The 57,671-nt window shown below is 73.0% G+C and carries 45 protein-coding genes, 1 tRNA gene and 1 pseudogene (2 of these 47 only partly in view); 21 read left to right on the forward strand and 26 right to left on the reverse strand.

The genetic code is table 11. From position 1 onward, the window contains the following. The 3 genes from AMK11_RS17865 to AMK11_RS17875 all read left to right on the forward strand — a co-directional run. A protein-coding gene (locus AMK11_RS17865; RefSeq protein WP_073728276.1) for an ATP-binding cassette domain-containing protein crosses the window boundary here: on the forward strand, window positions 1–739 show its 3' portion. 221 nt of this gene lie to the left of the window's left edge; 739 of the gene's 960 nt are visible here — the last part of the coding sequence; its start codon lies beyond the left edge, outside the window; the stop codon is at window positions 737–739. 1 nt (window position 740) lies between these two features. Further along, window positions 741–1,643 carry a sugar phosphate isomerase/epimerase family protein gene (locus AMK11_RS17870; RefSeq protein ID WP_073728278.1) on the forward strand — a complete coding sequence of 301 codons (903 nt, stop codon included), beginning with the start codon at window positions 741–743 and terminating at the stop codon, window positions 1,641–1,643. Between the two features lie 116 nt (window positions 1,644–1,759). Then, the gene (locus tag AMK11_RS17875) at window positions 1,760–2,173 is read left to right on the forward strand and encodes a VOC family protein (RefSeq protein WP_073728280.1); all 414 of its coding nucleotides are present in this window, start codon (window positions 1,760–1,762) and stop codon (window positions 2,171–2,173) included. A gap of 30 nt (window positions 2,174–2,203) precedes the next feature. On the opposite strand, the gene AMK11_RS17880 is transcribed toward AMK11_RS17875, so the two are convergent. Genes AMK11_RS17880 through AMK11_RS17890 form a run of 3 tightly spaced genes read right to left on the reverse strand, consistent with a single transcriptional unit; the run spans window position 2,204 to window position 5,204 of the window. After that, window positions 2,204–3,208 (reverse strand): Gfo/Idh/MocA family protein, encoded by a 1,005-nt coding sequence (locus tag AMK11_RS17880; protein WP_073728282.1) that lies wholly within the window; start codon window positions 3,206–3,208, stop codon window positions 2,204–2,206. Window positions 3,209–3,258: 50 nt separating this feature from the next. Then, window positions 3,259–4,035, reverse strand: a complete 777-nt coding sequence (locus AMK11_RS17885) for an SDR family oxidoreductase (protein ID WP_073728284.1) — start codon at window positions 4,033–4,035, stop codon at window positions 3,259–3,261. Beyond that, window positions 4,032–5,204, reverse strand: a complete 1,173-nt coding sequence (locus tag AMK11_RS17890) for a phytanoyl-CoA dioxygenase family protein (RefSeq protein ID WP_073728286.1) — start codon at window positions 5,202–5,204, stop codon at window positions 4,032–4,034. Before AMK11_RS17890 ends, AMK11_RS17885 begins: the two co-directional genes overlap by 4 nt. Window positions 5,205–5,333: 129 nt before the next feature. On the opposite strand from AMK11_RS17890, the gene AMK11_RS17895 reads away from it, so the two are divergent. Then, window positions 5,334–6,368: a LacI family DNA-binding transcriptional regulator gene (locus AMK11_RS17895; RefSeq protein ID WP_073728288.1), complete on the forward strand. Its 1,035-nt coding sequence runs from the start codon at window positions 5,334–5,336 to the stop codon at window positions 6,366–6,368. 63 nt (window positions 6,369–6,431) lie between these two features. Beyond that, the gene (locus AMK11_RS17900; RefSeq protein WP_198941394.1) at window positions 6,432–7,073 is read left to right on the forward strand and encodes a TMEM175 family protein; all 642 of its coding nucleotides are present in this window, start codon (window positions 6,432–6,434) and stop codon (window positions 7,071–7,073) included. Here the strand turns inward: AMK11_RS17900 and AMK11_RS17905 are convergent. Both AMK11_RS17905 and AMK11_RS17910 read right to left on the reverse strand, forming a co-directional pair. Further along, complete coding sequence (locus tag AMK11_RS17905) at window positions 7,051–8,214, reverse strand: Gfo/Idh/MocA family protein (protein ID WP_073728290.1); 1,164 nt, start codon at window positions 8,212–8,214, stop codon at window positions 7,051–7,053. The two genes, AMK11_RS17900 and AMK11_RS17905, sit on opposite strands and share 23 nt — an antisense overlap. A gap of 104 nt (window positions 8,215–8,318) precedes the next feature. Beyond that, window positions 8,319–8,666, reverse strand: a complete 348-nt coding sequence (locus AMK11_RS17910) for a cupin domain-containing protein (protein ID WP_073728292.1) — start codon at window positions 8,664–8,666, stop codon at window positions 8,319–8,321. A gap of 148 nt (window positions 8,667–8,814) precedes the next feature. Here AMK11_RS17910 and AMK11_RS17915 point away from each other — a divergent pair. The 3 genes and pseudogenes from AMK11_RS17915 to AMK11_RS17925 form a co-directional block, all read left to right on the forward strand. Continuing rightward, window positions 8,815–9,125 (forward strand): annotated as a pseudogene (locus tag AMK11_RS17915) (GNAT family N-acetyltransferase); the annotation flags it as partial. Window positions 9,126–9,228: 103 nt separating this feature from the next. Next, window positions 9,229–9,302, forward strand: a tRNA-Pro gene (locus tag AMK11_RS17920). 193 nt (window positions 9,303–9,495) lie between these two features. Then, the gene (locus AMK11_RS17925) at window positions 9,496–10,284 is read left to right on the forward strand and encodes an FHA domain-containing protein (RefSeq protein ID WP_073728296.1); all 789 of its coding nucleotides are present in this window, start codon (window positions 9,496–9,498) and stop codon (window positions 10,282–10,284) included. Window positions 10,285–10,332: 48 nt separating this feature from the next. Here the strand turns inward: AMK11_RS17925 and AMK11_RS17930 are convergent, their stop codons facing one another. After that, entirely contained in the window at window positions 10,333–12,291 is a 1,959-nt protein-coding gene (locus AMK11_RS17930; RefSeq protein WP_073728298.1) for a serine/threonine-protein kinase, read from the reverse strand. A gap of 224 nt (window positions 12,292–12,515) precedes the next feature. Here AMK11_RS17930 and AMK11_RS17935 point away from each other — a divergent pair, with 224 nt between their 5' ends. The 6 genes from AMK11_RS17935 to AMK11_RS17960 all read left to right on the forward strand — a co-directional run bounded on the left by AMK11_RS17935 (window position 12,516) and on the right by AMK11_RS17960 (window position 19,943). Next, a complete protein-coding gene (locus AMK11_RS17935) occupies window positions 12,516–13,298 on the forward strand; it encodes a polysaccharide lyase family 7 protein (RefSeq protein WP_073728300.1) in 783 nt (260 codons plus the stop codon). A 72-nt stretch (window positions 13,299–13,370) separates the two neighbouring features. Next, the gene (locus AMK11_RS17940) at window positions 13,371–14,453 is read left to right on the forward strand and encodes a serine/threonine-protein kinase (protein WP_079187517.1); all 1,083 of its coding nucleotides are present in this window, start codon (window positions 13,371–13,373) and stop codon (window positions 14,451–14,453) included. Window positions 14,454–14,521: 68 nt separating this feature from the next. Then, window positions 14,522–15,778, forward strand: a complete 1,257-nt coding sequence (locus AMK11_RS17945) for a hypothetical protein (RefSeq protein WP_073728302.1) — start codon at window positions 14,522–14,524, stop codon at window positions 15,776–15,778. A 26-nt stretch (window positions 15,779–15,804) separates the two neighbouring features. Further along, a complete protein-coding gene (locus tag AMK11_RS17950; RefSeq protein WP_073728304.1) occupies window positions 15,805–16,317 on the forward strand; it encodes a hypothetical protein in 513 nt (170 codons plus the stop codon). A 21-nt stretch (window positions 16,318–16,338) separates the two neighbouring features. Further along, complete coding sequence (locus AMK11_RS17955; RefSeq protein ID WP_073728306.1) at window positions 16,339–18,840, forward strand: Hsp70 family protein; 2,502 nt, start codon at window positions 16,339–16,341, stop codon at window positions 18,838–18,840. Window positions 18,841–18,863: 23 nt separating this feature from the next. Further along, window positions 18,864–19,943: a tetratricopeptide repeat protein gene (locus AMK11_RS17960; RefSeq protein WP_241847014.1), complete on the forward strand. Its 1,080-nt coding sequence runs from the start codon at window positions 18,864–18,866 to the stop codon at window positions 19,941–19,943. Window positions 19,944–20,176: 233 nt separating this feature from the next. On the opposite strand, the gene absR1 is transcribed toward AMK11_RS17960, so the two are convergent. Further along, a complete protein-coding gene (absR1, locus tag AMK11_RS17965; protein ID WP_073728308.1) occupies window positions 20,177–21,256 on the reverse strand; it encodes a beta-glucuronidase AbsR1 in 1,080 nt (359 codons plus the stop codon). 117 nt (window positions 21,257–21,373) lie between these two features. On the opposite strand from absR1, the gene AMK11_RS17970 reads away from it, so the two are divergent. Continuing rightward, window positions 21,374–23,167: a LuxR family transcriptional regulator AbsR2 gene (locus tag AMK11_RS17970; RefSeq protein WP_241847015.1), complete on the forward strand. Its 1,794-nt coding sequence runs from the start codon at window positions 21,374–21,376 to the stop codon at window positions 23,165–23,167. A gap of 252 nt (window positions 23,168–23,419) precedes the next feature. Here AMK11_RS17970 and AMK11_RS17975 read toward each other — a convergent pair whose 3' ends face one another. After that, a complete protein-coding gene (locus AMK11_RS17975; protein ID WP_079187518.1) occupies window positions 23,420–26,089 on the reverse strand; it encodes a CHAT domain-containing protein in 2,670 nt (889 codons plus the stop codon). A 139-nt stretch (window positions 26,090–26,228) separates the two neighbouring features. Between AMK11_RS17975 and AMK11_RS17980 the strand changes: the two genes are divergently transcribed. Genes AMK11_RS17980 through AMK11_RS17990 form a run of 3 tightly spaced genes read left to right on the forward strand, consistent with a single transcriptional unit; the run spans window position 26,229 to window position 28,779 of the window. Further along, window positions 26,229–27,662, forward strand: coding sequence for a S8/S53 family peptidase (locus AMK11_RS17980; RefSeq protein WP_073728314.1), 1,434 nt, complete (start codon window positions 26,229–26,231; stop codon window positions 27,660–27,662). An 8-nt stretch (window positions 27,663–27,670) separates the two neighbouring features. Then, window positions 27,671–28,312: an RNA polymerase sigma factor gene (locus AMK11_RS17985; RefSeq protein WP_198941395.1), complete on the forward strand. Its 642-nt coding sequence runs from the start codon at window positions 27,671–27,673 to the stop codon at window positions 28,310–28,312. Beyond that, the gene (locus tag AMK11_RS17990; protein WP_073728318.1) at window positions 28,309–28,779 is read left to right on the forward strand and encodes a hypothetical protein; all 471 of its coding nucleotides are present in this window, start codon (window positions 28,309–28,311) and stop codon (window positions 28,777–28,779) included. Before AMK11_RS17985 ends, AMK11_RS17990 begins: the two co-directional genes overlap by 4 nt. Window positions 28,780–28,790: 11 nt before the next feature. Here the strand turns inward: AMK11_RS17990 and AMK11_RS17995 are convergent, their stop codons facing one another. The 5 genes from AMK11_RS17995 to AMK11_RS18015 all read right to left on the reverse strand — a co-directional run bounded on the left by AMK11_RS17995 (window position 28,791) and on the right by AMK11_RS18015 (window position 35,482). Further along, a complete protein-coding gene (locus AMK11_RS17995; RefSeq protein ID WP_073728320.1) occupies window positions 28,791–30,017 on the reverse strand; it encodes a cytochrome P450 in 1,227 nt (408 codons plus the stop codon). A gap of 82 nt (window positions 30,018–30,099) precedes the next feature. Further along, window positions 30,100–30,897 (reverse strand): N-formylglutamate amidohydrolase, encoded by a 798-nt coding sequence (locus AMK11_RS18000; protein WP_073728322.1) that lies wholly within the window; start codon window positions 30,895–30,897, stop codon window positions 30,100–30,102. A gap of 102 nt (window positions 30,898–30,999) precedes the next feature. Next, window positions 31,000–33,219: an NADP-dependent isocitrate dehydrogenase gene (locus AMK11_RS18005; protein ID WP_073728324.1), complete on the reverse strand. Its 2,220-nt coding sequence runs from the start codon at window positions 33,217–33,219 to the stop codon at window positions 31,000–31,002. 141 nt (window positions 33,220–33,360) lie between these two features. Then, window positions 33,361–34,422, reverse strand: a complete 1,062-nt coding sequence (locus AMK11_RS18010; RefSeq protein ID WP_079187552.1) for a mechanosensitive ion channel family protein — start codon at window positions 34,420–34,422, stop codon at window positions 33,361–33,363. Between the two features lie 160 nt (window positions 34,423–34,582). After that, a complete protein-coding gene (locus tag AMK11_RS18015) occupies window positions 34,583–35,482 on the reverse strand; it encodes a lysylphosphatidylglycerol synthase domain-containing protein (protein ID WP_073729022.1) in 900 nt (299 codons plus the stop codon). A 231-nt stretch (window positions 35,483–35,713) separates the two neighbouring features. Between AMK11_RS18015 and AMK11_RS18020 the strand changes: the two genes are divergently transcribed. Then, window positions 35,714–37,588 (forward strand): ABC transporter ATP-binding protein, encoded by a 1,875-nt coding sequence (locus tag AMK11_RS18020; RefSeq protein ID WP_079187553.1) that lies wholly within the window; start codon window positions 35,714–35,716, stop codon window positions 37,586–37,588. An 11-nt stretch (window positions 37,589–37,599) separates the two neighbouring features. Here the strand turns inward: AMK11_RS18020 and AMK11_RS18025 are convergent, their stop codons facing one another. From AMK11_RS18025 to dgoD, 13 genes are all read right to left on the reverse strand, one after another. After that, the gene (locus AMK11_RS18025; RefSeq protein ID WP_073728330.1) at window positions 37,600–39,387 is read right to left on the reverse strand and encodes an ATP-binding SpoIIE family protein phosphatase; all 1,788 of its coding nucleotides are present in this window, start codon (window positions 39,385–39,387) and stop codon (window positions 37,600–37,602) included. 88 nt (window positions 39,388–39,475) lie between these two features. Then, window positions 39,476–41,080, reverse strand: coding sequence for a glycoside hydrolase family 13 protein (locus AMK11_RS18030; protein ID WP_073728332.1), 1,605 nt, complete (start codon window positions 41,078–41,080; stop codon window positions 39,476–39,478). Between the two features lie 117 nt (window positions 41,081–41,197). Further along, a complete protein-coding gene (locus AMK11_RS18035; RefSeq protein WP_073728334.1) occupies window positions 41,198–42,073 on the reverse strand; it encodes a carbohydrate ABC transporter permease in 876 nt (291 codons plus the stop codon). 17 nt (window positions 42,074–42,090) lie between these two features. Then, on the reverse strand, window positions 42,091–43,050 hold the full coding sequence (locus AMK11_RS18040; protein WP_073728336.1) for a carbohydrate ABC transporter permease: 960 nt from the start codon (window positions 43,048–43,050) through the stop codon (window positions 42,091–42,093). Window positions 43,051–43,117: 67 nt separating this feature from the next. Next, window positions 43,118–44,533 (reverse strand): ABC transporter substrate-binding protein, encoded by a 1,416-nt coding sequence (locus tag AMK11_RS18045; RefSeq protein ID WP_073728338.1) that lies wholly within the window; start codon window positions 44,531–44,533, stop codon window positions 43,118–43,120. A 162-nt stretch (window positions 44,534–44,695) separates the two neighbouring features. After that, on the reverse strand, window positions 44,696–45,697 hold the full coding sequence (locus AMK11_RS18050) for a LacI family DNA-binding transcriptional regulator (protein WP_073728340.1): 1,002 nt from the start codon (window positions 45,695–45,697) through the stop codon (window positions 44,696–44,698). A gap of 74 nt (window positions 45,698–45,771) precedes the next feature. Beyond that, the gene (locus AMK11_RS18055; RefSeq protein WP_073728342.1) at window positions 45,772–50,061 is read right to left on the reverse strand and encodes a discoidin domain-containing protein; all 4,290 of its coding nucleotides are present in this window, start codon (window positions 50,059–50,061) and stop codon (window positions 45,772–45,774) included. A gap of 241 nt (window positions 50,062–50,302) precedes the next feature. Then, window positions 50,303–51,313: a LacI family DNA-binding transcriptional regulator gene (locus AMK11_RS18060; RefSeq protein WP_073728344.1), complete on the reverse strand. Its 1,011-nt coding sequence runs from the start codon at window positions 51,311–51,313 to the stop codon at window positions 50,303–50,305. A gap of 95 nt (window positions 51,314–51,408) precedes the next feature. Beyond that, entirely contained in the window at window positions 51,409–52,395 is a 987-nt protein-coding gene (locus AMK11_RS18065; RefSeq protein ID WP_383584633.1) for an endonuclease/exonuclease/phosphatase family protein, read from the reverse strand. Window positions 52,396–52,484: 89 nt separating this feature from the next. Then, window positions 52,485–53,207, reverse strand: coding sequence for a FadR/GntR family transcriptional regulator (locus tag AMK11_RS18070; protein WP_073728346.1), 723 nt, complete (start codon window positions 53,205–53,207; stop codon window positions 52,485–52,487). A gap of 72 nt (window positions 53,208–53,279) precedes the next feature. Beyond that, a complete protein-coding gene (locus AMK11_RS18075; protein WP_073728348.1) occupies window positions 53,280–54,233 on the reverse strand; it encodes a sugar kinase in 954 nt (317 codons plus the stop codon). Then, the gene (locus AMK11_RS18080) at window positions 54,230–54,871 is read right to left on the reverse strand and encodes a bifunctional 4-hydroxy-2-oxoglutarate aldolase/2-dehydro-3-deoxy-phosphogluconate aldolase (RefSeq protein ID WP_073728350.1); all 642 of its coding nucleotides are present in this window, start codon (window positions 54,869–54,871) and stop codon (window positions 54,230–54,232) included. The genes AMK11_RS18075 and AMK11_RS18080 overlap by 4 nt, the downstream gene beginning before the upstream one ends. Window positions 54,872–54,942: 71 nt before the next feature. Further along, a complete protein-coding gene (dgoD, locus tag AMK11_RS18085; RefSeq protein ID WP_073728352.1) occupies window positions 54,943–56,088 on the reverse strand; it encodes a galactonate dehydratase in 1,146 nt (381 codons plus the stop codon). A gap of 176 nt (window positions 56,089–56,264) precedes the next feature. Between dgoD and AMK11_RS18090 the strand changes: the two genes are divergently transcribed. Then, window positions 56,265–57,431: an NAD(P)/FAD-dependent oxidoreductase gene (locus tag AMK11_RS18090; RefSeq protein WP_073728354.1), complete on the forward strand. Its 1,167-nt coding sequence runs from the start codon at window positions 56,265–56,267 to the stop codon at window positions 57,429–57,431. Continuing rightward, on the forward strand, window positions 57,428–57,671 hold the 5' portion of the coding sequence (locus tag AMK11_RS18095; RefSeq protein WP_073728356.1) for a (2Fe-2S)-binding protein. 17 nt of this gene lie beyond the right edge of the window; the window shows 244 of its 261 coding nt (coding positions 1–244); its start codon is at window positions 57,428–57,430; its stop codon lies beyond the right edge, outside the window. Before AMK11_RS18090 ends, AMK11_RS18095 begins: the two co-directional genes overlap by 4 nt.

A 57,671-nucleotide genomic window follows, 5' to 3' on the forward strand; every position in this document is an offset into this window, starting at 1 on the left:
GCACCAGCACACCGAGGGCGAGTTCCTCGTCGACGGCGAACCGGTGCGCTTCAGCACACCGCGCGACGCCCTCGCCCGGGGCATCGCCACCGTCTACCAGGACCTCGCGACCATCCCGCTGATGCCGGTGTGGCGGAACTTCTTCCTCGGCTCCGAGATGACCAAGGGCCCCTGGCCCGTCCGCCGTCTCGACATCGCCCGCATGAAGCGGACCGCCGACGAGGAACTGCGCAACATGGGCATCGTCCTGGACGACCTGGAACAGCCCATCGGCACCCTCTCCGGCGGCCAGCGCCAGTGCGTGGCCATCGCCCGCGCCGTCTACTTCGGCGCCCGCGTCCTCATCCTCGACGAGCCCACCGCCGCCCTCGGCGTCAAGCAGTCCGGCGTCGTCCTCAAGTACATCGCCGCCGCCCGTGAACGCGGACTCGGCGTCATCTTCATCACCCACAACCCCCACCACGCCTACCTGGTCGGCGACCACTTCAGCGTGCTGCGCCTGGGCACCCTCGAACTGAGCGCCGCCCGCGCCGACATCACCCTCGAGGAACTCACCAACCACATGGCGGGCGGCGCCGAACTGGCCGCCCTCAAGCACGAACTGGCCCAGGCCGGCGGCGTGGACGTGGCGGCGCTCCCCGAGGAGCCGGAGGCCCCCGCGGCCGGCGACCCGGCCCCGGCCGGTGACCCCACCGCGTCCGAGACCACCGTGCCCGACACCGCCGAAGGGAAGGCCTGACATGCCCACCGCCCTGGACCGCATCCGCGTCGGCTCGGCCCCCGACTCCTGGGGCGTCTGGTTCCCCGACGACCCGCGGCAGGTCCCCTGGGAACGCTTCCTGGACGAGGTCACCGACGCCGGCTACGAGTGGATCGAGCTCGGCCCGTACGGCTACCTCCCCACCGACCCCGCCCGCCTCACCGACGAGGTGACCCGGCGCGGCCTCAAGGTCTCCGCCGGCACCATCTTCTGCGGCCTGCACCGCGGCCCCTCCGAATGGGACGGCACCTGGGAACAGGTCAGCCGCGTCGCCGCCCTCACGCAGGCCATGGACGCGAAGCACCTCGTCGTCATCCCGTCCTTCTGGCGCGACGACAAGACCGCCGAGATCCTGGAGCCGCCGGAGCTGACCGGCGAGCAGTGGTCCCACCTGACCAAGGGCATGGAGCGCCTCGGCCACGAGGTGAGGGAGCGCTACGGCCTGGACATCGTCGTCCACCCGCACGCCGACACCCACATCGACACCGAGGAGCACGTGGAGCGCTTCCTCGACGCCACCGACTCCGACCTGGTGAGCCTCTGCCTGGACACCGGCCACTACGCCTACTGCGGCGGCGACAGCGTCAAGCTGATCGAGACCTACGGCGAGCGCATCGGCTACCTCCACCTCAAGCAGGTCGACCCGGAGATCCTCGCCGACGTGCGCGCGAACGGCGTCCCCTTCGGGCCGGCCGTGCAGCGCGGGGTGATGTGCGAGCCGCCCGCCGGAGTGCCCGAGCTGGAACCCGTGCTCACCGCGGCCCAGGGACTCGGCGTCGACCTGTTCGCCATCGTCGAACAGGACATGTACCCGTGCGAGCCGGACAAACCCCTGCCCATCGCGGTCCGCACCCGGAAGTTCCTGCGCTCCTGCGGCGCCTGACCCCGGTCGCGCCGGCGGGACACGGGTCCCGCCGGCGCGCCGCTCGGCGGGCCGTTGTCAGTGGCGCGCGCTAGCGTGCGGAGCACTGACCCTTCGTCCCGTTCCGGGAGGCAGTCATGACCTCGCGTCTCAATCCGTACCTGAGCTTCGACGGCGACGCCCGACAGGCGATGGAGTTCTACGAGCAGGTGTTCGGCGGCACCCTGTCGCTGAACACCTTCGGCGAGTCCGGCATGCCCGACAGCGCCTACACCGACAAGATCATGCACGCCATGCTGGAGACCCCGGGCGGCTTCACCCTGATGGCCTCGGACACCCCGCCCGGCATGGACTACACGCCGGGCACCAACTTCTCGGTGAGCCTCAGCGGCGACGACGAGGCCGAGCTGCGCGGCTACTGGGACAAGCTGTCCGCCGGCGGCTCCGTCGCCGTGCCGCTGGAGAAGCAGATGTGGGGGGACGTCTTCGGCATGTGCACGGACCGGTTCGGCGTCCCCTGGATGGTGAACATCAGCGAGCCGGCGGGCTGACCGCACCCCGCCGGCCCGTCCTGACCGGCCTCAGCCCCGCCTGACCTCCGCCACCGTCACGGGGCGGTGCTCCCGCAGCGACAGGGTGCACGCCTCGGCGATCCAGCCCGCCTCCAGCGCGTCCTCGATCGTGCAGGGGGAGGGGCGGACGCCCGCGACGACCTCGGTGAACGCGGTCAGCTCGGCGCGGTAGGCGGCGGCGAAGCGGTCCATGAAGAAGTCGTGCGGCACACCGGCCGGGAAGGCCGTGCCGGGCTCGACCGAGCGCAGCGGCAGCTTGTCCTCCAGGCCGACGGCGATGGAGTCGGCGAAGCCGTGGATCTCCATGCGGACGTCGTAACCGCGCGCGTTGTGACGGCTGTTGGAGACCACGGCGATCGTGCCGTCGTCCAGCGTGAGGACCGCACCGGTGGTGTCCGCGTCGCCCGCCTCCCGGATGAAGTCGGCACCCCGGTTGCCGCCGACGGCGTACACCTCGCTCACCTCGCGGCCCGTCACCCAGCGGATGACGTCGAAGTCGTGCACCGCGCAGTCGCGGAAGATGCCGCCGGAGGCGGCGATGTACGCGGCCGGCGGCGGCGCCGGGTCCAGCGTGGTCGACCGCACAGTGTGCAGCTTGCCCAGCTCACCCGCCCGCACGGCCGCCCGCGCCGCGACGAAGGCGGCGTCGAAGCGGCGGTTGTAGCCGATCTGCACCGGCACGTCACGGCCCGCGACCGCCTTGAGCACCTCGACGCCCTCCGTCATGGTGCGGGCGACGGGCTTCTCGCAGAAGACGGGCACGCCGGCCTCGACGGCGGCCAGGATCAGGTCCGGATGGGCGTCGGTCGCCGCCGCGACCACCACACCGTCCACCCCGGCGGCCAGCACCGCCTCGGGGGAGTCCGCGATCTCGGCACCGAACCGCTCGGCGGCCGCCTTCGCGGCGTCCGCGAACGGGTCGGCGACGACGAGCGAGTCGACGGCGTCCAGGGAGGAGAGGGTCTCGGCGTGGAAGGCGCCGATGCGGCCGAGGCCGAGGATTGCGATGCGCATGCTTCTCGTTGCTCCTTGTGCGTGATTGCCGTGCCGGGCACGCGTACTACTCAGTCCAGTCCGCCCAGGACGTTCTGGTCCCAGTCGATCACCGAGCCCGTGACCACGCCGGACCGGTCCGACAGCAGCAGGACCACGAAGTCGGCAATCTCGTCCGGCTGCCCGAGCCTGCCCATCGGCAACCGCGCGGCGGCCCGCTCGCGCCAGTCGTCCCCGGCGCCGTGGAAGGCCCGCTGGGTGGCGTCCTCGCCCGCGGTGGCCGTCCAGCCGATGTTCAGGCCGTTGATCCGCACCCGGTCGAAGCGGTGCGCGTGCGCGGCATTCCGGGTGAGACCCATCAGACCGGCCTTCGCGGCGACGTACGGCGCCAGGAAGGGCTGCCCGCCGTGCGCCGACGACGTGATGATGTTGACGACGGTGCCGGGCGCGCCCCGGCCCACCATGTCCGCGACGGCCGCCTGCATCGCGAAGAACGGCGCCCTGAGGTTGACCGCGATGTGCTGGTCGAACAGCTCGGGCGTGGTGTCCAGCAGCGTCCCCCGGGACGTCAGCCCCGCCGAGTTGACCAGGCAGTCGACCCGGCCGTACGCCTCCACCACCCGGCCCACGGAGGCCTTGGCCTGCCCGGCGTCCGACAGGTCGGCCCGTACGAACACCGCCTCGCCGCCCGCCGCCGTCAGCTCGGCCACCAGGGCCTCGCCGGGCTCCGGGCGCCGCCCCGTGACGGCCACGACCGCCCCTTCCTGGACGGCGGCCCGCGCGACCGCGGCACCGAGGCCCTGGCTGCCGCCGTTGACCAGCACGACCTTCCCGTCGAGGAGGCTCACCGCGTCCCCCGGCTCTCCCGGCGTGCGGCACCGGCCCGCAGCTCGGCACGGAGCACGTCCGGTGCCCACTCCTCACGCAACGCCCGCCGTACGACGTCGGCCTGGGAGGGCGGGGCAAGGCCGTCGACCGGCGGGTCGCTGTCCAGGTCGGTGGGGAACGGGTAGCCCTCGGCGCTCGCGGCGACCACGTTCGCCAGCCACCGCTCGCCCGCGCCCTCGGCCTTGCGCTTCAGCAGCACCGGGAAGACGGCGTTCGCGACGGCCTCCCGGTCGACGGTCTCCATCGCGCGGCCGAACGCGGAGGAGACCTGCAGCAGGTTGGCCATGCGGCGGATGCCGGACGAGCGGTTGGTGCCCGCCGCGTGGAACAGGGCCGGGTTGAAGAAGACCGCGTCGCCCTTGGCGAGGGGCAGTTGCACGTGGTGCGCCTCGAAGTAGGCCCGGAAGCCGGGGAGCCGCCAGGCCAGATAGCCCGGTTCGTACTTCTGGGAGTGCGGCAGGTACATCGTCGGCCCCGACTCCACGGGCATGTCGCGGTGGGCGACCGCGCCCTGGAGCGTCAGCACGGGGGAGAGGCGGTGCACGTGCGCAGGGTAGGCCGCCGCGGCCTCGGCCGACAGGAAGCCGAGGTGGTAGTCGCGGTGCGCCGACTGGGCGGCGCCGCCCGGATTGACCACGTTGATCTGCGAGGTGACCTGGTAGCCGGGACCGAGCCAGGCCCGGGACACCAGGGCCAGGGCGTCGTTGGCGTAGTAGTCGGCGAAGGCCTCGGGGTCGTGCAGGGCTGCCTTCTCCAGCGCGTTCCACACCCGGTCGTTGGCTCCCGGCGCGGCGAAGTGGTCGCCGACGGTGGCGCCCGAGGCGCGCTGCCCGTCGATCAGCGCGTCGAACACGGCGGTGGCCCGGTCGACGACCGCGGGGTCCGGGAAGGCGCCCTCGAGGACGACGATGCCGGGACCGTCGGCGAGGGCGTGGACCAGTTCGGCCGCCGTGTCCGGGTCGTCGCGCAGGCCGCCGGCGTCGTACACGGGGACGTTCCGCTCCACGGCGGCGGCCCGCGGGTACGCGGCCGGGTCGGTCGGCTGCTCGACGAGCGCGCGGAAGGCGCCGAGGTCGCAGTCGCGTTCGGACAGATGGGAGCGGGGTGCGGGGACGGGCGCTGCGGACATCGTCGTCCTTTCGCTGACAGGGGCGACGCGGTGCTGTCATTCTTGTCCTGACAAACGCGTCGAACAACCAGCGGGCGGCCATCAAAAACCCCTCAGAGCACGCCGCGGGACGAAGCCGAGGAGCCGGTCATGGGACACCCCTTCCCGATCCGGGAGATAGCCCGGCAGGCGGGCCTGAGCGAGGCCACCGTCGACCGGGTGCTCAACGGGCGCGGCGGCGTGCGTGAGAGCACCGCGTACGAGGTGCGCCGGGCCATCGCCGACCTGGACCGCCAGCGCACCCAGGTCCGGCTGGTCGGCCGCACGTTCATGTGCGACATCGTGATGCAGGCCCCGGAGCGTTTCTCCACCGCCGTGCGGGCCGCACTGGAGGCCGAACTGCCCGCCCTGCACCCGGCGGTGGTGCGCTGCCGCTTCCACTTCCGCGAGACGGACCCGGCCGGGGAGCTGACCGCCACCCTGGACCGGATCGCCCGGCGCGGCTCCCAGGGGGTGATCCTCAAGGCCCCGGACGTCCCCGAGGTGAACGCCGCCGTGAGCCGGCTGACCGCCGCGGGCATCCCCGTCGTCACCCTGGCGACGGACCTGCCCGCCGGCCCCCGGGTGGCCTACGTCGGCATCGACGACCGGGCGGCCGGCGCGACCGCCGCCTACCTCATGGGCCAGTGGCTCGGCGACCGCCCCGGCAACGTCCTCACCAGCCTCAGCAGCGGCTTCTTCCGCAACGAGGAGGAGCGGGAGATGGGCTTCCGGGGCGTGATGCGGGCCCGCCACCCCGGGCGGGCCCTCGTCGAGATCGCCGAAGGGCAGGGCCTGGACGCCACCCAGTACGACCTGGTGCGGGCCGCGCTGGAACGCGACCCGGAGATCCGGGCGGTCTACTCGATCGGCGGCGGCAACATCGCCACCGTGCGCGCCTTCGAGGACCTCGGCCGCACCTGCGACGTGTTCGTCGCCCACGACCTCGACCAGGACAACACCCGTCTGCTGCGCGAGCGACGCCTGTCCGTCGTCCTCCACCACGACCTGCGCCAGGACCTGCGCGAGGCATGCCGCCACGTGATGCGGGCCCACGGCGCCCTGCCGCCCGCCGGCCCGGCGCGGCCGTCGGCGATCCAGGTCGTCACCCCGCACAACATGCCGCCCGACACCGCGACCGTGTGACGCGCGCCGCCGCACCGGGCGTGTGACGCGGCCGTCCGAGCCGCCGCTCGTACCGTCGGTCGCATGTGGAAATCGACTCCGGCCGGGGGTCCCGAGCGGGTGGTGGCGCTCGCCGACGGCGTCTTCGCGATCGCCATCACCCTGCTCGTCCTCGACTTCTCCGTGCCCCGCGACCTGGACTCCGAGGCCTACCACGCCGCACTGCGCGACCTCGCCCCCAACCTGGGCGCGTACGTGCTCAGTCTGCTGGTGCTCGGACTCTTCTGGCGCGACCACCGCCGGATCTTCGGCTTCGTCGAGCGGGTCGACGGCCAGGTGATCACCCTGTCCCTGCTCGGTCTGGGCGTCGCGGCACTCGTCCCCTTCCCCACCAAGCTCCTCTCCGAGTACGGGGACGAGCCGGTCTCCGTCGCCGTCTACGCGGCGGCGATCGCCGCCCTGGGCGCCTCCCACCTCGCCCTGCTCGCCGTGCTCGCCACCCGGCCCTGGCTGCGCGGCGACGCGGCCCCCGAGGAGGGGTTCCGGCTCTTCGGCCTGGACATCGCGGCGACGACGGTGGTCTTCGCGCTGAGCATTCCGCTCGCCCTGGCGGTCGGTCCCGCGGCCATGTGGAGCTGGCTCGTGCTGGTCCCGGTCCAGGGCCTGCTGGGCCGGTGGGCGATGCGGGCCCGCCGCGACGCCCTCACCCGGGAAGCTCGGGACTGACCCAGGTACCGCGCTCCGCCGACCGGGCCATCGCGTCCAGTACGGCCGCGCTGTGCACCGCGTCCGGCAGGGTGGCCCCGTACGGGGTGGCCTCCGCGATCGAGCGCAGGAAACGGTGGGCCTCCACCACCTTGAGGTCGTCGTAGCCCATGGCGTTCGCGGCCCCCGGCTGGAAGGCCGCGAACTCGCCGTGCGCCGGGCCGACGTGGACCGTGCTGACCGGCTGGTCCTGGTACTCCGTGCCGCGGCTGACGCCCAGCTCGTTCATCCGGCGGAAGTCCCAGAACACCGCGCCCGTGGTGCCGTGCACCTCGAACCCGTAGTTGTTCTGCTCGCCGACCGAGACCCGGCAGGCCTCCAGCACGCCGCGGGCGCCGGAGGCGAAGCGCAGCAGGCAGCTGACGTAGTCCTCGTTCTCGACCGGCCCCGACTCGCCTCCCGTGGCCCGCGCGTGACCGGCGGTGGCCGCGGTCGGACGGGCCCGCTCGGGCAGGAAGACGGCCGTGTCGGCGGTCAGCGACGCGATGTCGCCGAGCAGGAACCGGGCCAGGTCCGCGCCGTGCGAGGCCAGGTCGCCGAGCACTCCGCTGCCGCCGCGCTCGCGCTCGTAACGCCACGTCAGCGCCCCCTCGGGATGGGCGGCGTAGTCGCTGAAGAGCCGGATGCGGACATGGGTGACGGTGCCGATCTCCCCGGCGGCGATCAGGTCGCGGGCGGCCTCCACGGCGGGCGCGTTGCGGTAGTTGAAGCCGACCGCGCCCTGCACACCCGCCTTGGCGACCGCGTCGGCGACGGCCCGTGCGTCGTCGAGGGACAGGCCGACCGGCTTCTCGATCCAGATGTGCTTGCCCGCCTCGGCCATCGCGACGGCGATCTCCCGGTGCAGGAAGTTCGGCGCGGTGATGCTGACCGCGTGGACCCGCGGGTCCACGGCCACCTCGCGCCAGTCGCGGGCCGTCGAGGCGAAGCCGAACTGCGCGGCGGCCTCCTCGGCCCGTCCCGGCACCTCCTCGGCGACCGTCACCAGCTCGGGACGGAGGGCGAGCCGCGGATAGTGGTGGCGCACCCGCGCGTACGCCTGGGTGTGCACCCGGCCCATCCAGCCGAAACCGACGACGGCGACACCGAGTGCGTCCACCATGAGAGCCCCTCTTCGGACCGGTCCCTGCGCTGTCCCGCCCACCCTGTGCGGAGCGTCGGCATCATGTCAACCTTTTGACAGGACAAAGCCCGGCGAGTGCCCTGCTAGCCCAGGTTGATCGCGTACGCCTTGCGCAGCGTCTCGTGCACCGTCCACGTCGTGCGGTCACCCTCGCGCAGCACCACCAGGTCGCCCGGTCCCACCGTCAGTGCCGGGCCGCCCGCCACCTCGATGGTGGCCGAGCCGCTGAGCACCACGAACATCTCGTCCGCCTCGGTGTCGGTGACGACGCCCGGGGTGATCTGCCAGACCCCGCGCACCTGGCGGCCGTCCGCCGACTCCCAGACCACCTTGCCGGTCACTTCGGGGGTGCCGGAGACGATCTGCTCGGGGGAGAGGGGCTCGGGTTCGAGCTCGGTGCCGGGGACGTGGACGACGAAGCTGTTGGTCATGCGGTGACGCTAGCCGGGGCCGACGGGGCCGCGGGGGCGACAGTGTGTGGCGTATCCGGTGAGGCGTACGGACACATCGTCGGGCCCGCCGGCGCGCACCGGCGGCCTCGGGGTACCGGGCAGGTGCCCGGCCGCTACTGTGGCGATCATGGTTCAGTGGGGGCTCCGGCCGGCGTCGGCGTCGGACGTGGAAGCCGTCGCCGAGTTGCGGGCCGTGGTACTGCGGCCGGCCCGGGACGCCCGGTGGCTGGAGCACTTCTACCTGGCCCCGAGCCTCCAGGGCGCCGGGATCGGCTCGGCCGTACTGCGCGGGCTGCTGGCCGGGTGCGACCGCGGCGGTGACCTCGTCCGGCTCAACGTGCTGCGGGACAGCGCGGCCCGGAGGCTGTACGAGCGGCACGGGTTCACGTCGAGAGGGAGGACTCGGTGGACGTCTACATGGTGCGCGAGCCGGCCGTACCCGGACCGGCTCACGCGTCACCGCCCCCGGCGTGCGAGCCCCCCGGTCCCCCGGATGAGGTAGGCTTGACCAGCGCGATCACACCGAAACGTGGACGCGCGACGGGACGTGGCGCAGCTTGGTAGCGCACTTGACTGGGGGTCAAGGGGTCGCAGGTTCAAATCCTGTCGTCCCGACGTGAAGCAACAGGCCAGAGGCCGTACCGGGACATTCCGGTACGGCCTCTCGGTCGTGCGCCGACGCCGCTGAACGCCACGTCCTCCACCTGGGGCGGGAGGGGTCCCGTGGCGGGCGCGGACACTGGTCGGTACGCCGGACGCCCGCCGAGCGGCTGCCGTACGCCGAGCTCACGAACCGAGGAGACCAGCGATGCCTCTCTCCACCAGCCTCGCTCGTGGTGTGGCGCCCACCACGCCCGGAACGCTGCACGCCCGTACGGTCGCCGGCGAGCTCAGCGCGCCGCCCCGGCAGGGGCTGACCGTCCGCTTCGGGCGGGGCGAGAAGCCGGACGTGGACCTCGGGGTCGGGGTGGACGACCTGCGGGTGAGCCGGCGGCACGGCGAGCTGACCTACCGCCGAGGACAGTGGTGGCTGCGCAACACCGGGCAGCAGCTCGTCCGGCTGCCGCGCGGCCGGATGATGCACCTCACCACCGAGCCGCTCCCGCTCGCGCCCGGGTACACCCCGCTGTTCGTCAAGGGCTCGGGCTACCGCGAGCACCTGGTCGAGCTGTACGTGGCGGGCCACGACGACCAGGGGCCGGTGTCCCGGCGGCGCGCCGACACCGTACGGCCGGAGACATGGTCGCTGGACGACGACGAGCGGCTGCTGCTGGTGGTGCTCGGCCAGCGGTACCTGCTGTACGAGGAGGACCCGCGTCCCCTGTCGTACCGTCAGGCCGCCGAGCGGCTGGCCTACCTGCGTCCGGACGCCAGGTGGAACGAGCGCCGGATCGAGTTCCGCGTCGAGGCCGTGCGCCGCCGGCTGCACGGCACCGGGTTCAAGTACCCGCTGCTGCACGACAAGTCCGGCGGCCGTCCGGCCGACAACAGTCTGCTGCACAACCTGATCAGGGGACTCGCGGAGTCGACGACCCTCGTGCCGCCGGACCTGGAGCTGATGGAGGACGACGAGTCCTGGCCGGATCCGGCGCTCTGAGGAGGCGCGGCGTCCACCGGCCCGTCGGGCTGTGCGGCGCACGCCGGGTCAGCGCGCGCGGAGTTCGGCGGCGGCCGAGGACGCGAGGCCCGTGGCCGTCGTGCAGAGCCGGTCCGCGGGCCGCTGCCCGCCGACGTCCAGGCGCACCATCTCGACGGCGGTCTCGGCGCCCTGGCCGCTGTACCTGCGGTACTCGACGAAGACCGCGCAGGTGTCGCCCTCGGCGTCCGGTTCGACGATCGTGCGGTAGCCGCTCAGCTCGGTGGCGGTGGCGTCGCCCTGCGCGGACTTGGGCTGGTCGCGGAAGAAGCTCACCTCCACGTCCAGGTCGTCGACGTCGCTCGCCCACTCGCAGCTCCAGTTCGCGACCCCGACCTCCGGCACGTCGGCCCGCAGGCCGGGAACGGCGGACAGCGCCCGGGCGTCCAGGAGTCCGCAGGCGTCCTTCCACGCCAGCGACGTGGGCGGGTAGGCCGGGGAGCGCCGGGGGACCGGGCCCCGGTTCAGCACCTCGGCGGCGCTCGTGGCGGCCTTGTCGGCGACCGTGCACAGGGTCGCCCTGCCGCCGACCACGGAGCCCTTGCCCATGTTGACGCGGATGCCGACCAGGGTGCCGTCCGCGCCGCCCCCGGAGGTCAGCAGCAGCTCGCACTCGCCGCTCTTCGCCTCCTCCTCGCGGATGCCCACCCTCCCGACGGTGCGGGAGGGTTCCGAGCCCTCCGGCGGCGCCCCCTGGAGGAGACTGACCGACACGTCGATCCGGGTCCGGTCGTCGATGCCGACGAGCACGTCGCAGCGGTCGAAGTTCCCGTAGTCCACGTCCACGTGGACGTCCCCGTCGCCGAACCCGTCGAGGGCGGTGGGGTCGGCCAGCGCGCACACGTCGGCCGTGTGCGGATCGCCGATCAGGGCCCGGCGTTCACCGTCCGAGGCGCGCGTCTGCGTCCCGCTCCGCCCGGGGCCCGGGGCGGCCGTTCCGCCGTCGCCGTCGCCGTGGCCGGGGAGGACGACGACGAGCCCCAAGGCCAGTACGGCGGTGATGCCGACGGCCGCCGCGACCAGTGGCCGGCGCAGGCGCCGGCCACTGGTGACGGTGTCGGCGCCGTCCCGGGGCGTCTTCGGACCGGCCCCGGCGATCTCCTCCAGCAGCCGTCCGGCCTCGGCGGCGTCGGGGCGTTGCCGGGGATCGCGGCGCAGCATGGCGGTGAGCACGGGATACAGCGGACCCACGGCGGCGTCCACCTCGACGACGCCCTGCTCGGCCTTCCAGTACCGCAGCCGCTCGGCCTCCTCGCCGTCGTCCCCCGTCCCGGCGGAGCCGGCTTCCTCCAGGGGCGTGCCGCCGCGTGGCGGCGCACCGGTGACCAGGGCGTGCAGGGTGGCGGCGAGGCAGAACACGTCCGAAGCGGGCCGGGGCACGTTGCCCCGGGCCAGTTCGGGGGCGGCGTAGTCGGGGGTGAAGCTGAAGGGGCCGTTGACGGTGATGGTCTCCGTGCCGCCGACCCGGTAGGCGGCCCCGAAGTCCAGTAACTTCGCCCCGCCGTGCCGGGTGAGGCCGATGTTGGCCGGCTTGACGTCGCAGTGCACGATGCCCGATGCGTGCAGGGCGGCCAGGGCGTCGGCGAGCTGGGCCCCGATGCGCGCCGCCCGTTGCGGAGAGACCGTCGGCCGCCGGTCCAGGCCGCCGCCCGTCACGTGCTCCATGACGAACCAGTACGTCCGCCCGCCCCCCTCGGCACCGCTCCCTTCCCCTTCCCCGCCTCGCGGCTCGGTCACGACGTCGAACAGCGTCACCACATGGGGATGGCCCCGGAACTTGGCCATGGCACGCGGTTCACCCAGCAGCCGCCGTACCGCGGTGTCGCTCTCGCCGTCCGCCCGTTCCGGTTTGAGCGCGACGTCCTGGCCCACCACCGTGTCGTGGGCCAGCCACACATCGCCGCCCCGTCCCGCGCCGATGACCTCCTTGAGGACGTAACGGTCGGCGAACCGGTCCCCGGAACGCACGGATCTTCCCCCTCGGTCGACTCCGGAACCCCACACGGCCGCTGCCGCGCGTACGGAACGAACCTACTGCGTGGAGCGGACCGTTCGCACCGTCTGCCCAGAGCCTCCATCAGTCGCACGCATGCCCGTACGGGACGTGGTCGCGGGCGCCGGGACCGGTCCCGGACGCTTCGCCTACGGTACGCGTCGCACCGACCGCCCACCCCCGACAGGAGCGCCCCTCCATGGCTCGTACCCCGACCCTCGTGCTGGCCGGCATCACGGCGGCCGTCTCGGCCACCACGCTCGCACCGTCCGCCCACGCGGGCACCCCGGCCCCGCACGACCGGCCCGCCGCCCGGTGCGCGCACCCCGCCGACGTCCTCGACCTGACGAACTGGAAGCTGACCCTGCCCACCGGTGACGACGAGGACCCCACCGAGATAACCCAGCCCGAGCTGGCCGCCTTCTCCGCCGCCCCCTGGTTCCGGGCCGAGGCCGGCTGCGACGCGGTGAGGTTCCGGGCCGCCGTCGACGGGGTCACCACGGGAGGTTCCGCCTACCCGCGCGCCGAGCTGCGGGAGATGACCGAGGGCGGGGAGGACGAGGCCGCCTGGTCCACCACCGACGGCACCCACACCCTCGTGGTCAGGGAGGCGTTCACGGCCCTGCCCGAGGAACGGCCCTACGTGGTCGGCGCGCAGGTCCACGGCGGCGACGATGACGTCACCGTCTTCCGCCTCGAGGGCAGCCGCCTCTACGTCACCGACGGCGACGACCGCCACCACCACCTGGTGACCGACGACTACGAGCTGGGCACCGAGTTCGAGGCCGGGTTCGTCGCGAAGGACGGGGAGATCGACGCCTACTACAACGGCCGCTTCGAGACCACGGTCGCCCACGACGGCGACACCAACTACTTCAAGGCGGGCGCCTACACGCAGGCCAACTGCGACAACTCCGAGCCGTGCGCCGCACGCAACCACGGCGAGGTGCGCATCTCCCACCTCCGGGTCACCCACTCCTGACCGGCGTCCGGGAGGGGTCCCGGAAGGGGCGTGTCACGGTGGCCGTGCACGGAGGCACAGAAGGGGGAGCCGATGACGGGGGACACGACGGGCGCGGAGGGAACCCTGCTCACCCGTGGGCAGCGGATCAACTCCGCGCTCGTCGTGGATCGCCGGCTGGGCGAGGGCGCCTTCGCCGAGGTGTACCGGGTGCGGCACCACATCCTCGGCTGGCAGGCGCTCAAGCTGTTCAAGCACGTGGCCTCGCTGGAGGCCACCTCCAGGCTGTTCGACGAGGCACGCATCCTCTCCACCCTGGGCCACCCCAACATCATCCGGGTGTTCGACGCGGGCACCGTGCAGACCTCCGAGGGCGTGCGCGGCTACATCACCATGGAGTACGTCGCGGGCGGCAGCCTGGAACGGCTGGTCGCCTCCCACTCCGGCGCGGTACCGGTGGGTGAGGCGTCGGCCGTGCTGCGCCAGGCCGCGGACGGGCTCGCCGTCGCCCACGAGCGACCGCACCCGATCGTGCACCGCGACCTGTCCCTGGCCAACGTGCTGATCACCTACGACGAGTCCGGGCTCCGGGTGAAGGTCAGCGACTTCGGACTGGCCAAGGAGACCGACCCGGGCACCATGGCGGCCAGCGCCCAGGGGACGGTCGCCTACATGCCGCCGGAGGTGCTGCGCCGGGGCACCGGGTACTCCTGCGCCGGCGACGTGTGGGCGCTCGGCACCATCGCGTACTTCCTGCTCACCGCCCAGTTCCCGTACGACGGCGGGGACCCGGTGCAGTCCTTCTCCCTGGACCGGTTCAACCGCCCGCTGCCGCCGCCGAGCGCCTACAACGACGAGGTGGCACCCGAACTGGACCGGCTGGTCACGGACATGCTGCGGACGGACCCGGCCGACCGGCCCGCCACCGCCCGCGAGGTCGCCGAACGGGCCGTGGCCCTGCGGTCCTCGCCGGGCCCGCAGCCGTCCCGGGACGCACCGGCGGAGGTGGAGCGGGCCGCCGAGGAGCAGGTCCGGGCCGCCGTCGAGCTCTCCCGGACGCCGGGCCGGCTGGCCGAGGCCGCGAACCAGCTGGAAGAGGCCGTCAGCCGCCACCCCCGGCTCAGGGAACGGCACGTGGCACGGCTGATGACGTGGCGGCGAGGGGTGGTCATGTGAACGGCCCGGCGCACGAGGAACGGACGTATCTGCAGGGGCCGTACCGGCAGCGGACGTATGGAGAGCGGATGGACGACACGACTGCGGGCGGCCGGACGGACCAGCCGTCCGGCGTCCGGAGCGGCACCGGGCAACTGTCCCGCTTCACGGACCTGGCCGGCGTGCGGCTCTACCACGACAACGCCTTCGCCGTCACAGGGCTCGCGGTGACCGCGCGGGGCCGTGCCGTACGGCAGCACAGGCAGCGGCTGGAGGCCCGGCTCGCGGTGCGGGACCACCTCCCCCCGGACCCGGACTCGCCGCTGGCGGGGTGGCGCCGCAGGGAGGAGGTGCGGGCCGCGTTCGAGGAGTTCCAGGACCCGCGGCGGCGGCTGGTCGACGAACTTCTGTGGCGGTGGGGCGAGCCGGGTCACGGATGCGGCTGTCCGGCGTCCGTGCACGAGGAGCACGACGACGCGGTGCGCCTGCACGCCATGGTGCTGGAGGCGGAGGCCGGCCGGGTCACCACCGCCCCGGACGCGCGGGACACCCTGTGGCGGGGCGCGGCCGCCGGCTGGGGACCTCTGCTGGAACGCCCCGAGCTCCGGCGGCACCTCGCCCACCGGATCGGTGAACTGGACGATCCCCGGCTGGGCGGGCTCCGCGCGGACGACTTCCTCACCGAGCTTCCCCGCCTCCTGGTCTCCCCGTTCCGGGACCTCGCCGCCGACCCGGACTTCCGGCCACGGCTCGCCCGCGTCTGCGCGAGCTGGGCACAGTACGCGGCCTTCGCGGACCTCTTCGCCGGGCTGTTCGAGGAGACGGTGGAGGAGACCGTCCAGGAGATCACCGACGGTCTGCGGACCGCGAACGCGAAGAAGGAGGCCGGGCTGTTCGGCGACGCCGAACGGGTCCTGCGGCGGGAGGTGCTCCCGGCGTTCGACCGGATCGGTGAACTCCGGGCGTTCGTCTCGGACTGGCGGTACGAGGACGTCTCGAACGTCGTCGCCGTGGGCGTGGGCAACCTGGCCGTGGCGATGCTGGGCCACCACCAGTACACGCCGCCGACCCCCAAGCAGAAGGAGACGGTGGTCGACCTCGCGGAGAAGGCCTACGAGATCGCCCCGGAAGCCCATGTGCAGGCGTTCAAGGAGAACTGGGACGTCATCTACGAGTGGTCCACCGGCTACGGGCTCCCCGCACCGGCCAGGCCCTTCCCCTGGAAGAAGGCCGGCATCGGCGTCGGCGTCGTGGCGTGCTTGGTGTCCGTCGCGGGCTACTTCTTCGGTCCCGCCGTGGCGATCGGCCTGCTGGTCGCCCTCCTGTACATGGCGACCGCGGGGTGAACACCGCGGCACGGAAGGAGACAGAGATGAACCCCGACGTCCGCCGCCGGGTGCGCGAGGCGCGCGCGACCCTCCGCCAGCTCCGGCATCCACCCGAGTACCGCGTCCCCCGCCCGCTCCTGACGCCCGCGCAGGCCGACTGGGCCGCGACCGTGCTCGCCGAGGCGGAGGCCGCCGAGGCCCTGGCGAAACGGCCCGGCGCCGGAACCGACGCGCTGCTGGGGGCGGCCGTCGGCATCTGGCGCGCCCTGCGCAAGCTCGACAAGGGGACCGTTCCCCTCTCGGCGGCCGACCTCAGGCAGGTGCGCCGCCAGGTCAACGCGAGCCGCCAGGCGCTCGCCGACGACGGGCTGGAGATCCAGGACCACGACGGCCTGCCCTTCGACTCCGGACAGTCCCTGGAGGCCCTGGTGATCCAGGACGAGCCGGGACTGGACCGGGAGACCGTGCTGGAGACCGTCCGGCCCACCGTCTACTTCCGCGGCGAACGGATCCAGATGGGCCAGGTCGTCGTCGGCAGGCCCGCGCCCCCCGCCTGAAGCACCAAGGAGACCACGACCATGCGCGAGACCATCGACTTCGGAATCGACCTCGGCACCACCAACAGCGCCATCGCGGTGGCCGAGGACGACGGCGTACGCGTCATCAAGAACAACGACGGCTGGGACTTCACGCCCTCCGCCGTGTGGATCCCCAAGGAGGGGGTGGTCCACGTGGGCAGGCGGGCCCGGGAGCGCACGGAGACCGATCCCGGCAACGCCTACGCGGAGTTCAAGCTGGAGATGGGTGCCGCCGGCGCGGGCCGGCTCTTCGAGCGCACCGGTGCGTCGCTGACGCCGGAGGAGCTCTCCGCCGAGGTCCTCAAGTCGCTCCGGCAGGACGCCGCACACGACTACGGTCACCAGCCGGAGGCGGCCGTGATCACCGTCCCGGCCTCCTTCGCGCTGAACCAGAACAACGCCACCAGCTCGGCCGCCGCCCTCGCCGGACTCGGCGAGCACTGCCCCCTGGTGCAGGAGCCGACCGCCGCCGCCATCGCCTACGGCGTGCAGGACGCGTCCGACTCCGCGCACTGGATGGTGTTCGACCTGGGCGGCGGCACCTTCGACGCCGCCCTGATGAGCAAGCGCGACGGCGAACTCCAGCTCATCCAGCACGCCGGCGACCCCTACCTGGGCGGGAAGCTCATCGACTGGGCCCTCGTCGACGACCTGCTGGCCCCCGCGGTCCGCCGGGACCTCGGCCTCGCCGACTTCAACCGCAACAACCGCGGCCACTGGCGCAAGAACTTCGCCAAGCTCAAGCTGGAGGCGGAGAACGCCAAGATCGCCCTGTCCCGCGCCGCTTCGGTCGAGATCTCCGTCGACCTCGACGACGGCAGCGGCGGCACCGAACCCTTCGAGTACACCCTCACCCGGGGCGCCCTCGACGACCTGGCGCTGCCCTTCTACACCCGCGCGGTCCGCCTGTGCCGAGAGGCGCTGGCCGAGAGCTCCCTGCGCCCCGACCACATCGACCGGCTGCTCCTGGTCGGCGGCGCCACGCTCAGCCCCGGCCTGCGCGAACTGCTCGCCGACCCGGACGACGGCCCCGGCATCCGCCTCGACCACAGCCAGGACCCCACCACCGTCGTCGCGCGCGGCGCCGCGGTCTTCGCCCGCACGGTCCGGCTGCCCAAGAAGCCGCAGCGGGCGGCGCCGGGCGAGTTCGCGATCGAACTGCACTACCCGGCGCAGTCCGTCGACACCACCGGCATCCCGGTCTCCGGCAAGGTCAGCAGCGGCAGCGCGGTCGACTGGACGCGGTACACCGTCACCCTGACCAACCCCGAGGGCCGCCCGCCCTTCCGCGGCCCGCGCACCGAACTCGGCCCGGACGGCACCTTCTACACCGAGGTGGCCATCGACACCGACGCCCGGTCCCGCTTCACCGTGGAGCTGACCGACACCGCCGGCACCCGGCGGAACCTCGCCGGGGACACCTTCTCCATCGCCCACGCCTCCGTCCTCCCCGGCGACGCGGTGCTCACCGGCACGCTCGGCATCGGCAAGGCCGACGGCACCTTCGACCCGCTGCTGCGCAAGGGCACCACGCTGCCGGCCCAGGTGACCAAGCCGTACCGGACGACCATCCCGCTGCGCCGCGCCCAGCCGGACGCCGTCATCCGCATCCCGCTGCTGGAGGGGGAGCGCAGGCGCGCCGACCGCAACACCCGGGTCGGGCTGATCGAGGTCCGCCCGCGCGACATCCGCATCGACCTGCCGGCCCAGAGCGAGGTCGAGGTGACGTTCGAGATCCAGGCGAGCAACCGGGAAGTCCTGGTCACCGCCGACATCCCGCTGCTGGAGCAGCAGTTCGAGGCGACGATCGACCGTTCCGAACTGCTGGCGCCCGGACACGGCGAACTCGTGGACCGGCTGCACGACCTGGAACAGCGCGTGCACCTCCTCCAGGACCAGGCCGAGAACGTGTTCTCCGAACAGGCGCAGGCGCGGCTGGACGACCTCGCCGAGCAGAAGACCGTGCCGCAGCTGCGCAAGGAGGTCGACGCGGCGGCCGTCGACACGGGCGCCGCCGTCACCAGCGACCGCCGCATCCGCGACGTGGAGGCGCTGCTCGACGACATCGAGGAGGCCATCGAGATCCCCGGGCTGCAACGCGAACTGTGGGACCTGCTCAGCGCCTGCGAGGACGTGATCGAGCAGGTCGGCGGCGGTCCGTCGGACCGGCGGGAGCTGCAGACCATGCGCGACCGCGCCGGCGCGCTCGGCGAGGACGCCTCACCGGCGGATCTGCGGCGGCTGATCAAACGGGCCGGGGAGTTCCACGTCGAGCTGCTGCGCCGCACGGACCAGTGGGAGTACGTGGTCTTCAACGCGCTGGTCGAGGTCCGCGACGACATGTTCTCCCGCGCCCAGGCGGACGCCGCGATCCTCGAGGGCCGCCGGGCCGTCGCCGCGGGCGACAGGCGCGCCCTCGCCGGTGTCAACGAGCGGCTGCGGCGACTGCTGCCGCCCGGGGCCGCCGAGGAGGCCGAGCGGCTGTCCGGCGGGATCAACTAGTCAGCGGGAACGAGGAGTCCAAGGTGACCACATCCCGAATCCCGGCGGGCCCTGTGCCCGGCGCGATCCTGTCGGCGGGCCGAGCCGGCACGGAGGCCGGCGGCACGGGGCCGGACCGGACGGAACCCGGCGCCGCCCCGTCCGGCGGCGCGGGGCCGGGCCGCACCGCGGACGGCGGCCCCGAGTCCGCGCGTACGCCGCCGTCCCCCGCCCACGCGCTCCGGGTGGCCCTGCTCGTCTCGCGGGCCCGGACGGCGGCCCGCTCCGGCGACCTGGACGGGGCCCTGCGGCTGCTGCGCGACGCCGACACCGCGGACCACCGGGACGTACTCGACCTGCTCGCCCGGGTGCACGCCCAGCGCGGCGAGCCGGAGCAGGCCGCCGCCCACTGGCGAAGGGTGCTGGAGCTCGCCCCGGGGGACACCGCCGCGACCGCCGGGCTGGCGAGGATCGACCGGCTCGGCGGCCGCGGCCCGCGGGCCGCGCTCGCCCGGCACCGGGCCGGCACCGCCCTGGCCGCCGCGGTCTGCGCGGTGGCCGCGGTGACGGCCGGCACCGTAGTCCTCGCGGACGGCGCCGGCGGACGGCCGGAGCGGCCCGGCCCCGCCCAGGCCGACCTGGTCGAACAACGGGCCCGGCAGCTCGCCGCCGAACGCCGGGCGGAACGGGCGAGGGACCGGGACCGCGCGGCGGCCCGCCGCGCGGAAGCGGCCGAGGAACTGGCCCGCAAGCTGCGGGCGCCGGGCATCCTGCCACGCGTCCACGGGGATGCCGTGGAGGTCGTCTTCGCCGACGGGCTGTTCTCCCGGGGCGCCGAACTCACCCCGGCCGGTGCCGGCCGGCTCGCCGTCCTCGGTGAACGCCTCGCCGGACGCCGGCCGCACGTCGAGATCCGCGGCCACGCGGCCACCGTCCCCGGCGCCCCGACCAGCGGCGGATCCGTCGTCGCCCTCTGGCGCGCCCTCGTCGCGGCCCGCGAGCTCAGCGCCGCCACCGGCAGGCCCCTCACCGACTTCACCACCGTCAGCGCGGACCAGCGCGAGGCCCCGTACGCCGACCCCGCGAAGAACCGGACGGTCACCGTGATGATCACGCCCGGCTAGGCCCTGTCGTCAAATTCCCGCGTGCCAGGCGTCGCCGGGCAGGCGGGAATTTGACGACAGGGCCTAGTGGCGGCCGCACAGAGCCGGGCCCGCTTCCTCCCCCGAAGAAGCGGGCCCGGCGGGCCGGGACGTCACCCGGTGTCAGTGCGACACCGTCCCCCGAAGGTGACGTCCTCGGCCGCCCCCGGCGCCGGACTGCGGCCGCGGCGCCCGGGTGTCTGGGAGCCGTGCGGTCACCAGCACATGACCGCCGTCTCGCCCGCACCCCACGAGGAGTACAGGCGCACCCGGACGACATAGCGGCGGCCCTTGACGAAACGGGCCCTGATCGTGGCGTTGCGGGGTGTTCCCCCGTCGTCGTGCCCGGCGAGGTAGCGGGGCTTGCCGTCCCGCACCTCGAAGATCACGACGACGGCGTCGCTGTCACCGAAGGTGCCCACGGTGTACTCGCGGGTCTCCGGCGGGTCCAGGCGGAAGTCGGCCTGCTCGCCCGGCCCGAGCCCCAGCGGCACCGAACGGAACGGCACCAGCGGGCCCGGCCGGCCGGTGGGCGGATACCAGCGCAGGGCGAACTCCTTGTCGGCGGCCGAGAGCGTACCGGGCGGGTGCAGGCCCGAGCGGTAGTGCTCCGGCTCCAGTATCAGCCCCGACGGGAACGGATACTCCATGATCGACTGCGGGTCCCAGACCGGGCCGTTGGCCTCGTCGCCGTCGAGCTTGCGCAGGATGTTGTGGAACGTCCGCTCCCGGCTCCAGTGGTTCGGCGGGCCCGCCAGCTCCGCGTAGACGGCCTCGTCGTCCCAGAGGATGCCGGAGTACGGGCTCTGGTGCTCGTGCAGCATTCCGAGCGCGTGCCCGATCTGGTGCAGGGCCGTGGCGCGCTCCCCGGGTGCGGTCAGGTCCCAGCCGAAGTTCATCGTACGGTCGTTGAGGCCGACCCCGAGCGCGTCCCTGCCCACCGCCGACCACGACCCGTCGCCGGGCTGGAAACCGATGCGCAGCTCGGCCTCCGACCGGTCGCCGACCTCGGTCAGGACGAGCCCGACACCGAGGTCCTGCCACTCCTTGAAGCAGTCGCGGACCACTTCCCGCTGCTCCTCGGTCCCCACCCACGCCCCCCGCGCCGGACGCCCGGCGCCCGGCATGGGCACGACGGAGGAGTCCGTGTCCCCGCCGAGGAAGCAGTAGTGCAGCACGGTGCCGTTGACCCACATCCGCTGCCCGCCGACGAGCGCGGCGACACGCTCGGCGGCCAGTCCCGGTGCGAGCACGGGAGCCGGCTGCCGCGCGAGCGAGCAGTAGCGTGCGGTCATGGCCCCCAGAATGCCGTCCGGGCGGGTCCGGGCGCCTGAGTCGGGGGGTACTCAAGTCGCCCTGTATCAGGGTTGAGTACGCGGGCTCCTATTGCCGTGACGACTTCTCTGCGGGACGTGAGGACACTTCGGACGCCCTGGCCGTTCACCGGGCGTACGGACGAACTGGAGCTGGTGCGCCGGTCGGTGGCCGGCAAGGGCGGCGGCATCGTGGTGACCGGCCCGGCCGGCTGCGGCAGGACCCGGCTCGTGACCGAGTCGGTCCGCGGCACGGACTGCGCCAGGGCCGCCGGGACACCCGAGACCCGGGACGTCCCCTTCGCCGCCTTCGCCCACCTGCTGCCCGGCACCGTCACCCTGCACCGCGCGGTACAGCTCCTGTCGGGAGTACGGCTGCTGCTGGTCGACGACGCCCACCTGCTCGACGACGCCTCCGCTGCCCTGGTGCACCAGCTCGCCGTGCACGGCCGCACCCGGCTCCTGGTCGTCGCCACGGAGGGCGTGCCCGTGCCGGGCGCGGTGTCCCGGCTGTGGTCCGGGGAGCTGCTGCCGCGCCTCACCCTCAGGCCGCTGCCCCGCGAGGACACCGCCGGACTCCTCACGGCCGGCGCGGGCGTCGCCCTCGACCCGCTCACCGTGGACCGGCTGCACCGCCTGTGCCGCGGCGACCTGCGACTGCTGCGCGAGCTGCTGACCGCCGTGCGCGAGCGGAGCCTGCTCACGCCGGTCGCGGACACGGACCTGTGGGCCTGGCGAGGGCCCGTGCCGGTCACCGCGGCCGTACGGGAACGCACCGCCCGCGTCCTGGACCGGGGGTGCCCCGAGGAGCGCGAAACGCTCGAACGTCTGGCCTTCGCCGAACCGCTGCCGCTCGGCCTGGACGCCTTCGACGTGCGCGTCCTGGAGCGCCTGGAGTCCGAGGGACTGGTCGCCGTCGACGACCGGGGCGCCATCCGGCTCGCCCACCCCCTGCACGGGCCGGTGCTGCGCGCCGCCGCGGGCCGGCTGCGGGCCCGGCGCCTGGCCTGCGGGCCCGAGCGGTACGAGCCCGCCCTGGCGGCGGAGCGGGCGGCTCTGGCCCGTCGCGTCGAGCGGGACGACGTACGGGAGTCCGCGGCGCCGGTGGGGGAGTGGCTGGCGGCCGAGGGAGTGCCGCTGCCGGCCCGGTACGCGGCACTGCGCGCCCGGTTCGCCCGCCTGTGCGGACGGCTGTCCGAGGCGGCGGCCTGGGCTCGCGAGGGCCTGCGGACCGACCCGGACGACGGGCCCTGCCGGGACGAACTCACGGTGGCCGCCGCCCAGTCGGGCGACGCGACGGCAGGGGACGGTGCACGGGCGGAGCACGCCGGTGCGGTCGCCACCTGGGTCGCCGCCGCACACGGCGACCTCGACGAGGCGGTCCGGTCGGCCGCAGAGGGGGGTGACCCGTACGACGCCGTCCGGCTGGGCGCACCCGAGCGGGCGGCCGGCCGGCTGACCGGCGTCTTCGCCGCGCACGCCGAGGCCCTCGCGCGGGGCGACGGACCGGCACTGGACGAGGTGGCCGGGCAGCTGGAACGGCGCGGCTTCCTGCTCTTCGCGGCCGAGGCGCACGCCCAGGCGGTACGCGCCCACCGCGACCCGAGTGCCGCCCGCACCGCCCGCACCCGCGCCGCCGCCCTCGCCCGGCACTGCGAGGGCGCCCGCACCCCCGCCCTGTCCGGACTGGTCCTCGGCGAACTCACCGCCCGGCAACGCCAGATCGTCACGCTCGCCGCCGCCGGCCTGAGCAACCGGCAGATCGCGGAGCGGCTCACCCTCTCCGTCCGCACCGTGGGCAACCACCTCTACGGCGCCTACACCCGCCTCGGCGCCGGCGACCGCGACGCCCTGCCCTGGCTGATGGAGCTGCCCGAACCCCAGCCGGCGTGACACCCGCCGCCCGGGGGCGCTCCGCGGGCGCGGCGATCTTCACGCGCGCGTGGTGTGCGGTGTCCGGCCGGCGCGCGGGCGCAGCCCCGGGCACCGGTGACTCCGCCGTACGTGGCACGCGGCGTCGCGCGGCGTCCGGTTCCGCGCGGCCTGCCGGGGCGGTGGGGGAGTACCCGCCGTGGCTTCCAGAGCGCTCTCCGGCTCCGGCGACGAGGGCGGGCCGCGCCCCCGGCGGCGCACGACCCCGGCACGTCAGGCCGCCCCGAAGGCGGAGAACGCCCACCCCGTCGCCCGGTGCACCGCGTCGTCCGGCAGAGCAGCCCGCGCGTCGCGCAGCGCCTCCGCCAGGGACAGCCCGGCGTCCAGGCCCTTGTGCAGCGCGAGCATCAACGGCACCACCGCGGCGTCGTTGACCGGCGCGCTGCACGCCACCACCCCGGCCGTGCCCAGCGGCAGCAGCGCGGTGACCAGCCCGAGCAGTTCGTCCGCGCCGACCGAGGCGAACCGGGCCGTGTCGCAGCAGGAGAGGATGATCCGGTACGGACTGCGGTCCAGCCGCTCGAAGTCGTGCACGATGAGCGGCCCGTCCGCCATCCGCAGCGAGGAGAACAAGGGGCTGTCCGCCCGGAACGTCCCGTGCGCGGCGATGTGCGCCAACGCCGCCCCGTCCAGCTCCCGCAGCACCCGGGGCACGCGCGCCTCGTCCCCCTCCAGCACGGTGGGCCGGCCGTCCGTGGCGGGGCCCGCAGCCGCCGCGCCGCTCTCCCGCGGCCGCGGAACCGCCCCGTACCGGCCGGCGAGTTCCGGGACCTCGGCGCCGCCGCTGGCCAGCCCCGGGCCGCGGACCAGGACCTGGCGGCCGCCGGGCGGCGGGGCGGTCTCCTTCGCGCGCAGCCAGCTGCTCGCCGACGGCGAGACGCTCAGGACCCGTTCACGCAACGCGGGCAGCAGGGCCCACGGCACGCGGTGCAGCCGGCCCGGCGGGACCACGACGACCGGGCCGTTGCCGAGGTGGGCCGCGGCGGGACCGAGGAGGAGTTCCTGGAGGCGGGCGCCCGCCGCCTCCACGAGGGGCAGCCGGGCCTCGCCACCGGGGTGCGCCAGCCGCCGCAGACCGGCCTGCACGTGCTCGGCCTCCTGCTCCGCCTCGGCCAGCAGCCCGGCCTCGAACCGCCGCACCCGCCCCTGCCCGCACAGCAGTACGTGCACGCGTCCGTCGAGCACGGCCAGCTCCACCAGGCGCAGGTCGTCACCGAGCCGGTCCAGCAGCCGCCCGACATCGAACCGGTCCCCGTCACCGGGCCCCTCGCCCCGCATGTGCAGGGTGCGGGAGCGGATCTCCCGTTCCAGACGCCGCTCTTCACGCTCCAGCGCGGGGGCGGGGCGGCCGCCGTCCCTGCGGGCCTCGTCCGCTCGGGCGGCCAGTTCCCGGAAGGCCGTCATGGTGCTCAGCAGCACCGGATCGGCCGGCGGCCGGGTCGGCGGCGCCGACAGCACCGTCGCCCGCCACCGCTCGCTCCACACCAGCAGCCGCCGCGGCCCGCCCGACACCAGGCTCGCCCGCTGTGCCAGCGCCGCCAGCTCCGCGCCCTGCGCGGTGGCCCGCGCCCGCAACTCCGAGGCCCCCAGCGTCATCCGGTGGTCGTCGAGCACGTCCAGACCCCGCCGGCAGGCCTCCAGCACACCCCGCGACGACCCGGACGCCCGCGCCCGCAGCGCCTGCGCCGCCCAGCCCGTCATCCGCGCCAGCGGCGGCCCGCCGTGCCGGCTGCGCGCGGCGACCGCCAGATGCCGCTCCGCGTCCGCCGTCCAGCCGAGCCCCAGCGCGATCCGTCCCGCCAGCAGCGACGCCTCCGGCGCGGCCGGCGCACCGAAGGCGGCCAGCCGCTCCGCCACCGCCGCCGCGTCCGCCACCAGCCGGCCCGAGGCGCGCCCCGTCGCGACCCGCGCCTCCAGCAGCACCAGCCGGGCGTGCGTCTCGTACCAGGTGCGCCGCTGCCCGGCGAACAGCCGCACCGCCAGGGCCGCGCGCGCCAGCGAGGTCTGCGCGTCGCCCGCCAGCCGGGCCGCCCGCGCCGCCACCAGCAGCAACTCCGCCTTGCGGGTGGACTGACCGCCGATCCCGTCCAGCGCCGCGATCGCCCCGTCCGCCTCGGCCAGCGCCTCCGTGGCCAGCCCCGCCGCCATCAGCACCTCGCAGCGCCGGATCGACAGCATGAACGTCGGCGTGCCCAGCTTCCCGTACCGCTCCTCCGCCTCGTCCAGCAGCCTCAGTGCCGCCGGCACGTCACCCGACCGGAACGCCGCCAGCCCCCGGCTCTCCACCGCGTCGGCCTTGTCGTGCTCCTGGCCGGTGGTGTCCCACAGCGCCTCCGCCGCCGTGAAGTCGGCGTCCGCCCGGTCCACCGCGCCGAGCGCCAGGTGCACGGTCGCCCGCAGGGTCAGCGCCCGCGCCGTCCAGATCACGTCGTCGGCCTGCCGCAGCACCGGCACCGCCCGCCGCACGTCCTCCAGCGCCTCGCCGTGCCGCCCCAGCACCCACCAGACGTACGCCCGCCGGTACAGCACCCGTGCCCTGGTGTGCCCCGTGCCGCGCGCCACGCCCCGCTCGAACGCCGCCAGACCGTCCCGGGTCCGGCCCGCGTGCACCAGCGCCACCCCGAGCGTGGCCAGGACGTCCGCCTCCCGCTCCGCCGAGTCCGCGCGGGCCGCGAGTTCACGGGCGCGCCGCAGATGGGCCAGCGCCCGCCGGGTGTCGCCGAAGTCCCGCTGCCAGATGCCGATCACCTGATGGGCGACCGAGGCGTGCAGCGGTGAGGGATCGGCCCCGAGCAGTTCCTCCGCACGGGCCAGCGCTTCGCCGGGGGCGGCGAACACCATCGGCAGCAGTTGGAGAACCGAGTCGTTTCCCGCTGTCACCATACGGATGGTAGTGGTCCGGAACCACACCCCACAGGTTCGGGTCTGTATCAATCGGCCACCCCCGGACTCTGATTGACGACTGTCGCCACCACCGTGGCCACGACCGCCGTCACACCGCCGCACCAGTGGAGGACACGCCATGGCACCACAGCGATTCCGTGAGCAGTTCGACCAGATACAGCGCTCGATGCCCGGTGTCCCGCTGGTGATGGGGCCGGACGACTCCGCCGAGTTCTTCTACGAGAAGGGCGTCGTCCTCGCCCGGGACGGCGAGGAGGCCCGCCTCGTCGAGGACACCGTGCGCGACCACTTCACCACGATGGCGGGTCTGACCCCGGACCACGTGCGCCGGGCGAGCCCCGAGACCAACCGCACCGGCATCACCCGCATCCAGGTCGGCGACCCGGGAGCGGGCGACGGCGGCGGCGACCCCGACGTCGCCCACGCCCTGCGCTCCGTGCGCACCGTGGAGGGCCGCGCGGGCCGCCGGCTGATCAGCCGCAACCACGTCGTCTCCATCGCCGTCAACGCCTGCCCCGGCGACGAGCCCGTGCCCGTCCCGCTCAGTGAGCCGCCGAACCCGGCCGCCGCCGGCACACCGTACGACGCGGGGACCGCCGTCGGCGTCCTCGTCATCGACACCGGGCTCATGCACGACTACCGCGCCTACCCGCTGCTCGCCCGCACGGACGGCGACGCCCAGATCAGGGAGTGCGACGAGGACGGCGTCCTCCAGCAGTACGTCGGCCACGGCACCTTCATCGCCGGACTCGTCGCCGCCGTCGCCCCCAACACCCACGTGACTGTCCGCAACACCCTCAACGACGCGGGCGCCATCCTGGAGTCCGAACTCGGCGAGAAGCTCTTCGAGGCCGTCGACCGCGACGGCTGGCCCGAGATCCTCAGCCTCTCCGCCGGCACCTCCAACGGCCGCACCGACGGCCTGCTCGGCGTGCACGCCTTCATGGAGGAACTGCGTGACCAGCGCACCCTGCTGGTCGCCGCCGCCGGCAACAACGGCAGTGCCACCCCCTTCTGGCCCGCCGCCTACGCCGAAGTCCCCGGCTGGGAGCACTCGGTGCTGTCGGTCGGCGCGCTGCGCGGCGACGGCGAGTTCGGCGCCTGCTTCAGCAACCACGGCGGCTGGGTGAAGGCCTACGCCCCGGGCGAACGCCTCACCAGCGCCCTCACCGGATTCGGGTCACCCGTGCCGTACGTCTACCAGCACTCCACCTACGACGCGTGCCGGTACGGCTTCGGCTACGCCTGCACCTGCCAGTACCCCCGGCACAACGGCGTCCTCAGCGAACCCGGCGAGGCACCCGCCAAGCCGGACCAGGTGATGTTCGAGGGGCACGCGCAGTGGAGCGGCACCTCCTTCGCCACCCCCGTCGTCGCGGGCCTGGTCGCCTCGCACATGACGGAGACGAAGGAGCGGGACCCGCGCGCGGCCCGCAGGGAACTGCTCGCCGCCAACACCGATTACGCGGAGGTGCGCGGGGCGCACGTGCCGGCGCTGCTGCCGCCCACCTGGCACCCGGTCGCCGTCGATGCGCCGGCCGGCGGGGCGTGAGCGGCCCGATGCCCGTCGGAACGACCCACTCCACGGCGTACGATGGCCTGTCGTACACGAGGGGTGGGACCGTGGACCGTGCAGATGTCGGGGTGCTCGTCCAGTTGGCCGCCGACGGGGACGCGGCTGCCTGGAAGTCGTTGGTGGACGGGCTGGGCCCGCTGGTGTGGTCCGTCGCGCGCTCGCACGGGCTGTCCGACGCCGACGCGCACGAGGTGTACCAGACCGCCTGGTTCCGGTTCGCCCAGCACCTGGGGCGGATCCGCGAACCGGAGAAGACCGGTTCCTGGCTGGCCAGCACGGCACGGCACGAGTGCCTGAAGCTGCTGAAGGCGTCGAAGCGGTGGACACCGACCGACGACCCGCAGCTGCTGGACCGGCCGAGCGAGGACCGTACGCCCGAGGAGTCGGTGCTCGACTCCGAGGAGGCCGCCGCGCAGACCGAGCGCGTGCGCCGGCTGTGGCAGGAGTTCGAGGAACTGGGCGAGCGGTGCCGCCAGTTGCTGCGGGTACTGATCTCCTCGCCGCCGCCCAGTTACCAGGAGGTGTCCGCCGCGCTGGGAATCGCGGTGGGCAGCATCGGGCCGATGCGCCAGCGCTGTCTGCGCCGGCTGCGGGCCCGGCTAGAGGCACGGGGGACGACGACATGAGCGACGCGCACGACGAGGCCTTCGGGGACGACGAACTCGGCACGGATCTCCTGGAGGAGGAGCTGCGGCAGGCCGCCGCCATCCTGGACCCGGTCCCGGCCGAGCTGCGGCGGATCGCCGTCGACGCCTTCGCGCTGCACGACCTGGACGCCCGCGTCGCCGAGCTGACCTTCGACTCACTGGTCGACGCCATCCCGGTCAGGGGAACGACGGACCCGCCGCGGATGCTCACCTTCCGCGCGGACGACGTGACCGTCGACGTCGAGGTGACGGAGGACGGACTGATCGGCCAGCTGCTGCCGCCGGGGCCGGCCGACGTCGAGGTGCTGAGCGGCCCGCGGGCCCACGCCCTGCTGACGGCGGACGACCTGGGCCGCTTCACCGGCGGAGCCCCGCCCACCGGCCCGTTCGCACTGCGGCTGCGGACCGGCTCGGACGTGGTCGTCACGGAGTGGCTGCGCGCCTGAGAGCGCCCGGCTCACCAGGCGCAGGGCAGGGTGCGCGGCCCGCGGATCATGGTCTTGCGGCGCCACTCCACCTGCTCGGCCCGGACCGCGAGCCGCAGCCCCGGCAGCCGCGCCAGCAGCGTGTCGACCAGCAGCTCGGTCTGCATGCGGGCGAGCACGGCACCCGTGCAGTAGTGGTGGCCGTTGCCGTAGGACAGGTGCGGGTTGGGGGCACGGTCCGGGTCGATCCGGTCCGGGTCGGGGAAGACCTCCGGGTCCCGGTTGGCGGCCAGGTAGGACACGTACACGGGGTCACCGGCGCCGATGCGCGTCCCGTGCACGTCGACGTCCTCCAGGGCGATGCGGGCAAGACCCACCGAGGTGCGGTGCGGGATCCAGCGCAGCAGCTCGTCCAGGAGGGCGCCCCGCACTTCGGGGCGGTCGTCGCGCATCCGGGCCAGCAGCTCCGGCCGGGTCAGCAGCACGTACAGCATCTGCCCGACGTTGTGCGTGACGGCCTCGCCGCCGATCTGCAACGGTCCGGCCAGGCCGATCGCCTCCGTCTCGCCGACCTCGCCCCGGCCCACCGCGGCGCCCAGCATCGAGTACACGTCGTCGCCGGTGCTGCCCGCGCGGGCGCGCACGGTCTCGGTGATCCACCCGTACAGGCCCTGCTTGGCCCGCTCGGCGGCCTCGGCGCCGCCGGAGGTGGAGATGATCTGCCGGGTCCAGGAGTGCACCCGCTCCCGGTCGGCCTCCGGCACGCCCATCACTTCGCTGACGACGGCGATCGGAAAGGGCTCCAGGACCCGCTCGACCAGGTCCGCGGGCGGCCCGTCCCGTACGACCCCGTCCACGAGGCCGTCGAGGATCTCCTGCGCCCGCGGCCGCAGCGTCTTCGCCCTGCCCACGGTGAACGCCCCCGCGACCGCGCGCCGCAGCCGGTTGTGGTCGGGCTGGTCGGCGAAGGCGAGCGAGCCGGAGCGCGGCTTGAAGTGCGGGGCGAGCCGGGTGACCTGGCGCTTCGTCACCTCCGCGCGTGAGAAGCGCGGATCGTTGGTGATGGCCTTCACGTCCTCGTAGCGGGTGGCCAGCCACGCCCAGCCCTCGCCGTGCGGCAGCCGTACGCGGGTCAGCGGTCCCTCGCGCATCAGCTCGGCGAGGACGGGGTCGAACTCCGGGCCGTCCAGGTCGAGGGCGGGCCAGTCCCGTACGGGGGGCGGGGACTGGCCGGTCAGCGTGGTGGTCTCCTGCGTCATGCACCCACCCTCGCCGCGCGCCCGGCGGCTGTCGCGCGGGAGTGCTCCAGCCGGTGGGCGCGCGGGCCCCGGCGGCGACCGGTCAGCCGGACACGGCGTCGACGAGCGCGGCCAGCGACTCGGCGAGGCGGGACAGCCCGGGGCCGGCCGGTCCGCCCGGCTCGCTCATGTAGGTGTCCCGGCGGATCTCCACCATCAGCGCGCCGACCTCGGCCCGCTTCCCGTAGAAGTCCAGCGGCACGTACGTCCCGCTGAACGGGCTGTCCAGCCCGGTCTCCCCGCACGGCGCGAACGCCTCCCGGGCCGCGGCCAGCAGCTCCGTCGAGGTGTGGAAGCCGTCCGTGCCGAGGCAGACCGGCGGGCGCGGACCCTCGCCGTGCAGCTCGTAGGGCAGCGGCTCGGTCGGGTACGAGTGCACGTCGATGATCACCGCCCGGCCGGTGGCCGTGAGCCGGTCCGCGACCGCCTCGGTGATCGCCCGCGCGTACGGCCGGAAGTACCGTTCGATCAGCGGCCCGGGGTCGGTGCCGTCGGGCCGCAGGACCTCCCGGTGGGTGGTCCGCGTGTACACCGCGCCCATCCCCACGGCCGTCATCTCCTCCCGCTCGTCCGGGAACCGCTCCGGGTCGACGACCAGCCGTGAGGCCCGGTTGACGAACCGCCAGGGGGTGAGCCCGGCGAGCCCGGCCGCCGCCTCGGCGATCCGAGCGGTGTGCGAGTCGGTGATGTGGTCCAGCTCCCGCTCCAGGGCCGCGTCGTCCAGGACGATGCCGGGGCGGACGTCGGCCGGGATGTGCCGGGAGGAGTGCGGCACGTGGAGGATCACGGGGGAGGCGGGGTCGCCGGGGACGAGGCCGAAGGACGCCGGGACGTCGGTCACGGGGTTGCTCCGCACGGTCGTAGGGGTGGGACAGACGGACACCCCGCCTCCGAGGGACGGAGACGGGGTGTCGCGAACGGACCTTCGCGGGCCCGGTGAGGATCAGGCGAGGGACGCCAGCGCCTCGTTCCAGGTGGCCGACGGGCGCATGACCTCGGCGGCCTTGGCCGGGTCGGGCTGGTAGTAGCCGCCGATCTCGGCGGGCTTGCCCTGGACGGCGTTCAGCTCGTCGACGATTCGCTGCTCGGCGGCGGTCAGCTTCTCGGCGAGCGGGGCGAAGGCCTTGGCCAGGTCCGCGTCGTCGGTCTGCCCGGCCAGCTCCTGCGCCCAGTACAGGGACAGGTAGAAGTGGCTGCCGCGGTTGTCGATGCCGCCGACGCGACGGGTCGGGGACTTGTCCTCGTTGAGGAAGGTCGCCGTGGCGCGGTCGAGGGTGTCGGCGAGGACCTTGGCCTTGGTGTTGCCGGTGGCCGCCGCGTACTGCTCCAGGGACGGCACCAGGGCGAAGAACTCGCCGAGGGAGTCCCAGCGCAGGTAGTTCTCCTTGACCAGCTGCTGCACGTGCTTGGGCGCGGAGCCGCCGGCGCCGGTCTCGAAGAGGCCGCCGCCCGCCATCAGCGGGACGACCGACAGCATCTTGGCGCTGGTGCCCAGCTCCAGGATCGGGAAGAGGTCGGTCAGGTAGTCGCGCAGCACGTTGCCGGTGACGGAGATGGTGTTCTCGCCGCGGCGGATGCGCTCGACCGACAGCTTGGTCGCCTCGACGGGGGACAGGATCCGGATGTCCAGGCCCTCGGTGTCGTGCTCCGGCAGGTACGCCTTGACCTTGGCGATCAGGTTGGCGTCGTGGGCGCGGCCCTCGTCCAGCCAGAAGACGGCCGGGTCGCCGGTGGCGCGGGCGCGGGTGACGGCCAGCTTCACCCAGTCGCGGATCGGGTCGTCCTTGGTCTGGCAGGCGCGGAAGATGTCACCGGCGGAGACCGTCTGCTCCAGGACGGCGTTGCCGGCCGCGTCGACCAGGCGGACCGTGCCCGTGACGGGGATCTCGAAGGTCTTGTCGTGGCTGCCGTACTCCTCGGCCTTCTGCGCCATGAGGCCGACGTTCGGGACCGAGCCCATGGTGGACGGGTCGTAGGCGCCGTTGGCGCGGCAGTCGTCGATGACGGCCTGGTACACGCCGGCGTAGGAGGAGTCCGGGATGACCGCGAGGGCGTCGTGCTCCTGGCCGTCCGGGCCCCACATGTGGCCGGAGGTGCGGATCATGGCCGGCATGGAGGCGTCGATGATGACGTCCGAGGGCACGTGCAGGTTGCTGATGCCCTTGTCGGAGTCGACCATCGCCAGCTCCGGTCCCTCGGCGAGCTCGGCGTCGAAGGAGGCCTTGATCTCGGCGCCCTCGGGCAGGGACTCCAGGCCCTTGTAGATGCCGCCCAGACCGTCGTTCGGGGTCAGGCCGGCCGCGGCGAGCGCCTCGCCGTACTTCGCGAAGGTCTTCGGGAAGAAGGCGCGCACCACGTGGCCGAAGATGATCGGGTCGGAGACCTTCATCATCGTGGCCTTCAGGTGCACCGAGTACAGGATGCCCTCGGACTTCGCCCGGGCGACCTGCGCGGTCAGGAACTCGCGCAGCGCGGCGACGCGCAGCACGGAGGCGTCGACGACCTCGTCCTTCTTCACCGGGACGGACTCGCGCAGCACCGTGGTGGTGCCGTCGTCGCCGACCAGCTCGATCCGCAGCGCGCCGTCCTCGGCGATCACCACGGACTTCTCGGTGGAGCGGAAGTCGTTCTCACCCATGGTGGCGACGTTGGTCTTGGAGTCACCGGTCCAGGCGCCCATGCGGTGCGGGTGGGACTTGGCGTAGTTCTTCACCGAGGCCGGGGCGCGGCGGTCGGAGTTGCCCTCGCGCAGGACCGGGTTGACGGCGGAGCCCTTGACCTTGTCGTAGCGGGCGCGGATGTCGCGCTCCTCGTCGGTCTTCGGGTCGTCCGGGTAGTCCGGCAGGGCGTAGCCCTGGCCCTGCAGCTCGGCGACGGCGGCCTTGAGCTGCGGGATGGAGGCCGAGATGTTCGGCAGCTTGATGATGTTGGCGGCCGGGGTCTTGGCCAGCTCGCCGAGCTCCGCGAGGGCGTCCGGGATGCGCTGGTCCTCGGTCAGGTACTCCGGGAACACGGCGATGATCCGGCCCGCCAGCGAGATGTCGCGGGTCTCGACGGCGACACCCGCCGGCGAGGCGTACGCCCGGATCACCGGCAGGAACGAATACGTCGCCAGGGCCGGGGCCTCGTCAGTGTGTGTATAGATGATGGTCGAGTCAGTCACCGGGTGCTCCGCTCCACGTCTGCAACATTGCTCGACATCAAGATATCTCCTGATCGACCCGGGCTCGACAGGGGCCGCACGGAGATTCCGGACAACCGGCCGGGCGACCCCGTCGCACACGTGGACGATCACGGTGTGCGATCACAGATGCGCGGGAGCGTCCTCGCCCGTGCGCTGCTGCGGAAACGCGACGCCGCCCTGCTGGAGCGCGACCGTACGGGCGGGCGCGGGGATGCGGATGCCCTCCGCGCGGTACCGCTTGTGCAGGCGCTTGATGAACTCGTGCTTGATCCGGTACTGGTCGCTGAACTCGCCGACGCCCAAGATGATCGTGAAGCCGATCCGGGAGTCGCCGAAGGTGTGGAAGCGGACGGCGGGCTCGTGGTCCGGGACGGCCCCGGCGATCTCCGTCATCACCTCCGCGACCACCTCCGTCGTGACCCGCTCCACATGGTCCAGGTCGCTGTCGTAGGCGACGCCGGCCTGCACCAGGATGGTGAGCTTCTGCTCGGGCCGCATGAAGTTGGTCATGTTCGACTTCGCGAGCTGGCTGTTCGGGATCACGACCAGGTTGTTGGACAGCTCACGGACGGTGGTCTGCCGCCAGTTGATGTCCTCGACGTAGCCGTCCTCGCCGCTGTCGAGCTGGATGTAGTCGCCCGGCTGCACGGTCTTCGAGGCCAGGATGTGGATGCCCGCGAAGAGGTTGGCCAGCGTGTCCTGGAGAGCCAGCGCGACCGCCAGACCGCCCACGCCGAGGGCGGTGAGCAGCGGGGCTATGGACACGCCCAGCGTCTGGAGCATCACCAGGAAGCCGATGGCCAGCACCAGGATGCGGGTGATGTTGACGAAGATCGTGGCCGACCCGGCGACCCCGGAGCGGGACGTGGTCAGCGTCCGCACCAGACCGGCGATCACCCGGGCCGCCGAGACGGTCGTCACGAAGATCAGCAGGACCGTCAGCACCTGGTTGACGTTGTGCTGCACGGTCCGCGTCAGCGGCAGCGCCGCCGCGGCCCCCGCCACGCCGCCCGCGACCGCCGCCCAGGGCGCCACCGTGCGCAGCGCGGCCACGATCACGTCGTCGCCGCTCCAGCGGGTGCGCCCGGCGTGCCCCGCCAGCCAGCGCAGCAGCACGCGCAGCAGGAACGCCGCCACCAGGCCGGCCGCCAGCCAGATGCCGGCGGGCACCAGGTGGTCCATGGTCAGGTCTTCGGTCACCGGTCACCTCGGGATGTCGGTTTGCATGACTGCCCCGGTCCGCAAGGCAGTTCGACCGGGGCGAGCGTTCATCCTGCCGCATTCCGGGCGGTGCTCCGTACCGCGCCGAGGGAGCGGACCGGGGGCGCCACGGTGGTGAGGTTCAGATCACCCGCATCCGCACCAGCGCCGCCAGCGTCAGTGCCCCCGGCAGCAACGGCAGCCAGACGGTCAGCAGCCGGAAGGCCAGCACCACCGCCGTGGCCACGGCCGCCGGGCCGCCCGCCGCCACCAGCGCCACGACCAGCGCCGCCTCGACCGAACCGATCCCGCCCGGCGTCGGCACCAGCGCCACCGCGACCGTCGCCGCCAGGTACGCCACCGCCATGTGCCCGACGGGCACGTCGAGCGCCAGCGACTTCCCCACCATGACCAGCGCCGCCGTCTGGAGCGCGGGGAAGGCGAGCGCCCCGCCCCACAGCGCCAGCGCCCGCGCCGGGCGGGCGTGCACCGAGCGGGCCTCGCCGAGCGCCGTCCGCAGGAAGGACTCCACCGCGCCGCGCAGCCGCGGCGCCAGCGCCAGTACGAGCGCCGCGACGACCGGCACCGCCCCCGCCGCGACCAGCAGCGGCCCCACGGCCCCGTCGGGGACGAGCGTGCCGAGCCGCAGCGCGCCGGGGAACGCGAGCAGCAGCGCGCCCAGCAACGCGACCCGGCCGACGCTCTCCGCCAGCAGATACAGGGCGAGGGCGGCCGAGGAGCGGGCGAGCGGCAGCCCGCACACCGCCATGAACCGCAGGTTGACGGCGCTCGCCCCCAGTCCCGTCGGCAGCAGGTGATTGGCCGCGCCCGCCGCGAACTGCGTGGCCAGCAGCCGTCGCCGGGGCAGCCGCCGGACCACGGCGCCCTGCCGCGTGCAGGCCGCCGCGACCCAGGTCAGACAGGTGGCGCAGGCCGCCGCCAGCAGCCAGGGCCACCGGGTCGTCGTGAGATGACCGAAACCCTCGGCCAGCACCGACCGGTGCCGCACCGCGACCACGGCGACCAGCAGCAGCGGGAGCACGCAGCACACCCGCCGGACCAGCCGGGCACGGCCCTCCCGGCGGACGGGGGCGGGCACGGGCACGGACTCCTGGGGAATCTCCACCACTGTCACACCACAAGAGATTCCCCGAGCCGCGCCAACTACGGATGACCGACGCGCGGACGTCGGCTTACGGACCGCGGGCGGCCGGTCCGCTCCTCGACGCTTGACCTCAAGGAAAGTCGAGGTTCTACCGTCACTCGTATGAGCATGGAGACCACAGCCTGGACCCAGCTGCACAGCGTCATGAACGCCGAGCAGGACCGCCGCCCCCTCGCCCGCGCGACGCTGCGTCGCATCGGCGCCTTCGCCCGCCCGCACCGCCGCCGCATCGTCCGGTTCGTCCTGCTCGGGGTGGTGACCGCGCTCCTCGCCGTCGCCACCCCCGTACTCGCCGGACGCGTCGTCGACACGATCGTGTCGGGCGGCGACGAGGGCACGGTCGTCCGCCTCGCCCTGCTGATCGCGCTGATCGCGGTCGCCGAGGCGGGTCTCGGCATCCTCTCCCGGAGGCTGTCGGCCATGCTCGGGGAGGGCCTGATCCTCGATCTGCGCACGGCTGTGTTCGATCATGTGCAGCGCATGCCGGTCGCGTTCTTCACACGCACTCGTACGGGCGCACTGGTCTCCCGTCTCAACAACGACGTCATCGGCGCCCAGCGCGCCTTCAGCAACACCCTCTCCGGCGTGGTGACCAACCTGGTCACACTGGTCCTCACCCTCGCCGTGATGCTCACCCTGTCCTGGCAGATCACTCTGCTCGCCCTGGTCCTGCTGCCCGTCTTCGTGCTCCCGGCCCGCCGCATGGGCCGCCGCATGGCCCGCATGCAGCGGGAGGCCGCCACCCTGAACGCCGCCATGGGCACCCGCATGACCGAGCGCTTCTCCGCACCCGGCGCCACGCTGATCAAGCTGTTCGGCCGCCCCGAGGAGGAGTCGGCCGAGTTCGCCGACCGCGCCCGCCGCGTCGCCGACATCGGCGTGCGCACCGCCACCGCCCAGGCGGCCTTCATCACCGCCCTCACCCTCGTCTCCGCCCTCGCCCTGGCCCTCGTCTACGGCCTCGGCGGCTTCTTCGCCCTGCGCGGCACCCTGGACGCGGGCGCCGTCGTCGCACTGGCGCTGCTGCTCACCCGCCTGTACGCGCCGCTCACCGCCCTCGCCGGGGCCCGCGTCGAGGTCATGAGCGCCCTCGTCAGCTTCGAGCGGGTCTTCGAGGTGCTGGACCTGACCCCGCTCATCGACGAGAAGCCCGACGCCGCCCCGGTCCCCGACGGCCCGGTCGCCGTCGAGTTCGACGACGTCCGCTTCGGCTACCCGTCCGCCGACAAGGTCTCCCTGGCTTCCCTCGAAGAGGTCGCCGCACTGGACACCCGGGGCGGCGACGAGGTCCTGCACGGCCTCTCCTTCCGCGCGGAACCCGGCCAGACCGTCGCCCTCGTCGGCTCCTCCGGTGCCGGCAAGTCCACCATCGCTCAGCTCCTGCCGCGCCTGTACGACACCGACGGCGGCACCGTGCGGATCGGCGGCGTCGACGTCCGCGACCTCGGCGCCCGCTCCCTGCGCGACACCGTCGGCATGGTCACCCAGGACGGCCACCTCTTCCACGACACCGTCCGCGCCAACCTGCTCCTGGCCCGGCCCGAGGCCTCCGAGACCGAACTGTGGGACGCGCTGCGCCGCGCCCGCCTGACCGACCTCGTACGGTCCCTGCCCGACGGACTCGACACCGTCGTCGGCGAGCGCGGCTACCGGCTCTCCGGCGGGGAGCGCCAGCGCATGACCATCGCCCGGCTGCTGCTGGCCCGCCAGCGCGTCGTCATCCTCGACGAGGCCACCGCCCACCTCGACAACACCTCCGAGGCCGCCGTCCAGGAGGCACTGGCCGAGGCCCTGGAGGGCAGGACCGCCGTGGTCATCGCCCACCGCCTGTCCACCGTCCGGGCGGCCGACCAGATCCTGGTGGTCGAGGCCGGCCGCATCGTGGAGCGTGGGACGCACGACGAACTCCTCACGGCCGGCGGCCGCTACGCCCAGCTCCACCGCACCCAGTTCGGGCGGCGGACGATGGAGAAGGCCGCATAGGTGAGGGGTTGCTACTGCCCGTGCGGCCGGGGAGCGCCCGTCCGCACGGGCAGGTCCTGTTCGGCCCAGACCACCTTCCCCGACGGCGTACGGCACGAGCCCCAGCGCCGGCACAGCATGTTGATCAGCTGGAGGCCGCGCCCGCTCTCGTCGCTCACGTCCGCGTGCTGGATCTGCGGCAGGTCGGGCCCGGAGTCGGAGACCTCCACCGACAGCCGCTCGTCCCGCAGCAGCCGCAGCTCACCCGGGGCGTTCCCGTACCGCAGGGCGTTGCCCACCAGCTCGCTGACGACCAGCTCGGTGGTGTCGACCAGCTCCTCCAGTCCCCACTTCAGCAATTGTTCGCGCACCGTCGTCCGCGCCTGCCCGGCGGCCTTGCCGTCCGGCGGCAGCGTCCGTACGAACACGTCACCGTCCGGACCCAGCGGACGGGCGCCCGCGACCAGGACGATCGCGTCGTCGGACCGGTCGCTCCCCACCCGCTCGGTGACCGCCCGGCACACCGCGCCGCCCTCGGGCACGGCGCCGCCGGCCGCCTCGCGCAGCCGCTCCATCCGGTCGGCGAGCCCGGCGGTGCGCGACCTGATCAGGCCGTCCGTGTACAGCGTCAGGCGGCTCCCGTCGGGCGCGGGAACGTCCACCGGGTCGTACGGGATCACCCCGGCGCCCAGCGGCGCCCCGGCGGGCACGTCCAGATACGCGGCGGTTCCGTCGGCGCCGGTGAGCAGCGGCGGCGGATGACCGGCGCTGGCGATGCGGAAGGCGGAGCCGTACGGGTCGTAGACCGCGCACAGACAGGTGGCGTACTGGTCCTCCTCCAGGTCACGGGCGGCCAGGTCCAGCCGGGCCAGCAGCCGCTCGGGCGCGATGTCCAGCGCCATCAGGGTGCGGGCCACCGTGCGCAGCCGTCCCATGGTCGCGGCGGCGGCCAGCCCGCGCCCCATCACGTCGCCCACCATCAGCGCCGTACGCCCGCTGGGCAGCGCCACGACGTCGAACCAGTCGCCGCCCACGGCGGCCGGATCGGCGGCCGGGTCGTAGCACGAGGAGACCGCGAGCCCCGGAGTACTGGGGCTGGACCGGGGGAGCAGCGCGCGCTGGAGCGTGACCACGTGCTCGCGCTCCCTCCCGTAGAGCCGGGCGTTGTCGATGGACACGGCCGCCTTGGACGCCAGCTCCATGGCCAGCGCCACGTCGCCGTCGGTGAACGGCGCCCGGGTCCCGGCCCGGACGAAGTCCGCCAGCCCCAGCAGCACCCCGCGGGCGACCAGCGGAACGACCAGGTAGGAGTGGACCCCCGCGCGCCGCATGACGTCGGCGGACTCGGCGGTCGGCGCGACCACGGCGTAGTCCGCCCGCGTCATCCGGGCGATCAGCACCGGTTCGCGCGTGGTCAGGCACCTGAGGCCCAGCCGGTCGGCGCTGTGCACGGACAGCTCGCCGACCGGGTCCGGCGCGAGGTCCAGGCCGTCGATCTCCGCCACCGCCATGGCCCGGAGCCGCGGGGGTTCGCTGCCCCGGACGCGGTCCCCCTCCTGGAACCGCAGCACGGTGTCCAGCAGGTCCACCGCGGAGCCGTCGGCCAGCTCCGGGACGGTGAACGCGGCCAACTCCTCCGCCGTGCGCCGCAGGTCCAGCGTGGTGCCGATCCACGTACCGGCCTCGTTCAGCCAGGCCAGCCGGCGGCGCGCGCCCAGCGCCTCCGTCATCGGCCGCAGCGCTCCCCGCAGCGCCCGGCGCCCGCCGACGAGGGGTTTCGCAGGGCGGCGCACCTCGCGCCGCCACGGTCGCTCCCGCACGCGTCGCCTCCTCCCACGCCTCCTGCCCCGATTCTGCCTCGCCTCGGGACGGGCGGCGACGGCGGCGCCGTGACGGAGGGGCCTTGCCTCAGGCGCGCAGCCACACCGCCGTGTCCCGCGGCAGCCGGCCGTCCCCGTCCAGGGGCCCGCTGCCGAGCAGGAGCGTGCCGTGTTCCGGCAGGCCGACCGGCCCCGGGGACAGGTTGACGACGCACGTCAGACCGCCTGGACGCCGGAAGGCGAGGACGCCGTCCGGTGCGGGCAGCCAGTCGAACGGACCGTCGCCGAAACCGTCGGTGGTGCGCCGCAGGAGCAGTGCCTCGCGGTACAGGGCGAGCATCGAGGCCGGGTCGGTGCTCTGGCGGTCCGCCGCGTACGACGGCCAGCCCGCCGGCTGCGGCAGCCAGGGCTCCGTCTCGGAGCCGAAACCGCAGTACGGCGCGTCGGCCGACCACGGCAGCGGCACGCGGCAGCCGTCCCGGCCCGGATCGACGCCCCCGGAGCGGTGGTGCATCGGGTCCTGGATGCGGTCGAGCGGGACGTCGGCCTCGGGCAGACCGAGTTCCTCACCCTGGTACAGGTAGACGGACCCGGGCAGGGCCAGCGTCAGCAGCGCGGCGGCCCGGGCGCGCCGCGTCCCGAGCGTGAGGTCGGTGGGCGTGCCGAAGGCCTTCCTGGCGAAGTCGAAGCCGGTGTCCTCGCGGCCGTACCGGGTGACGGTGCGGGTCACGTCGTGGTTGCACAGCACCCATGTGGCGGGGGCGCCGACGGGGGCGTGCTCGGCGAGCGTGTCGTCGATGGTGCGGCGCAGCCGGTCCGCGTCCCAGGGGCAGGACAGGAAGTTGAAGTTGAACGCGGTGTGCAGCTCGTCGGGGCGCAGGTAGCGGGCGAAGCGTTCGGCGTCGGGCAGCCACACCTCGCCGACGAAGACGCCCCCGTACTCGTCGGCGACGGCCCGCCAGGAGCGGTAGATGTCGTGCAGCTCGTCCTGGTCGATGTAGGGGTGCGGGTCGACGCCCTCCTCGAAGTCCGCCAGCGCCGGGTCCTTGGCGAGCAGGGCGGCGGAGTCGATGCGTACGCCCGCGACCCCGCGCTCGAACCAGAAGCGCAGCACGTCCTCGTGCTCCCGGCGCACCTCGGGATGGGCCCAGTTCAGGTCGGGCTGCTCCGGGGTGAACAGGTGGAGGTACCACTCGCCGTCCGGGACCCGGGTCCAGGTGCGGCCGGAGAACTGGGAGGGCCAGTTGTTGGGCGGCAGCTCGCCGTTCTCGCCGCGTCCGGGACGGAAGTGGAAGCGCTTGCGCTCCGCGCTGCCGGGGCCGGCGGCCAGCGCCGCCCGGAACCAGGCGTGCTGGTCGGAGACGTGGTTGGGGACGATGTCGACGATGCTGCGGATGCCCAGCTCCCGGGCCTCGGCGATCAGCTTCTCGGCCTCGCCGAGGGTGCCGAAGGCCGGGTCGATGGTGCGGTAGTCGGCGACGTCGTAGCCGCCGTCGACGAGCGGCGAGACGTACCAGGGGGTGAACCACACGGCGTCCACGCCGAGTTCGGCGAGGTAGGGCAGTCTCGCCCTCACGCCCGCGAGGTCACCGGTGCCGTCGCCGTCGCCGTCGGCGAAACTGCGGGGATACACCTGGTAGATGACGGCGTCGCGCCACCAGTCGGCGGCGCGGTGCGAGTTGGGGGCTGCCACGTGACGGTCCTTTCGGGCAGGGTGGATCTTCGCCGCCGGCCCGGACAGGGCGGGGCGTCGGACGGGCCGGCGGCGAAGGCTGACGGGACGGGCCGGGGGAGGGCGGCGCGGGGCGCCTCAGCCCTTGAGTCCGCCGGCGGTGAGTCCGCTCATGATGTTGCGCTGGAAGATCAGGAAGATGATCAGGGTCGGCAGCGAGGCCATGGTGAGCGCGGCGATCAGCACGTTGACGGGCACACCGTTGGACAGCGAGTAGATGCCGACGTTCAGGGTCTGCTTGGCCGGGTCCGGCAGCGTCAGCATGGGCCAGAGGAAGTCCTTCCAGACGCCCACGATCGCGAAGATGGACACCACGCCGAGGATCGGCCGGGAGATGGGCAGGACGATCGACCACAGGGTGCGCATCGGCGAGGCGCCGTCCATGGACGCGGCGTCCAGCAGCTCCCTCGGGATCGAGTCGAAGAACCGCTTCAGCAGGAAGATGTTGAAGGCGTTGGTCACCGAGGGCAGCCAGATCGCCCACGGAGTGTTCAGCAGGTTGCGTTCGAAGACCGGCACGTCGAGCACCGTCAGGTACTGCGGCACGACCAGCACGGTCGCCGGGATCATCAGCGTCGCCAGCATCATGCCGAGGATGGCCTTGCCGAAGACCGGGCGGAGCTTGGAGAGCGAGTACGCCGCCGCCACGTCCAGCACCAGCTGGAAGGCGAGCGCGCCGAACGCGTAGTACAGCGTGTTGCCCAGCAGACCGGCCAGGTCCATGACGTTCCAGGCCTGCGAGTAGTTGTCCGGCTGGAAGGACTCGGGGATCAGCGTCGGCGGGGTCGCCACCGCTTCCTGGGTGTCCTTGAAGCCGCTGGAGACCATCCAGTACATCGGGCCGAGGAAGACCACGGTGAACACCGTGACGACCAGACCGAACGTCAGCCAGTACAGGCGTTTGCCGCGCGGCCGGGCGAGCTGGGCCGGCGAGATGAGCGTGCGTGTGGACATCGGTGGATTCCCCCGGCCTACTCGGTCTCGGCGCGGTTGAGCTTCACGTACGCCGCCGAGAAGCCGGCGAGCAGTACGAGGAGCAGCAGGCCGAGGGCCGCCGCGGCGCCGTAGTTGTTGAAGTTGAAGGCGTACTGGTAGATCAGGTAGACGACCGTCGTGGTCGAGCCCTCGGGGCCGGCGCCGCCGGTGAGCAGGAAGGGTTCCACGAAGACCTGCATGGTGGCGATGATCTGCATCAGCAGCAGCAGCGACAGGATCAGCCGCGTCTGCGGGATCGTCACGTGCCAGATCTTCCGGAAGAGCCCGGCCCCGTCCAGCTCCGCCGCCTCGTAGAGCTCGCCGGGGATGCCCTGGAGCGCGGCGAGGTAGATGAGGGCCGCGCCGCCCATGTTCATCCAGGTCGACGCGATCACCACGGAGAGCATGGAGAGGTCGGGATCCTGCAGCCACTGCTGCTCGGGCAGGCCCACGGTGCTGAACAACTCGTTGAGCAGGCCGTAGCCGGGGTCGTACAGGTACTTGAAGAGCAGGACGGCGGCGACCGGCGGCAGCATCACCGGCAGGTACACCAGCAGCCGCAGGTAGCCCTTGCCGTGCCTCAGTTCGTTGATGACGAGCGCGACGACGAACGGCACCGCGAAGCCGAAGACCAGGGCCAGCACGGTGAACAGCAGGGTGTTGCGCCAGGCCTGCCAGAAGGCCGGGTCGTTGAAGACCGTGCGCAGGTTGTCCAGGCCGACCCAGGAGACCTCGCCCTGGTCCGTCTTCTGGAAGGCGAGGAAGAACTCCCGGACCATCGGGTACCAGGAGAAGAAGGCGAAGCAGAGGACCGCGCCGATCAGGAAGCCGTGTGCGGTGATGTTGCGCTTCAGGCTCCGGGCGAAGGACCCGCCGGGCGGGGGCGGGCCGTCCGGCGGCGGCTGGGCGTGGCGGGCTCTCGCCGCCTTGCTCGGGGTGAGGCTGGGGGCCGACATCGTCACTCCTGGGTACTGATCTCATGGGCCCCGGGGGGCGGTGCGGCCCGCCCCCCGAGGGAGCCGGTCACTGCGTGGCCAGAACCTGGTCGACCTGCTGCTCGGCCGTGTCGAGCAACTTGTCGATGTCGGCGTCCTCGTTGGTCAGGATGCCGGACATCACGTTGTCCAGGACCTTGTAGACCTCCTGCGCCTTCGGCGGCTCGGCCTTGCCCGGGACCGGGGAGTCCATGAACGGCTTGAAGTTCTCGACCGGCATGGTGGCGTGCTCGATGCGCGCCGCGTCGTCCTTCTTCTTCGACTCGTTCAGCCAGAAGTTGGGCTGCGGGAGGCCCACCGGCAGGTCGTCCTTCTTCTTGCGCTCCCAGTTGAACTGGCCCTGTCCGACGGTGAGGTTCTTGAAGTTCAGCCAGGCGACGGCCGCCTTTATCTTGTCGGGGGAGATGCCCTTCTTGATCATGTAGCTGTTGCCGCCGGCGAGGGTGTTCTTCCCGCCGGGGATCGGCGCCATCCCGAAGTTCTCGTAGTCGGCGCCGAGCTGCTGCACCATGTACGTGATGTCGTCGGGAGCGGCGAGGAACATGCCGAGCTTGTCGGTGGCGATCTGCTTCTGCAGGTCGCCCCACTTGAGCAGCTGGGTCTTGCCCATGCTGTCGTCCTCCCAGCGCATCGCGTGGAGGTTCTCGGCGACCTGCTTGCCCAGTTCGTCGTTGAAAGCCGCCTTCCTGCCGCTCGCGTCGACGACGTCGCCGCCGAGGCTGTACATCTGCGCGGTGAAGTGCCAGCCGCCGGTGTTGCCGGCGCTGTACTCGCCGAAGCCGGCGATGCCTTCGCCCAGGTCGGAGATCTTCTCGGCGGCGGTGCGGACCTCGTCCCAGGTGCGCGGCGGGTTGTCCGGGTCGAGACCGGCCTGCTCGAAGAGCTTGCGGTTGATCAGCAGGCCCATCGTGTAGTTGCTCTCCGGCAGGCCGTACAGCTTGTCCTCGTGCTTGAGCTGGCCGAGGACGTTCGGGTCGATGTCCTTGAGGGCCGGTACCGTCTTCTCGTTGACGTACGCGGTGATGTCCTCGGCACCGTCGTGGTCCAGTACCTGCGCCAGGTCGGTGAAGTACGTGAAGAAGACGTCGGGCTGCGACTTGGCCTTCAGCATCGCCGTGAAGCGCGGCGGTTCCAGGCACTGGCCCGGCGTGGAGCGGCCGTCGATGGTGACGTTCGGGTAGATCTTGTTGAACGCCTTGACGTCCTCCTTCCACTCCTTCAGCTCGGCCGCTTTGGCGGCCGGGGGCATGCAGTCCATGGTGATGGTCACCTTGGTCTTCGGGTCCAGCGGAGCGGCCGGGTCGGAGGACCCGCTCCCGCCTTCGGAACCGCCGCCGTCGTCGCTGCTGCTCGTGCCGCAGGCGGCCAGAGCGGTCAGCGTGAGGGCGGAGACGAGCGTGATGGCGCCGGCACGACGGGTACGGCGGAACCGAGCACTTCTCATGGGTGGTCCCCTTCGGGCATGAACGTGGAAGGCGCCCCACCGCCGATGCGTTGTGGGGCGCCGCACACTCAACCACCGTGAACAAGTGAACGCAATATCTCGCGCTGATTTCGTAATTGCTCGACAGTCTGTCGTAGATGTTGGGAGACGGTTGAGGGCCGGTTACTTGGCGGCCGCCTGTGCGGTGGAGCCGCGGACGACGAGTTCCGGTTCGAAGAGCAGCTCCCGGTGCGGTACTTCGGTGCCTTGGATCTGGGCGCAGAGGAGGTCGACGGCGGCGCGTCCCATGGCCTCGATGGGCTGGCGGACGGTGGTGAGGGGTGGTTCGGTGCAGGTCATGAAGGCGGAGTCGTCGTAGCCGACGACGGAGATGTCGTGGGGTACGGCCAGTCCGCGGCGGCGGGCGGAGCGTACGGCGCCGAGGGCGAGGGGGTCGCTGGCGCAGATGATGCCGGTGACGCCGCGGTCGATGAGGCGGGAGGCGGCTGCCTGGCCGCCCTCCAGGGAGAACATCGACCGCTCCACGAACTCCTCGGCCACCGAGCCGCCCGCCGCCTGTACGGCGGCCTGGAGCCTGCGCAGGGAGGGGATGTGGTCGCCCGGGCCCAGCACCAGGCCGATGCGTTCGTGCCCGAGCGAGACCAGGTGTCGCCAGGACTGCTCGACGGCCACGGCGTCGTCGCAGGCGATGCACGGGAAGTCGAGGTCCGGAATGGAGGCGTTGATCAGGACGACCGGGATGTTGCGCTCCGCGAGGAGCCGGTAGTGGTCGTGCGGGGCGTCGGCCTGGGCGAAAAGCCCGCCGGCGAAGACGACGCCCGACACCTGCTGCTGGAGCAGCAGCTCGACGTAGTCCGCCTCGGAGACGCCGCCCTTGGTCTGCGTGCACAGCACCGGCGTCAGTCCCTGCTGGGCCAGCGCACCGCCGATGACCTCGGCGAACGCCGGGAAGATCGGGTTCTGCAGCTCGGGCAGGACCAGCCCCACCAGACGCGCCCGCTCGCCCCGCAGCTGGGTCGGCCGCTCGTAGCCCAGCACGTCCAACGCGCTCAGCACGGACTGCCGGGTCGCCTCCGAAACCCCCGGTTTGTCGTTGAGGACCCGGCTGACCGTGGCCTCGCTGACCCCAACCTTCTTCGCTACTTGAGCAAGTCGTCGCGTCACATACGCAAGACTAGCGCAAGCCTCGCAAGAGACTTGCGCCAGTCGTCGACCTGTCCGACAAGGTCAGGGCAGGTCTAGGGGTTGCGGATGATCTTGAAGGTGGACGTTGTGTTCCTGATGTCCACGGCGTTGTCCTCGAGCGTCAGGTTGTTGAAGACGACCTCGCCGACCGCCGGACCTTCTCCGGCCTCCGGCATCTCGTTGGCCCACAGTCCGAAGCCGGACTTGGCGTCGAACGCGTCACCGCTCTTGCGCGCCCCGGAGATCGTGACGTCGGTGAAGACCGTGTCCTTGATCGGGTACTGCTGCTGGCCTCCCACGTAGTCCGTCTGGAACATGATGCCGCTGTAGGTCGGGTCGACGATGTCCACGTTGTTGACCCGGATGCCCTGGAACACCTCGGACGCCGAGAACACCCAGATGCCCGGGAAGGTCTGGTTGCCCCAGAAGTGCCCGCCGGCCCGGACGATCGAGATGTTCTCGAAGGTCGTCGGATCGGTGCCGAAGCCGTTCATCGGGTAGCCGAAGTCCAGCGAGCTGATGGTGATGCCGGAGTAGACCAGGGTGTCGGCGATGTGGATGTTGCGGAAGGTGTTGTTGTAGCCGCCGTAGACGGCCAGCCCCGCCGCGCGCCAGGTCAGTGTCGACGTCAGGTTCTCGTAGAGGTTGTTCTTCATGTCCGCGCCGCCCGCGTCGATCGCCGAGAAGAGCGCGAAACTGTCGTCACCGGTGGCCCGGGCGTCGTTGTTGGAGACGAGGTTGTCGGTCGAGCCGTTGGTCATGTTGACGGCGTCGGCGAACGTGTTGCGGATCCGGGAGTTCTTGATCGTGACCCGGTCCGTGTTGGCGCCCCAGTACAGGCACACCATGTGCTCGTTCCAGATGTTGTCGATCACGATGTCCGACACATTGGAGAAGTCGAACACCTTGCCCGGCCCGTCGATACGGGTGGTGTAGTTGCCGAAGTAGGCGAAGTTCGCGAACGACGAACCCTTCGCGCTCGCGTCGGCCCGGAAGCCGACGTCGGTGTTGTCCTGCGTCGTGGGCGCGTGGAACTGCGTGAACCACGGCCCCGCGCCGACCACCTGGACCGCCTTGCCGTACACCTGGAACTTGCTCGACGTCTGATAGTCGCCGGGCGGCAGGTACACGCCGACGAGCTCGCCCGTGGAGTCCATGCGGACCCGGTCGAGCGCGTTCTGCACGTCCTGGTGCGTGAATCCGGCGGGCACCGCGTACGCCGCCGGGTCCGGGTTGGGCACCGGCGCGACCTGCTCCAGGTTGACGAAGTCGATCGCGTAGTCGGTGCTGTTCGCGGCGTCCTTCTGCAACCGGATCCTGCTCCCCGCCGGGACGGTCTCGCCCAGCATGATGTGCGCCTCGTCGTAGATGTGCCGCGGTGCGCCCGCGCTCGGCGAGTTGCCGGGGGAGGCCTCGGCGCCGTACAGCCAGGCGTACTTCGAGGTGAGCGGCAGCGCCTTCTTCATGACGCCGTCGACGTACACGTTGATCGTGGAGTCGATGCCCCCGCCGCCCGGGGCGTCCGGGATCGAGAAGCGGGTCACCAGGGTGTTGGTCTCGGCCCGGGTGGTGAACTCGACGTACTCACCGGTCTCGTCGAGGTGCACGGCCTTGCGCCCGGACGCCTCTCCCGCGATGTCGCCGATGGTCCGGTTGGGACCGACCACCTGCGCGCCGCCGCCGGCCGTCCCGTCCTCCGCCTCGTACATGTCGTACGGCATGCTGGCGCCGCGCCCGACGAACAGCGGCTGCGTGGAGGTGTTGTTCTCCCGCTTGACCGGCAGCTCGTTCGCGTCGGCGGCGACCTCGACCTTCAGGGTGTACGAGCCGTTGGCGGCCTTCCAGGTGCCGAGGCTCACCGCGGGGCTGGTCGAACCGGCGGCGATGACACCGTCGTGCGCGCCGGTCAGTGTCTTGACGGTGGCGCCCTTGGAGTCGAGGAGGCCGATCCTCACCTCGTGGCTGCCGCCCGCCGAGTCCTGGGTGCCCTGGTTCCTCAGCGCGACCTTGAAGGTGACGTCGTCACCGGCGGCCGGGCTGGAGGGGGACGTGGTGACCGCGGCGGCCACCAGGTCGGAGCTCTGCACCGGTTCGACCACCAGCGGCTCGGGCCGCGTGTAGGTGTTGTTGGTCTCGTTCTGCTCGGTGATCTCGTCCGCCGCGTCGGCGACCGCGCTCAGTTCGTACGACCCGGCGTCGCGGGCCCCGACGGAGGCGTCGACCGTGGCCTGCTCGCCCGCTTCGAGCGCGCCCACCTCGGCGGTGGCGACCTCGGTGCCGCCCAGGCGCAGGGCGACCTCGCTCGCCGGGGCGTCGGCCGCACCGCTGTTGCGGACGGTGGCGGACACGGTGATCTCGTCCGACTCCACCGGCGAGGCGGGCGAGGTGGTCAGCTTCGTCACCTCCACATCGGGGTTGGGCGCGGGTGTGCCGATCACCTGGAACTCGGCGAGCTGCCCGGCCGTCGCCCCGCTGTTGGCGGTGAACCTGAGCCGCACGTCGGCGACCCGCTCACCGACCGGAACGGACACGCTGTTGCCGCCGCTCGCCGGGTCGAAGACGTAGTCCTTCGCGTCGACGAGGCCGGTGAAGCCGGACGCGTCCTGCTCGCGGCCGAGCACCTCGATGCGCTGGGTGCGCTTCGACCAGCTGGTGCCGGGGTTGAGCTTGAGGACGACGCGGTCGACGTCCGCGTTGGCGCCCAGTTTCAGGGTGAGCGTGTTCGGGTAGCTGCCCGCGGCGCCCTCCCAGTAGGTGGACGTGTCGTTGTCGTTGGCGTTCTCGGCGACGTAGGTGTGGATGACGGAGGAGGCGCTGATCGCCTTGCCGACGGCCATGTTGGAGCCGTCCCCGCTGCCGGTGCGGGTCACGGAGTTGCTGTCGCCCGACTGGTTGCCGGCCGCGTCCTTCGCCCGCACGAAGTAGGTCACGTCGGCGGACGCGGGCTGGGTGTCGGTGTAGGTGGTCACGTCACCGGCGACGCTCTCGCGCAGCTGCTTGTTGGCGTAGACGTCGTATGCGGTGACGCCCTCGTTGTCGGTGGAGGCGTCCCAGGTCAGCTTGATCTGTCCGGTGGACGGCTCGGTGAGGGCGAGGTTCGCGGGCGCGGTGGGCGCCTGGGTGTCGCCGGTGTCCGCGCGGCGGGTCACGGAGTTGCTGTCGGCCGACTGGTTGCCGGCCGCGTCCTTGGCCCGCACGAAGTAGGTGACGGTTGTGCCGGCCGGCCGGGTGTCGGTGTACGTGGTGACGTCGCCGGCGACCGAGGTCAGCAGGTCGCCGTTGGCGTAGATGTCGTAGCCGGTGACGGCCGTGTCGTCGGTGGCCGCCTCCCAGGTCAGCCTGATCTGACCGGTGGCGGGCTCGGTGAGGGCGAGGTCCGCCGGTGCGCTCGGGGCCTGGGTGTCACCGGTCGCCGGGCCGTAGACCTCCAGCTCGGAGACCTGGGCGGCCGGATGGCCGGTGTTGGCCGTCACCAGGACACGCACGTAGCGCGTGGTGGCGGCGTCGAAGGTGATGGTGGCCGACTGCCCGCCCGCCGCGTCGAAGGCGTAGGCCTTGGCGGCGGTCAGGTCGGTGAAGTCCTCGCCGTTGTCGCTCGCCTGGATCTTCAGGGTCTGGCTGCGGTCCGGCCAGCCGTCCGGCAGTCGCAGCACGACGCGGTCGATGCGGCGGGAGAAGCCGAGGTCGGCCTGGAGCCACTGCGGCAGGGCGTTGTTGGCGCTCTCCCAGTAGGTGGCCTTGTTGGCGTCGTTGCCGTTGCCGGGGGTGTACTGCCCGGTGGAGCTGCTCGCCGTCAGCGTGCGTCCGGCGGCGAGGTTCGCGGACGACTCCCCGGCCGCGTGGACCTCCAGCTCGGAGAGCTGGGCCGCCTGCCACCCGGTGTTCGCGGTGACGTTGATCCGCACGTAGCGCGTCTGGGTGGCGGGGAAGCTCACGGCGACCGTGTTGCCCGACCCCGGGCTGAAGGTGTACGTGGCCGAGCTCTTCAGCGTGCTGAAGCTGGTGCCGTCCGCGCTGCCCTGCACGGAGAGCGTCTGGTCGCGGCTCTCCCAGCCGGCGGGCAGCCGCAGGACGACCTCGTCGATCCGCTCGGTGGCACCGAGGTCGGTCTGCACCCACTGGGGGAGGCTGCCGCCGCCGCTCTGCCAGTACGAACCCTGGTTCCCATCCGTGATGTTGGCGGCGCCGTACTCGCCGTGCGAGCTGCTCGCCGCCGTAGGGTCCCCCACGGCGATGTTGGGGCCACCGGCTGCCGTGGCCGACAGCAGTGGACCTCCCAACGCCAGGAGACTGGTCGCGACCACCGTGCACAGGGCACGTGATCTCCAGTTCCGGATTCTCATCTGTCCCCGATCTCCGCCTCGGTTCTCTGTCATTTACGTTGAGCGCTCAGAGAGTTGCAGAGAATTGTTGAGTCGTCCACGGCTGAAGCAGCGGAAATTGGCACGCGTGTAACCGCGGTGAGCCCCGCGGGGCAGGGGAGGAGGCTGGAGCGAGCCTCGGATCAGGGGCTTTCGTGGGCTACGTCGGACAGCCGCAAGCCACTGTCAGGTACCGCAAGAACTTGCGTAAGACGTCGTGCCGCTACTCGGCGGAGGCCTGTGCGGTGGAGCCGCGGACGACGAGTTCCGGTTCGAAGAGCAGTTCACCGTGCGGTACTTCGGTGCCCTGGATCTGGGCGCAGAGGAGGTCGACGGCGGCGCGTCCCATGGCCTCGATGGGCTGGCGGACGGTGGTGAGGGGTGGTTCGGTGCAGGTCATGAAGGCGGAGTCGTCGTAGCCGACGACGGAGATGTCGTGGGGTACGGCCAGTCCGCGGCGGCGGGCGGCGCGTACGGTGCCGAGGGCGAGGGGGTCGCTGGCGCAGATGATGCCGGTGACGCCGCGGTCGATGAGGCGGGAGGCGGCTGCCTGGCCGCCCTCCAGGGAGAACATCGACCGCTCCACGAACTCCTCGGGCAGGTCGGCGTTCACGGCGCCGGCCGCCTCCCGAGCGGCGGCCAGCTTCCGGCGGGAGGGGATGTGGTCCGAGGGGCCGAGGACCAGGCCGATGCGTTCGTGCCCGAGGGAGACCAGGTGCCGCCAGGACTGCTCGACGGCCACGGCGTCGTCGCAGGCGATGCACGGGAAGTCGAGGTTCTCGATCGACGCGTTGATCAGGACGACCGGGATGTTGCGCTCCGCGAGGAGCCGGTAGTGGTCGTGCGGGGCGTCGGCCTGCGCGAACAGCCCGCCGGCGAAGACGACCCCGGACACCTGCTGCTGGAGCAGCAACTCGACGTAGTCCGCCTCGGAGACGCCGCCCTTGGTCTGCGTGCACAGCACCGGCGTCAGCCCCTGCTGCGCCAGCGCACCGCCGATGACCTCGGCGAACGCCGGGAAGATCGGGTTCTGCAGCTCGGGCAGGACCAGCCCCACCAGACGCGCCCGCTCGCCCCGCAGCTGGGTCGGCCGCTCGTAGCCCAGCACGTCCAACGCGCTCAGCACGGACTGCCGGGTCGCCTCCGAAACCCCGGGCTTGCCGTTGAGGACCCGGCTGACCGTGGCCTCGCTGACCCCAACCTTCTTCGCCACCTGAGCAAGTCGTCGCGTCACAGCGAAAGGCTAACGCAAGCCCCGCAAGCGGCTTGCTCTCGTGCCGGATTGCGGCCGTTGCGCCCGGCAGGTGAAACGTGTGGGCGTATGCGCCTTCAGTCCAGCGTGATCCGCGCGGCGACCGGAAGGTGGTCGCTGCCGGTGGCGGGCAGGGTGCGGATGTGGCCGACGGTCGCGGAGCGGGCCATGACCTGGTCGATCCGGGCCACCGGGAAGGCGGCGGGGAAGCTGAACGCGACGCCCCGCTCGGCGACGTCCAGCCGCGTGGTCAGCGGGTCGAGGGCGCGGTCGTCGACCGTGCCGTTGAGGTCGCCCAGCAGCACCACCCGGCGCAGCTCCTCGGCCGCGACGGCATCGCCCAGCAGCCCGGCGCTCTCGTCCCGCCAGTCCGATGCCAGGCCGCTCGCGCCGACGCGGACGGAGGGCAGGTGCGCGACGTACACCGCGATCTCGCCGTGCGGTGTGCGGGCCACCGTCCGCAGGCCCCGGTTCCACTCCTCCGTGATGCCGGGCGGTTTGATGTCGAGCGGCCGGGCGTCGGTGAGCGGGTGCTTCGACCAGAGCCCGACGGTGCCCTGGACCGTCCGGTACGGGTAGTCGGCGGCCAGGGTCCGCGTGTACACGTCGAGCGCCGGGGGGACCAGCTCCTGGAGGGCGATGAGGTCGGGTTCCGCGCCGGCCAGGGCGCGGGCGGTGCCCGCGGGGTCGTCGTTCTCGTCGCTGACGTTGTGCTGGACCACGAGCAGGTCGTCGGCGCGGGCCTCGGGCGCGGGCAGCAGCAGCGGACCGAAGAGGTACGTCCAGGCGGCGACCGGCAGCAGGAGGGCCACCAGCGCGAGCGCCGACCGGCGTACCAGCGCCAGGACGAGCAGCAGCACGACCACCGCACCGAGCCACGGCAGGAATGTCTCCAGCAGACTGCCCAGCCCGAGCACCGCGTTGGGGACCGCGCCGTGGAACACGAGCAGGGCGGCCGTCAGCACGGCGGCCGCCGTGACCACGCGGCCCCGCGACCGGGCCGGCCGGCCCGCCCGGGAGGCCCGACTCCGCACCCGTGCCGCCAGGCCCCGTGCCCGCGCCATCGGCCCCGGTCGCGGCCGTGTCTCCGCCTGCTCCACCATGCCTCTTCCGTCCACTCGTCCTCGCACGTCAGGACGAGTGGCCCAGTGGATCAGTTCCCGTCGGTGTCGTTCCGCGGGCCGCGCGTGAGGTGGTCGTGGTCCGCCGCGGCCTTGGCGAGCAGGGCCAGCATCGCGGACTCGGCCCGTGCCGGGTCCCGGTCCCGGACGGCGTCCAGGACCGCGCGGTGGCTCGGGACCGGGTCGTCGGCGTCCTCGTGGGCGTGGACCAGCCGGTCGCGTTCCCTGAGCCCCGGCTCCAGGAGCATGTCCATCCTGCGCAGCAGTTCGTTGCCGGTGGCGGCCAGCAGGGCCAGGTGGAACGCGGCGTCCGCCTCGGCGGCAGCGGCGGGGCCCAGGCCGGTCCGCCCCATGGCGCCGAGGGCGCTCTCCAGGGCCGCCAGGTCCGCATCCGTACGGTGCAGGGCGGCCCGGCGCGCGGCGGCGGGCTCGACAATGGACCGTACGTCGGCGAGGTCGCGCAGCAGCGGGCCGACGTCGCCGGTCTCCATCCGCCAGCGGATCACGTCGGCGTCGAGGAGGTTCCAGTGGGCACGCTCCCGGACGAAGGTGCCGCGCTTCTGCCGGGCGTCGGTCAGTCCCTTGCCCGCCAGTACCTTCAGCGCCTCCCGCATCACCGTCAGGCTCACGTCCAGCTCCGCCCCGAGCGCGCCGATGTCGAGGATCTCGCCCTCGGCGATCTCGCCGCCCACGATGCGCGCGCCGAGCCGGTGCACGACCTGTCCGTGCACGCCGCGGCCGGAGTAGGACGCCATGCGGTTCTCCTGGGGGTGACTCGTGGGTGAAGCGGTTCGCGGGGTCGCGCGCCGGACAGGCCCTGGGTGCGCTCAGCGTATGGCGCCGCCCGGCGGGGCGTTGAGCACGGCCAGTTCGTCGCGGTGCGGCAGACCCTCCCAGTCACCCCGGGTGGCGACCGCGAAGGCGCCGGCGGTGACCGCGCGACCCAGGCGGTCGGCCGGTGCGAGTCCGTCCAGCAGCCCCGAGAGGTAACCGGCGCAGAAGGCGTCCCCGGCACCGACCGTGTCCACCACCGGCACGCGCGGCGCGGGCTGCTCCAGACGCTGCCCATCGGCGCCGTACAGTCCGGCACCGTCGCCGCCCCGTTTGACGACCACTTCGCGCGCTCCGGCGGCCAGCGCCTGGGCCACCCGCCCGGCTTCGTCGGAGTCGTCGTCCCCGGCGATCAGGGGCAGTTCGTCGTCGGAGGCGATCACGACGTCGACGCTGCCGCGCAGCCGGCGCAGGGCGGCCGCCGCTTCCTCGGCGCTCCACAGCCGGGCCCGGTGATTGACGTCCAGGACCACCGTCCAGCCGTGTGCGCGTGCGTGGGCGACCGCCTCGGTCACCGTCGCGAGCGGGCCGGGTCCCAGCGCACAGGTGATGCCGGTGACGTGCAGGACGCGGGCGCCCTCCGCCAGGGCCGCGGTGAGGTGCTCGGGCCGCTGCCGGGAGGCGGCGGACCCGGTGCGCCAGTAGTGCACGCGGGCCACGTCGCCGACGAGGCGTTCCCGCATCAGGGCACCCGTCGGTGCCTCGGGGTCGGTGGTGGCATTCCGCACGTCGACGCCCTCGCCGCGCAGGGTCCGCAGGGCCAGGCGGGCCGGTTCGTCCGCGCCCAGGCGGCCCGCCCAGGCGACGCGGTGGCCGAGGCGGGCCAGTCCGACGGCGACGTTCGACTCGGCGCCGGCCACGGCGGTGCGGGCCGGTGCTCCGGTGCTCAGCGGGCCTTCGGTCTGCAGGGACAGCATCGTCTCGCCGAAGGTCAGGACGTCGGCCGTCATGCGGCGTCCTCCGCCCGGCACACCGAACGGAACCGGCGGGCCCGCTCGCGCAGCCCGTCCAGGTCGCCGCCGTGCGCGGCGTCGCCGACCAGGGGCGACCCGACACCGACCGCGAGGGCCCCCGCCGCGAAGTACTCCGGCACGAGGTCCGCGTCCACCCCGCCGACCGGCACCAACGGCATGTCGGGGAACGGGTCCTTCAGGGCCCGGAGATAGGCCGGTCCGCCCAGCGAGGCGGGGAAGAGCTTGACCGCGGTGGCGCCCGCGGCCATGACGGCGACCGCCTCCGTGGGGGTCAGGGCGCCCGCCACCACGGGCACCCCCTGCCTAGCCGCGTCGGCGACCACGTCACCGCCTGACGGAGTGACCACCCACGTGGCGCCGGTGTCCAGGACCCGCCGCAGACCGTCCGGCGTGACGACCGTGCCGGCGCCGACGAACGCGTCCGCGCCGACCTCGCGGACGGCCCTGGCGATCACACCGCAGGCGTCCTCGGTGTTGAGGGAGACCTCGACCAGGCCGACGCCCTCCTCGACGAGCGTGAGCACGGTGCGCAGGGCGGCGTCCGCCGAGCGCCCGCGCACGATGGCGGCGAGCCGGTCCCGGCCCAGCCGGGTGGTGAAGTCGGTGAGTTCCATGGAAGGGCTCCGGTGCGAGATGTGGGCTGCGGGAACGGTCACTGGGGCGGTACGACGTCCGGCGGGGCTGCTCACCACTCGGCGAACGAGCCGTCCGGATGCCGCCACACGGGCCCCCGCCAGTCCGGGACGCTGCCGTCGGCCGCCCGTACGGCACGCTCGTCGACTTCGATGCCGAGGCCCGGCGCGGTGGGCCGCAGGAAACACCCGTCGTGGAAGCGGAACACCTCCGGGTCGACGACGTAGTCGAGGACCTCGGCACCCCGGTTGTAGTGGATGCCGATGCTCTGCTCCTGGATGAGGAAGTTCGGGGTGCTGAACGCGATCTGCAGGCTGGACGCCAGGGAGACCGGGCCGAGGGGGCAGTGCGGTGCGACCGGGACGTCGAAGGTCTCCGCGAGCGCGGCGATGCGGCGCACCTCGGAGATCCCGCCCGCGTGGGAGAGGTCGGGCTGCAGGACGGCGAACCCGGCCTGGAGGGCCGGCAGCACGTCGGTGCGGGAGTACAGGCGCTCGCCGGTGGCGAGGGGCACCGGTGAGGCGGTCACCAGGTCACCCAGCAGGTGGGTGTACTCCGGCAGCGTCGTCTCCTCGGCGAAGAGCGGGTTGAAGGGCGCCAGGAGCGGCAGCACCTTGCGCGCGTTGGCCACCGTGAAACGCCCGTGGAAGTCGACCGCGAAGTCCCGGTCGGGACCCAGTACCTCCCGTGCCGCGGCCGCCCGCCCCACCAGGTCGTCGATGTCGCGGGTCGTCGCCAGGCGGTTCATCCTGCCGCACGCGTTCATCTTGACCGCGGTGAAGCCGGCCTCCACCTGGGCGGCGACGGCGTCCGCGACCTCGGCGGGCTCGTCGCCGCCCACCCAGCTGTAGGCGCGCACGCGATCGCGCACCGGGCCGCCGAGCAGTACGTGGACGGGGACGCCGTACCTCTTGCCCGCGATGTCCCACAGGGCCTGGTCGAGTCCCGCGACGGCGCTGGAGAGCACCGGGCCGCCCCGGTAGAAAGAGCCCTTCGTCATCACCTGCCAGTGGTCCTCGATGCGCGACGGGTCCTGGCCGATGAGCAGTTCGGCCAGTTCGTGCACCGCGGTGCGTACGGTCGCCGCCCGCCCCTCGACGACGGGCTCGCCCCAGCCGACGACGCCCTCGTCGGTCTCCACCCGGCACAGCAGCCACCGGGGCGGTACGGCGAAGGTCTCGACGCGGGTGATCTTCAAGGGGGCCTCCCGGCTCGGCACTCGGACCAGCGCCCAAATTAAATATGAATTTATGAATCACGCCAAGGGTTCCTCCGGTCACTCCCGGACGCTGACGAGCCGTTGTGTTCCAGGAAGCCGGATGTATAGCCTGAGTGATGAGGGATGGCATGTGACATTTTACTGAGGAGGGGTCGATGGCCCTGAAGGTCGTCGTCGTGGGCGGGGGAGTGGTCGGTGCCGCCTGCGCCTTCCACGCCGCTTCGGCGGGCCTGGACGTCACGGTCGTCGACCGCGGGCCCGTCGGTGCCGGGACCACGAGCCGCGGCGAGGGCAACGTCCTGCTCTCCGACAAGGAACCGGGACCCGAACTCGACCTGGCCCGCCTGAGCCGCACGCTGTGGGACGAGGCCGGGGACGAACTCGGCGCCGACTCCTTCGAACTGGAGCCCAAGGGAGGCCTGGTCGTCGCCAGTACGGCCGAAGGGCTCGCGGCGCTCGGCGAGTTCGCCGCGCGGCAGTCGGCGGCAGGGGTGCGCGGCGAGCCGGTCGACCGCGTCCGCGAACTCGAACCCCACCTCGCCCCGGGCATCCCCGGCGGCGTCCACTACCCGCAGGACGCCCAGGTGCAGCCCGTGCTGGCGGCGGCGGCCCTGCTCCGCGCGGCCGTGGAGCGCGGAGCCCGCACGCGGACGGCCGAGGTCACTGCCGCGGTGACCGGCCGCGACGGCGAGGTCACCGGCGTCCGGACGGCGGCCGGTGACCTGCTGCCCGCCGACGCCGTCGTCAACGCCGCCGGCACCTGGGGCGGCGAGGTCGGCCGCCGGCTCGGCGCGCCCGTGGAGGTGCTGCCGCGCCGGGGCTTCGTCCTCGTGACCGAACCGCTGCCGCCGATGGTCCGGCACAAGGTCTACTCCGCCGACTACGTCGCGAACGTCGCCTCCTCCGACGCCGGCCTGGAGACCTCGTGCGTCGTCGAGGGAACCCGCGGCGGCACGATCCTCATCGGCGCCAGCCGCGAACGCGTCGGCTTCGACACGACGCCGAACCCCGCCGTGGTCACCCGCCTCGCCGCACAGGCGTGCGCGCTCTTCCCCTTCCTGCGGGACACCCACCTGATCCGGACCTACCGCGGATTCAGGCCGTACTGCCCGGACCACCTGCCGGTCGTCGGCCCGGACCCGCGCGCCCCGGGCGTGGTCCACGCCTGCGGTCACGAGGGCGCGGGCATCGGGCTGGCCCCCGCGACCGGTGCCCTGGTGACGGCCCATCTGCTCGGCCGTCCCTGGCGGGGAGCCGACCCGGCGGCGCACACCGCACTGCTGCCCGACCGCTTCCTCACCCCGAAAGGTGCTGCCCAGTGAGCCGGATCAGCGTCGACGGCGAGCCGCTGGGGTTCGTCGAGGGACAGACCGTCGCCGCGGCCCTCGTGGCCGTGGGCCGGGTCGCCTGGCGCACCACCCGCGTCGGGCGCCGTCCGCGCGGCGTTTTCTGCGGGATCGGCGTCTGCTTCGACTGCCTGGTGACCATCGACGGAGTGGGCGGGCAGCGGGCCTGCCTGATACCGGCCCGCGCGGGCATGACCGTCACGACACGGACACCGG

The organism is Streptomyces sp. CB02414, assembly GCF_001905385.1.
Lineage (GTDB): Bacteria > Actinomycetota > Actinomycetes > Streptomycetales > Streptomycetaceae > Streptomyces.

Excerpts from the sequence above, each read along its gene's own strand:
- AMK11_RS17870 (WP_073728278.1), top strand. The coding sequence starts at position 741 with ATGCCCACCGCCCTGGACCGCATCCGCGTCGGCTCGGCCCCCGACTCC.
- AMK11_RS17875 (WP_073728280.1), top strand. The coding sequence starts at position 1,760 with ATGACCTCGCGTCTCAATCCGTACCTGAGCTTCGACGGCGACGCCCGA.
- AMK11_RS17880 (WP_073728282.1), bottom strand. The coding sequence starts at position 3,208 with ATGCGCATCGCAATCCTCGGCCTCGGCCGCATCGGCGCCTTCCACGCC.
- AMK11_RS17890 (WP_073728286.1), bottom strand. The coding sequence starts at position 5,204 with ATGTCCGCAGCGCCCGTCCCCGCACCCCGCTCCCATCTGTCCGAACGC.
- AMK11_RS17895 (WP_073728288.1), top strand. The coding sequence starts at position 5,334 with ATGGGACACCCCTTCCCGATCCGGGAGATAGCCCGGCAGGCGGGCCTG.
- AMK11_RS17900 (WP_198941394.1), top strand. The coding sequence starts at position 6,432 with ATGTGGAAATCGACTCCGGCCGGGGGTCCCGAGCGGGTGGTGGCGCTC.
- AMK11_RS17905 (WP_073728290.1), bottom strand. The coding sequence starts at position 8,214 with ATGGTGGACGCACTCGGTGTCGCCGTCGTCGGTTTCGGCTGGATGGGC.
- AMK11_RS17910 (WP_073728292.1), bottom strand. The coding sequence starts at position 8,666 with ATGACCAACAGCTTCGTCGTCCACGTCCCCGGCACCGAGCTCGAACCC.
- AMK11_RS17925 (WP_073728296.1), top strand. The coding sequence starts at position 9,496 with ATGCCTCTCTCCACCAGCCTCGCTCGTGGTGTGGCGCCCACCACGCCC.
- AMK11_RS17935 (WP_073728300.1), top strand. The coding sequence starts at position 12,516 with ATGGCTCGTACCCCGACCCTCGTGCTGGCCGGCATCACGGCGGCCGTC.
- AMK11_RS17940 (WP_079187517.1), top strand. The coding sequence starts at position 13,371 with ATGACGGGGGACACGACGGGCGCGGAGGGAACCCTGCTCACCCGTGGG.
- AMK11_RS17945 (WP_073728302.1), top strand. The coding sequence starts at position 14,522 with ATGGACGACACGACTGCGGGCGGCCGGACGGACCAGCCGTCCGGCGTC.
- AMK11_RS17950 (WP_073728304.1), top strand. The coding sequence starts at position 15,805 with ATGAACCCCGACGTCCGCCGCCGGGTGCGCGAGGCGCGCGCGACCCTC.
- AMK11_RS17955 (WP_073728306.1), top strand. The coding sequence starts at position 16,339 with ATGCGCGAGACCATCGACTTCGGAATCGACCTCGGCACCACCAACAGC.
- absR1 (WP_073728308.1), bottom strand. The coding sequence starts at position 21,256 with ATGACCGCACGCTACTGCTCGCTCGCGCGGCAGCCGGCTCCCGTGCTC.
- AMK11_RS17975 (WP_079187518.1), bottom strand. The coding sequence starts at position 26,089 with ATGGTGACAGCGGGAAACGACTCGGTTCTCCAACTGCTGCCGATGGTG.
- AMK11_RS17980 (WP_073728314.1), top strand. The coding sequence starts at position 26,229 with ATGGCACCACAGCGATTCCGTGAGCAGTTCGACCAGATACAGCGCTCG.
- AMK11_RS17985 (WP_198941395.1), top strand. The coding sequence starts at position 27,671 with ATGCCCGTCGGAACGACCCACTCCACGGCGTACGATGGCCTGTCGTAC.
- AMK11_RS17990 (WP_073728318.1), top strand. The coding sequence starts at position 28,309 with ATGAGCGACGCGCACGACGAGGCCTTCGGGGACGACGAACTCGGCACG.
- AMK11_RS17995 (WP_073728320.1), bottom strand. The coding sequence starts at position 30,017 with ATGACGCAGGAGACCACCACGCTGACCGGCCAGTCCCCGCCCCCCGTA.
- AMK11_RS18010 (WP_079187552.1), bottom strand. The coding sequence starts at position 34,422 with ATGGACCACCTGGTGCCCGCCGGCATCTGGCTGGCGGCCGGCCTGGTG.
- AMK11_RS18020 (WP_079187553.1), top strand. The coding sequence starts at position 35,714 with ATGGAGACCACAGCCTGGACCCAGCTGCACAGCGTCATGAACGCCGAG.
- AMK11_RS18035 (WP_073728334.1), bottom strand. The coding sequence starts at position 42,073 with ATGTCCACACGCACGCTCATCTCGCCGGCCCAGCTCGCCCGGCCGCGC.
- AMK11_RS18040 (WP_073728336.1), bottom strand. The coding sequence starts at position 43,050 with ATGTCGGCCCCCAGCCTCACCCCGAGCAAGGCGGCGAGAGCCCGCCAC.
- AMK11_RS18045 (WP_073728338.1), bottom strand. The coding sequence starts at position 44,533 with ATGAGAAGTGCTCGGTTCCGCCGTACCCGTCGTGCCGGCGCCATCACG.
- AMK11_RS18055 (WP_073728342.1), bottom strand. The coding sequence starts at position 50,061 with ATGAGAATCCGGAACTGGAGATCACGTGCCCTGTGCACGGTGGTCGCG.
- AMK11_RS18065 (WP_383584633.1), bottom strand. The coding sequence starts at position 52,395 with ATGGCGCGGGCACGGGGCCTGGCGGCACGGGTGCGGAGTCGGGCCTCC.
- AMK11_RS18070 (WP_073728346.1), bottom strand. The coding sequence starts at position 53,207 with ATGGCGTCCTACTCCGGCCGCGGCGTGCACGGACAGGTCGTGCACCGG.
- AMK11_RS18075 (WP_073728348.1), bottom strand. The coding sequence starts at position 54,233 with ATGACGGCCGACGTCCTGACCTTCGGCGAGACGATGCTGTCCCTGCAG.
- AMK11_RS18080 (WP_073728350.1), bottom strand. The coding sequence starts at position 54,871 with ATGGAACTCACCGACTTCACCACCCGGCTGGGCCGGGACCGGCTCGCC.
- AMK11_RS18090 (WP_073728354.1), top strand. The coding sequence starts at position 56,265 with ATGGCCCTGAAGGTCGTCGTCGTGGGCGGGGGAGTGGTCGGTGCCGCC.